General features: G+C 53.3%; 32 protein-coding genes and 1 pseudogene (2 of these 33 cut by a window edge). 28 read left to right on the plus strand and 5 right to left on the minus strand.

Translation table 11 applies throughout. The features are described from left to right. The 11 genes from rpoE to acpS form a co-directional block, all read left to right on the plus strand. Nucleotides 1–136: the 3' end of an RNA polymerase sigma factor RpoE gene (rpoE, locus tag HC231_RS05705; protein ID WP_048637826.1), read on the plus strand. 440 nt of this gene lie to the left of the window's left edge; only the last 136 of its 576 coding nucleotides appear in the window; the start codon falls outside the window, past its left edge; its stop codon occupies nucleotides 134–136. 56 nt (nucleotides 137–192) lie between these two features. Further along, nucleotides 193–846, plus strand: a complete 654-nt coding sequence (gene rseA / locus HC231_RS05710; protein WP_208230100.1) for an anti-sigma-E factor RseA — start codon at nucleotides 193–195, stop codon at nucleotides 844–846. Next, nucleotides 846–1,802 (plus strand): sigma-E factor regulatory protein RseB, encoded by a 957-nt coding sequence (rseB, locus tag HC231_RS05715; protein ID WP_208230101.1) that lies wholly within the window; start codon nucleotides 846–848, stop codon nucleotides 1,800–1,802. The genes rseA and rseB overlap by 1 nt, the downstream gene beginning before the upstream one ends. Further along, the gene (gene rseC, locus HC231_RS05720; protein WP_208230102.1) at nucleotides 1,803–2,273 is read left to right on the plus strand and encodes a SoxR-reducing system protein RseC; all 471 of its coding nucleotides are present in this window, start codon (nucleotides 1,803–1,805) and stop codon (nucleotides 2,271–2,273) included. A 237-nt stretch (nucleotides 2,274–2,510) separates the two neighbouring features. Beyond that, nucleotides 2,511–4,310, plus strand: a complete 1,800-nt coding sequence (gene lepA, locus HC231_RS05725; RefSeq protein WP_208230103.1) for a translation elongation factor 4 — start codon at nucleotides 2,511–2,513, stop codon at nucleotides 4,308–4,310. A gap of 16 nt (nucleotides 4,311–4,326) precedes the next feature. Beyond that, nucleotides 4,327–5,286 (plus strand): signal peptidase I, encoded by a 960-nt coding sequence (gene lepB, locus HC231_RS05730; RefSeq protein ID WP_208230104.1) that lies wholly within the window; start codon nucleotides 4,327–4,329, stop codon nucleotides 5,284–5,286. Between the two features lie 282 nt (nucleotides 5,287–5,568). Further along, nucleotides 5,569–6,249: a ribonuclease III gene (rnc, locus tag HC231_RS05735; protein ID WP_208230105.1), complete on the plus strand. Its 681-nt coding sequence runs from the start codon at nucleotides 5,569–5,571 to the stop codon at nucleotides 6,247–6,249. After that, nucleotides 6,246–7,148: a GTPase Era gene (gene era, locus HC231_RS05740; RefSeq protein ID WP_208230106.1), complete on the plus strand. Its 903-nt coding sequence runs from the start codon at nucleotides 6,246–6,248 to the stop codon at nucleotides 7,146–7,148. The genes rnc and era overlap by 4 nt, the downstream gene beginning before the upstream one ends. Nucleotides 7,149–7,162: 14 nt before the next feature. Beyond that, nucleotides 7,163–7,900 (plus strand): DNA repair protein RecO, encoded by a 738-nt coding sequence (gene recO, locus HC231_RS05745; RefSeq protein ID WP_208230107.1) that lies wholly within the window; start codon nucleotides 7,163–7,165, stop codon nucleotides 7,898–7,900. A gap of 80 nt (nucleotides 7,901–7,980) precedes the next feature. Continuing rightward, nucleotides 7,981–8,712 (plus strand): pyridoxine 5'-phosphate synthase, encoded by a 732-nt coding sequence (gene pdxJ, locus HC231_RS05750; protein WP_208230108.1) that lies wholly within the window; start codon nucleotides 7,981–7,983, stop codon nucleotides 8,710–8,712. Next, on the plus strand, nucleotides 8,712–9,092 hold the full coding sequence (acpS, locus tag HC231_RS05755) for a holo-ACP synthase (RefSeq protein ID WP_208230109.1): 381 nt from the start codon (nucleotides 8,712–8,714) through the stop codon (nucleotides 9,090–9,092). The genes pdxJ and acpS overlap by 1 nt, the downstream gene beginning before the upstream one ends. Nucleotides 9,093–9,094: 2 nt before the next feature. On the opposite strand, the gene HC231_RS05760 is transcribed toward acpS, so the two are convergent. Continuing rightward, the gene (locus HC231_RS05760; RefSeq protein WP_208230110.1) at nucleotides 9,095–9,355 is read right to left on the minus strand and encodes a YfhL family 4Fe-4S dicluster ferredoxin; all 261 of its coding nucleotides are present in this window, start codon (nucleotides 9,353–9,355) and stop codon (nucleotides 9,095–9,097) included. A gap of 348 nt (nucleotides 9,356–9,703) precedes the next feature. On the opposite strand from HC231_RS05760, the gene pdeH reads away from it, so the two are divergent. The 15 genes from pdeH (at nucleotide 9,704) to HC231_RS05835 (ending at nucleotide 25,493) form a co-directional block, all read left to right on the plus strand. Continuing rightward, on the plus strand, nucleotides 9,704–10,495 hold the full coding sequence (gene pdeH, locus HC231_RS05765; RefSeq protein WP_208230111.1) for a cyclic-guanylate-specific phosphodiesterase: 792 nt from the start codon (nucleotides 9,704–9,706) through the stop codon (nucleotides 10,493–10,495). Nucleotides 10,496–11,308: 813 nt separating this feature from the next. Then, a complete protein-coding gene (locus HC231_RS05770; RefSeq protein WP_208230112.1) occupies nucleotides 11,309–12,823 on the plus strand; it encodes a sensor domain-containing protein in 1,515 nt (504 codons plus the stop codon). Between the two features lie 705 nt (nucleotides 12,824–13,528). After that, nucleotides 13,529–13,726, plus strand: coding sequence for a Flp family type IVb pilin (locus HC231_RS05775; RefSeq protein ID WP_208230113.1), 198 nt, complete (start codon nucleotides 13,529–13,531; stop codon nucleotides 13,724–13,726). Nucleotides 13,727–13,750: 24 nt separating this feature from the next. Then, on the plus strand, nucleotides 13,751–14,278 hold the full coding sequence (locus HC231_RS05780) for an A24 family peptidase (protein WP_208230114.1): 528 nt from the start codon (nucleotides 13,751–13,753) through the stop codon (nucleotides 14,276–14,278). Nucleotides 14,279–14,361: 83 nt separating this feature from the next. Next, nucleotides 14,362–15,291, plus strand: a complete 930-nt coding sequence (gene cpaB / locus HC231_RS05785; protein ID WP_208230115.1) for a Flp pilus assembly protein CpaB — start codon at nucleotides 14,362–14,364, stop codon at nucleotides 15,289–15,291. Continuing rightward, nucleotides 15,281–16,636 (plus strand): type II and III secretion system protein family protein, encoded by a 1,356-nt coding sequence (locus tag HC231_RS05790; protein WP_208230116.1) that lies wholly within the window; start codon nucleotides 15,281–15,283, stop codon nucleotides 16,634–16,636. Before cpaB ends, HC231_RS05790 begins: the two co-directional genes overlap by 11 nt. Before the next feature lie 36 nt (nucleotides 16,637–16,672). Beyond that, on the plus strand, nucleotides 16,673–17,083 hold the full coding sequence (locus tag HC231_RS05795; protein ID WP_208230117.1) for a CpaD family pilus assembly lipoprotein: 411 nt from the start codon (nucleotides 16,673–16,675) through the stop codon (nucleotides 17,081–17,083). A 15-nt stretch (nucleotides 17,084–17,098) separates the two neighbouring features. Next, entirely contained in the window at nucleotides 17,099–18,307 is a 1,209-nt protein-coding gene (locus tag HC231_RS05800; RefSeq protein ID WP_208230118.1) for a CpaE/TadZ family protein, read from the plus strand. Beyond that, nucleotides 18,304–19,743, plus strand: coding sequence for a TadA family conjugal transfer-associated ATPase (locus HC231_RS05805; RefSeq protein ID WP_208230119.1), 1,440 nt, complete (start codon nucleotides 18,304–18,306; stop codon nucleotides 19,741–19,743). Before HC231_RS05800 ends, HC231_RS05805 begins: the two co-directional genes overlap by 4 nt. Then, nucleotides 19,740–20,723, plus strand: a complete 984-nt coding sequence (locus tag HC231_RS05810) for a type II secretion system F family protein (RefSeq protein WP_208230120.1) — start codon at nucleotides 19,740–19,742, stop codon at nucleotides 20,721–20,723. The genes HC231_RS05805 and HC231_RS05810 overlap by 4 nt, the downstream gene beginning before the upstream one ends. Before the next feature lies 1 nt (nucleotide 20,724). After that, entirely contained in the window at nucleotides 20,725–21,666 is a 942-nt protein-coding gene (locus HC231_RS05815; protein ID WP_208230121.1) for a type II secretion system F family protein, read from the plus strand. Between the two features lie 25 nt (nucleotides 21,667–21,691). Next, the gene (locus tag HC231_RS05820) at nucleotides 21,692–22,492 is read left to right on the plus strand and encodes a tetratricopeptide repeat protein (RefSeq protein WP_208230122.1); all 801 of its coding nucleotides are present in this window, start codon (nucleotides 21,692–21,694) and stop codon (nucleotides 22,490–22,492) included. Further along, nucleotides 22,479–22,865, plus strand: a complete 387-nt coding sequence (locus HC231_RS05825; protein WP_208230123.1) for a TadE/TadG family type IV pilus assembly protein — start codon at nucleotides 22,479–22,481, stop codon at nucleotides 22,863–22,865. Before HC231_RS05820 ends, HC231_RS05825 begins: the two co-directional genes overlap by 14 nt. Before the next feature lie 115 nt (nucleotides 22,866–22,980). After that, complete coding sequence (locus HC231_RS05830) at nucleotides 22,981–23,616, plus strand: TadE/TadG family type IV pilus assembly protein (protein WP_208230124.1); 636 nt, start codon at nucleotides 22,981–22,983, stop codon at nucleotides 23,614–23,616. Between the two features lie 20 nt (nucleotides 23,617–23,636). Then, nucleotides 23,637–25,493: a TadE/TadG family type IV pilus assembly protein gene (locus tag HC231_RS05835; RefSeq protein WP_208230125.1), complete on the plus strand. Its 1,857-nt coding sequence runs from the start codon at nucleotides 23,637–23,639 to the stop codon at nucleotides 25,491–25,493. A gap of 127 nt (nucleotides 25,494–25,620) precedes the next feature. On the opposite strand, the gene HC231_RS05840 is transcribed toward HC231_RS05835, so the two are convergent. The 3 genes from HC231_RS05840 to HC231_RS05850 form a co-directional block, all read right to left on the minus strand. Then, the gene (locus HC231_RS05840; RefSeq protein WP_208230126.1) at nucleotides 25,621–26,982 is read right to left on the minus strand and encodes an HlyD family type I secretion periplasmic adaptor subunit; all 1,362 of its coding nucleotides are present in this window, start codon (nucleotides 26,980–26,982) and stop codon (nucleotides 25,621–25,623) included. After that, nucleotides 26,969–29,155, minus strand: coding sequence for a type I secretion system permease/ATPase (locus HC231_RS05845; RefSeq protein ID WP_208230127.1), 2,187 nt, complete (start codon nucleotides 29,153–29,155; stop codon nucleotides 26,969–26,971). Before HC231_RS05845 ends, HC231_RS05840 begins: the two co-directional genes overlap by 14 nt. 106 nt (nucleotides 29,156–29,261) lie before the next feature. After that, nucleotides 29,262–30,617 carry a TolC family outer membrane protein gene (locus tag HC231_RS05850; RefSeq protein WP_208230128.1) on the minus strand — a complete coding sequence of 452 codons (1,356 nt, stop codon included), beginning with the start codon at nucleotides 30,615–30,617 and terminating at the stop codon, nucleotides 29,262–29,264. 381 nt (nucleotides 30,618–30,998) lie between these two features. Here HC231_RS05850 and HC231_RS05855 point away from each other — a divergent pair, with 381 nt between their 5' ends. Together HC231_RS05855 and HC231_RS05860 are read left to right on the plus strand one after the other, a co-directional pair. Next, nucleotides 30,999–56,138 (plus strand): Ig-like domain-containing protein, encoded by a 25,140-nt coding sequence (locus HC231_RS05855; RefSeq protein ID WP_208230129.1) that lies wholly within the window; start codon nucleotides 30,999–31,001, stop codon nucleotides 56,136–56,138. A gap of 78 nt (nucleotides 56,139–56,216) precedes the next feature. After that, entirely contained in the window at nucleotides 56,217–56,561 is a 345-nt protein-coding gene (locus HC231_RS05860; protein WP_208230130.1) for a tryptophan synthase subunit beta, read from the plus strand. Nucleotides 56,562–56,622: 61 nt separating this feature from the next. Here HC231_RS05860 and lapD read toward each other — a convergent pair. Then, a pseudogene (gene lapD, locus HC231_RS05865) lies at nucleotides 56,623–57,671 on the minus strand (cyclic di-GMP receptor LapD); it runs 896 nt beyond the window's last position.

Here is a 57,671-nt window from a genome sequence, read left to right on the forward strand (position 1 = left end):
GCTGCGTGAATTAGATGGATTAAGTTACGAAGAGATTGCCGTCATCATGGATTGTCCCGTCGGTACTGTTCGTTCCCGAATCTTCCGGGCACGGGAAGCTATTGATAATAAAGTACAACCGCTTATTCAGCGCTAGCGTGTTTCAAGTATGGCGTATGATTAACGATGGATTTGACAAATAAGGGTGTCGGTATGCAGAAAGAGAAACTTTCCGCTTTAATGGATGGTGAGGCAGTTGATTCCGAACTGCTGAATACCTTGTCACACGATGACAAGTTGCAGCAAAGTTGGCAAAGTTATCATCTAATCCGCGATACGTTGCGTGGGGATATTGGTGAAGAAGGACACGTTGTTCACTTGGATATCGCCTCTCGCGTGGCTGCTGCTATTGAAAAAGAACCGGTTCGGCTGGTTCCGCAGGCGCAACCAGAATCTCAGCCGCACCCTGAGAGTTGGTCACGGATGCCGTTCTGGCATAAAATTCGTCCTTGGGCCAGCCAGTTGACCCAGGTAGGCGTTGCAGCCTGCGTATCTTTAGCCGTTATCGTCGGCGTCCAAAATTATAACCATGTCGGGAGCAATGAGGGGACACCGGAGTCCGCCGCATTCAGCACGTTGCCGGCAATGGGAACCGCATCGCCGGTTAGTTTTGGCGTGCCTTCAGAGAGTGTCGCCTCTCATGGCGGTCAACAAAAGTTTGACGCGCAGCGCAGCCGTCTCAACGCTATTCTGCAAGATTATGAACTGCAACGTCGCTTGCATGCTGAGCAGCTTCAGCATAATGACGATCAGCAAGCTGCAATTCAGGTTCCGGGAACTCAATCATTAGGAACTCAGCCTCGGTAATGAAGCGTGTCTGGTTAACCGTCTGTTTGCTGGTTGGCAGTTTGTTTTATTCCATCATCGCCTCGGCGCAAACTGCGTCCGGGGCGTTGTTGCAACAAATGAACCACGCCAGCCGCTCATTAAATTATGAACTCTCTTTCATCAATATTACCCGCCAAGGGTTTGAGTCGGTTCGATATCGCCATGCCGTGATTAATAATCGGCCATTGGCGCAGTTGGTCTTTATGGATGGGCCACGGCGTGAAATTGTGCAGCGCGGTAATGAAATCAGCTATTTCGATGCCGGCCTGGAGCCTTTTACGCTGTCGAGCGATCACATCGTCGATTCATTGCCCGCGCTGGTTTTTGCTGATTACCAAAGCATCGCGCAGTATTACGATTTCATTCCTGCCGATGGCCGCGTTCGCATCGCCGATCATCTGGCCGTAGGAGTCAGGATTATTTCACGGGATGCGACGCGCTATAGTTATGCCGTCTGGATGGATACCGAGTCTAAGCTGCCACTACGGATTGACTTACAGGATCGTAACGGCGAGCGTCTGGAGCAGTTTCTGGTGACGTCGCTCATCGTGGATGATAATGTCGCAAAAGCGATGCGTCCGCTGGAAAATATTAACTTGCCTCCTGCATTGCCGACCCCCTCGTCAGAAAACGTAAATTTCTCCTGGTCGGCGGAATGGCTGCCAACCGGAATGAAAGAAGTATCCCGCAGCAGGAAGACGCTGCCGGGCGCCAATATCCCTATTGAAACGCGTCTGTATAGCGATGGTTTGTTCAGTTTTTCCATCAATGTCAGTCCTTCTTCCGAAACGCGGCCTGAGCAGTCCGCTCGTACCGGAAGGCGTACGATATATACTGAAACGCATGACAATAATGAAATCACCGTCGTTGGTGAACTCCCGCCGGCCACGGCTAAGCGCGTGGCCGACAACGTTATCCTGAAGGCGCAGCAATAAATGATTAAAGAGTGGGCTACGGTTGTGTCATGGCAGGACGGCATCGCTATACTGAACTGCGAACAGCGTTCGGGCTGCGGCAGTTGTCAATCGCGCGCCACATGCGGAACCGGCGTGTTAAATCAGCTAGGGGGCGCGGCTGTTGAACACCAATTGAGAGTGCCCTGTGAACAGCCTTTGCAGATAGGGCAGCGGGTCGAGCTGGGCATCGCCGAAGCGCGCCTGCTGCAGTCCGCTTTTATGGTTTATTTTGTTCCTTTAGTGGGGGTGTTCGCGGGCGCGGCGCTATTACAGGCTCTCTTCGTCAATGAGTTTTCCGCCGTTCTGGGCGCGTTGCTGGGCGGCGGGCTGACTTTTTTATCGGTAAAGCGTTGGGCGGATAATCACGGGAAGCACGGCCGTTATCAGCCTGTCATTTTGCAAATCGCTCGGCCGGGCGAGTTACTACAAATCAAAACCATAACCGAGTAATCCTCCAGCATTTTTAGGCGTTGTCATCGTTTTAATATCTTCTTTCAACCTGTCATTCTGCTATTTCGAATAAAACCGTCATAATCAGGGGTAATGCGCCGGACATGACTAGGTTTTCGGACGTTCGGCATGTAGAATGCAGCGGTTCAGGTGGAAGCTCGGCGCTGTTGTTTTCCGCCTAATGCGCATGCCCATCGGCAAGAATTTCAGGAATATCAAGGTAGAAAAATTTTTATAATGAAGCATATACGAAATTTCTCCATTATTGCCCACATCGACCACGGTAAGTCGACGTTGTCTGACCGCATTATCCAGATTTGCGGTGGTTTGACCGAACGTGAAATGGCTGCGCAGGTTCTGGATTCGATGGATCTGGAACGCGAACGCGGTATAACGATTAAAGCGCAGAGCGTGACGCTGGATTACAAAGCTCTGGATGGTCAAACTTATCAGCTAAACTTCATCGATACGCCAGGACACGTCGACTTCTCTTACGAAGTCTCCCGTTCGCTGGCCGCCTGTGAAGGCGCTTTATTAGTGGTTGATGCCGGTCAAGGCGTTGAAGCCCAAACGCTGGCGAACTGTTACACCGCCCTTGATATGGATTTGGAAGTGGTGCCGGTACTGAACAAAATCGATTTGCCTGCCGCCGATCCGGATCGTGTAGCCCAGGAGATTGAGGATATTGTCGGTATCGATGCCGCGGATGCGGTGCGCTGCTCGGCCAAGACCGGTGTCGGCGTGCCTGACGTATTGGAACGTTTGGTGCGGGATGTTCCGCCGCCTCAGGGCAGCGAGGATGCGCCGCTACAGGCGCTGATTATCGACTCCTGGTTCGATAACTATCAGGGAGTCGTTTCACTGGTGCGCATTAAAAATGGTTCGATGCGCAAAGGCGACAAAATCAAAGTGATGAGCACCGGTCAGGTTTATAACGCCGACCGCCTGGGGATTTTTACGCCGAAGCAGGTCGATCGCGAGGTGCTCAACTGCGGCGAGGTCGGCTGGCTGGTTTGCGCCATCAAGGATATTCTAGGGGCGCCGGTCGGCGATACGCTGACGTTGGCTCGTCAGCCCGCGGAAAAAGCGCTGCCGGGATTTAAAAAAGTCAAACCGCAGGTATATGCCGGATTATTCCCCGTTAGTTCTGACGACTATGAGGCTTTCCGCGACGCGCTGGGTAAGCTGAGTCTGAACGACGCATCCCTGTTCTATGAGCCGGAAAGTTCTACCGCCCTGGGCTTCGGTTTCCGCTGTGGTTTCCTGGGGCTGTTGCACATGGAGATCATTCAGGAACGCCTGGAGCGTGAATACGATCTGGATCTGATCACTACCGCGCCTACGGTTGTTTATCAAGTAGAAACAACCAGCCAGGAGACGATTTACGTCGATAGTCCGTCAAAGCTGCCGCCGCTGAATAATATTCAGGAATTGCGCGAGCCTATCGCCGAATGTCATATGCTGCTGCCGCAGGAATATCTGGGCAACGTCATTACGCTGTGTGTTGAGAAACGCGGCGTACAGACCAATATGGTTTATCACGGTAATCAGGTGGCGTTGACCTATGAAATTCCAATGGCGGAAGTGGTGCTTGATTTCTTCGACCGGCTGAAGTCGACTTCCCGTGGTTACGCTTCGCTGGACTACAATTTCAAACGTTTTCAGACTTCCGACATGGTGCGTGTTGATGTTCTCATCAATGGCGAGCGTGTGGATGCATTGGCTCTGATTACTCACCGGGATAATTCGCAGTACCGTGGCCGCGAGCTGGTGGAGAAAATGAAAGATCTGATTCCGCGCCAGCAGTTTGATATTGCCATTCAGGCGGCGATCGGCAATCACATTATTGCCCGCTCGACTGTTAAGCAGTTGCGTAAGAACGTACTGGCGAAATGTTATGGCGGTGACGTCAGCCGTAAGAAAAAACTGTTGCAGAAACAGAAAGACGGTAAGAAACGTATGAAACAGGTAGGTAACGTTGAATTACCGCAGGAAGCCTTCCTGGCTATTCTTCACGTTGGCAAAGACAACAAATAAATCCTGAGGAGTTGGCATGGCCAATATGTTTGCCGTAATTTTGGCGTTGGTAACGCTAATCACGGGAATTGTCTGGTGTTTGGATCGCTTTATGTGGGCACCGGCGCGCCGGAAGAAATTTACGGCATCAAGCGACGTGGCGGATAGCGCCGCATTGTCAAAAGCCGTTGCGCAACCAGGATGGGTTGAAACGGTCGCTTCGGTCTTTCCTGTCGTTGCGGTGGTTTTAATTGTGCGTTCATTTATCTATGAACCATTTCAGATCCCATCCGGTTCAATGATGCCGACATTACTGATTGGCGACTTTATTCTGGTGGAAAAGTATGCCTACGGTATTAAAGAACCGTTTACTCAGCATACCCTGATTGAAACCGGACATCCGAAGCGTGGCGATATTGCGGTATTTAAATATCCGTCCGACCCCAAGGTTGATTTTATCAAACGGGTAGTGGGCGTGCCGGGCGATCGCGTCAGTTATAATCCGTTAAGTAAGCAGGTGACGATTCAACCGGCCTGCGATGGCCGGCAATCGTGCGATAAAGCGTTGGCTGTCACCTATAATAATGTTCAGCCCAGTGATTTCGTTCAGACGTTTAATCAGCCTGAATTGGAATCCCGCAGCGGGTTTTATCAAATTCCGGTAGGTGAAAATAAAATCGACGGCGTGCGCATGGAAATACGCAAAGAGTCGTTGGGTAATGTGACGCATAATATATTGGTTGTTCCAGGCGTGCAGGATCAACTCGGCGGATATTATCAGCAGTCGCCACAACCGCTCGCAACCTGGGTCGTACCGGCTGGTCATTATTTCATGATGGGCGATAACCGCGATAATAGTCTGGATAGTCGTTATTGGGGTTTTGTGCCGGAAAAAAACCTTGTTGGCAAAGCAACAGCAATCTGGATGAGCTTTGAAAAACAAGAAGGCGAATGGCCTACCGGGGTTCGGCTGAGCCGTATTGGTAGTATTCATTAATCAATGGTAATAAACACGCAGCATTATTATGCTGCGCGTTGTAGAATATTTCCAGATATGAACGTTGGGCTCCCGGTCGGGGGCCTGTGCAAACGAAACAGTTTTGGCTGTATACCCGATAGACTTCAATATGCAGGATGCCCGGCGCCGGAGCGAATTCCGATGAGTCCGGCACATAAGCGGTTCGCGCCTGTTTTGAAGGATGACGGTATGGCTATATTAGCAAAGCAGGGCTGTTCCGTGTGCTGTTGTTTTTGACGCATTGTTGATCTATTGGTAACCATGAATCCCATCCTAATAAACCGTTTACAAAGAAAGCTGGGCTATACTTTTCAGCAGTACGACCTTTTGTTACAGGCTCTGACGCATCGGAGTGCCAGCAGTAAGCACAATGAACGACTTGAGTTTCTGGGCGACTCCATTCTGAGTTTTGTTATCGCAAATGCTCTGTATCACCGTTTCCCCAAGGTCGATGAAGGGGATATGAGCCGGATGCGGGCTACGCTGGTTCGCGGTAATACGCTGGCTGAAATCGCGCGGGAATTTGAATTGGGCGAGTGTTTGCGTCTGGGGCCGGGCGAGTTAAAGAGCGGAGGCTTTCGCCGCGACTCCATTCTGGCCGATACGGTGGAAGCGTTGATCGGCGGTATTTTTCTCGACAGCGATATTCAGACTATCGAGCGATTGATCCTGAATTGGTATCAAAGCCGTCTGGATGAAATCAGTCCTGGCGATAAGCAAAAAGATCCTAAAACGCGGTTACAGGAATTTTTGCAAGGACGTCACTTGCCGCTGCCAACCTATTTGGTTGTTCAGGTTCGCGGCGAAGCGCACGATCAAGAGTTTACTATTCACTGTCAGGTGAGTGGTTTTAGTGAATCGGTCGTTGGCACCGGTTCGAGCCGCCGGAAGGCTGAGCAGGCTGCGGCAGAACAAGCGTTGAAAAAACTGGAGCTTGAATGAGCGAAGAACAGACATACTGCGGTTTTGTCGCAATTGTCGGTCGGCCTAATGTCGGTAAATCTACATTATTGAATCAGCTGCTGGGGCAGAAGATTTCTATTACGTCGCGTAAGCCCCAGACGACACGGCATCGTATTATGGGTATTCATACCGAAGGGCCGTATCAGGCTATTTATGTGGATACTCCGGGGCTGCATATTGAGGAGAAACGGGCAATAAACCGCCTGATGAATCGTGCGGCCAGTAGCTCTATCGGCGATGTTGAACTGATTATCTTTGTCGTGGAAGGTACGCACTGGAACGATGATGATGAGATGGTCCTGAACAAATTGCGCGATCAGAAATGCCCGGTTCTTCTGGCGATCAATAAGGTGGACAACGTAACGGATAAAACCAAGCTGTTGCCGCACATTCAATTCATCAGTCAGCAGATGAACTTCCTGGATGTGGTGCCGATTTCTGCGGAGAAGGGCACGAACGTGGATACGATCGCCAGCATTGTGCGCAAACATTTACCGCAGACCGCGCATCATTTTCCGGAAGATTATATTACCGATCGCTCCCAGCGTTTTATGGCTTCGGAAATTATCCGTGAAAAGCTGATGCGCTTTTTGGGCGAAGAATTACCCTATTCAGTGACGGTGGAAATTGAACGTTTCGCGACCAATGAGCGTGGCGGCTATGACATCAATGGTTTGATTCTGGTTGAACGTGAAGGCCAGAAGAAAATGGTGATCGGGAACAAAGGCGCCAAGATTAAAACGATCGGCATTGAAGCTCGCCATGACATGGAAGAGATGTTTGAAGCCAAAGTTCATCTGGAATTATGGGTAAAAGTGAAGTCAGGTTGGGCAGACGACGAACGAGCGCTGCGCAGCCTGGGTTACGGTGAAGATTAGTAAGGTCTGCGCCGATGGAAGGCTGGCAGCGCGCATTTGTCTTACATGGGCGGCCTTATAGCGAAACCAGCTTGCTGCTGGATTTGTTCAGTGAAAGTGACGGCCGGGTTCGGGTGCTTGCGAAAGGCGCTCGGGCGCGCCGTTCCAGTCTGAAAGGGTGTTTGCAGCCGTTTACGCCTTTGCTGGTCCGCTGGAGCGGGCGGGGCGAAGTGAAAACCCTGCGCAATGCCGAGCCTGTATCGTTGGCTCTTCCTCTTACCGGTATCATGCTTTATAGCGGTTTATACGTGAATGAGTTGCTTGCCCGCGTTCTTGAGCATGAAACCAATTATTCCGCGCTCTTTTTTGATTATCTCAATTGTTTGCAACAGCTTGCTTCTCAGCACGCGTCGCCTGAGCCGGCGTTGCGCCGTTTTGAACTGGCTCTGCTGGGAAACCTGGGGTATGGCGTGGATTTCCTTCATTGCGCGGGAAGCGGTGAACCGGTAGCGGATACCATGACCTACCGGTATCGTGAAGAGAAAGGGTTTATCGCCAGCCTGATCGTCGATAACAATAGCTTTACCGGCTATGAACTGCGAGCGCTTGCGTCACGAGAATTTCCCGACTCAGCAACGTTGCGGGCAGCTAAGCGTTTTACGCGTATCGCGCTAAAACCTTATCTCGGCGGTAAGCCGCTGAAAAGTCGTGAACTGTTTCGCCAGTTTGTACCCAAGCCTGATTTACCGAAAACCCCGCCTTCTGATAAATAATCCTGCTTCACCTGTACCCAGGAATGAGAACATCGGTGTAAACTGCCTCGTATTACGCATTATTTTATCGAGGATTTATCATGTCTGAGCTGTTGTTGGGCGTTAATATTGATCACATCGCAACCCTTCGTAATGCCCGTGGTACTTCTTATCCTGATCCGGTTCAAGCGGCGTTTTTAGCGGAACAAGCGGGAGCGGACGGTATTACGGTTCATCTGCGTGAAGATCGACGCCATATCACCGACCGTGACGTCCGTATCCTGCGAAAAACCATTCAAACGCGTATGAATCTGGAAATGGCCGTAACCGAGGAGATGGTGTATATCGCCTGTGAATTGAAGCCCCATTTTTGCTGTCTGGTGCCGGAGAAACGTCAGGAAGTAACTACCGAAGGCGGGTTGGATGTCGCAGGCCAGCAGGAAAAAATGAACGATGCCGTCGCCAAATTAAGTCAGGCGGGAATTCAGGTTTCTCTGTTTATTGATGCCGATCACAAACAAATTGATGCGGCTGTCGCCTGCGGCGCGCCTTATATTGAGATTCATACCGGCGCCTATGCGGATGCGGTTGACGATCGGGTTCGTCAACATGAGTTTGAACGTATCCGGGAAGCCGCCGTTTATGCGGCAGGCAAAGGGTTAAAAGTGAACGCGGGTCACGGCCTGACATACCACAATGTACAACCTATCGCTGCTTTGCCGGAAATGCATGAGCTAAATATCGGCCACTCAATCATCGGACGCGCGGTCATGAGCGGATTGAGCGGCGCGGTGGCTGAAATGAAAGCGCTGATGCGGGAAGCGCGCCGCTAATGGCGATCCTTGGCCTCGGGACGGATATCGTCGAGATTGCCCGGATCGAATCTGTGATTGAGCGTTCTGGCGAACGTTTGGCGCGCCGTATTCTGACAGAAAACGAGTGGTCGCAATATCAGGAGCATCAGCAACCGGTTCGTTTTCTTGCCAAGCGTTTCGCCGTAAAAGAGGCCGCAGCGAAAGCCTTTGGCACCGGGATTCGTAATGGATTGGCTTTTGCCCAGTTTGAAGTCTTTAACGATGAACTGGGAAAACCCTGTCTGCGTTTTTTCGCCAAAGCATCCGAATTAGCTGCCCGCATGGGGGTAAAGCACGTGCATGTTACATTAGCTGATGAGCGGCGTTATGCTTGCGCGACGGTAATCATCGAGGGGTAAGCCTAAAGTTTGTCAGCATGGTGCATTAACACATATTTATCCCACAGTTGCTCACTGTTTTCCTGATGATCGGGATCCTTGATGATGGTATTGTCGATCGGACACACTTTCTGACAGGTTGGTGTGTCGTAATGTCCGACACACTCTGTGCATCGTGCTGCATCAATTTCGTAAATGTCCATTCCCATCGATATCGCCTGGTTTGGGCATTCCGGTTCACACATATCGCAATTGATACATTTATGGGTGATAAGTAACGCCATGATAATCTTCTACCTTACAAACAGGGCGCAGATTATACCTGCTGAGCGTCGTTTAAACACGCGCAACTGTGATTGATGTGTGAAGTTATGGGGTGAAATAATCATCTGTTCGTTAAATTGATTCCGAGTTTATGCTTTAGACTATGCATATCGACTGATATGGCTGGGACTCTATGGTTTTAATCTGTTGATTTAAAAATCAAATTAAGTTAATTATGATATTGATCTTCGTGTTCTCATTGTAATATAGGCATGAGGCCACTGTATTGCCGATAAAGTTTGTGCCTGGGTCGTCGATAACGATGTAACCTGTATGATGTAGTTTTTATAATTAACAATGTCAGTCTAATGGCGGAACTCATAGTGCAGCAGGAAGGGAATGTTAATCAGTTTGGGCTATTATTTCCTCAGCAAGGGGATGCTGAGCCATTGGATTCTGATTATTGGAATCAATGCCAACGGCGGTATACCTTTCAGCCTATTTACCGAACATCAGGTAAACTTATGGCTATCGAGTTGTTAACCTCGGTTTTTTCCCCAACCTTGCCACAAAAATCTATCTCTCCTGAAAAATACTTTGCCAATATCAATGTCGAAGAACGCTTACAGATTATTGTAGAGCAACTGCAGCTTTTATCGCATTGGAACTTGCGTTTTACCCGTGATGATCTGCTTGCTTCAGTCAATATCGATGGAATGACGTTGCTTGCCTTGCAGAAGAGTCACGAAGCGAAGCGCCTAATCTCTTCCATGCCATGGATTCGTTTTGAAATGGTAGAAAATCAAGGAGGATTGCCAAAAGAGGCATTAACGAAACTCCCTGAAGCACAAATGTTATGGTTAGATGACTTTGGTTGCGGAGTGGCAAATTTTTCATCATTAATGTTAGCGCAATATGACTGTATCAAAGTTGCCCGCGAGCTCTTTATTTTGTTGCAGCAAAGCGGAGAAGGGCGCGAGGTCTTTCCTGCGTTAATCGCGTTACTTGCCCGTTTTTGTAATTATGTCGTTATTGAAGGGATTGAAACACCGGAAGAATGGGCCGTTGTTAAGTCTTCCTGTGCTGATGCCGCTCAGGGATATTATCTTTCTCGTCCCCAACCATTTGATAACTTTGAGGCGCTAAAAACTGAATTTTGAATAAGAATAAGATCTATCTCATGAACATTTAATAATGTGACAGCAATATAATCCATTCTAAATTTGCTGTTTATTCACCTTCTATTTCCCTCTTTTTAATTACATTAATTTATTTAATGTCCGTTAGTAGTGCGAAATAATGGGCGTGTCGCGATAAAAGTTTTAATGATTATAAATGATTAATTATTTTGCTAATATTGTATATTTTATTGTTTTATTCTCGTTTTTTTGTTGCCATTCGTGATTTATGTTGTTAATGGGGCTTGAGTGAGTTTTTATGACTAGTCGCTATGATCATGATGATTACGATTGGTGATTTGTTAATTGAAATCCCCATTAAGATAACTAATTGATTTTTAATGATAAAAAAATCAATGTTTGTTATGAACGATCAAAAATCGCTTTATGATAGATTATGTTGATTAAAATGATGAGATTTATTGGTATAATTGATTTGCTTACGGATGATTGATGGTCAAAATGTACCACCATGCAAGTCATGGAATACTTATTAATTTCATTAGATAAACTTATAACGCAAGCATTACTAATATTAAATTAAAACACTTTTTTGGGGTTTGTAGACCTCATTTGCACACAGTGATATGCGGGGTTTTTATGTTGATGTTTCCATGTTTTTGAATCCTCCGGTTGTCTGGAGCATTTTTTCCTTCATCCTTTCTGCTCTCCGGAAATGCGCCGATTATCCTGCCAAACGGCAGCGTCAGGAAAAGTGGCTATTACCGGGATTTTTTGTTGTCAGTGCTATGACTTGCACGATCAGGACCGCTCGGGCCTGAGGAGAGTGTTATTGTGTATGAAATAATAATAACCATACTAATACTGCTTCTATTATATTCTTCTATAAAAAATAGAAAAATTAAAGGGAAGTTGAACTCTGAGCAGAAAAAACAAGATTTTCTAAACATGATTTTCTTTGCGACGGAATATGGTCCTGCTTCCGTTATGATTGCGGACGAAAATTGTGAAATCGTTTATGTAAATCGTCAGTTTGTTACCATGTCCGGTTATATGCCCGATGAGGTTATTGGTAAAAAAACGAATATACTAAGTTCAGGTATGACTAACGCCGCTGTTTATGAGGATCTATGGTCTACTTTAAATAGAGGTGAAGTCTGGAGCGGGGAGTTTGTTAACCGCCGGAAAGATGGGCAGTTGTATTGGGAAAAGGCCAATATTGCCAAGATTTATAATAAGACCAACGATTCAATGCATTACGTTGGGGTTAAGATTGATATCACGGAGAGAAAAATACAGGAGCATCACGATAACTCCTATAATCGGGCATTGGAGCTCTTATCAAGCGGGGCGCCGTTAAAAGATATTCTTGATGCCATCATATTTAGCGTAGAAGAGAAAAATCCCGGCCGCATCGTCTGCTCGGTGTTACTGGTAGATAAAGAAAAAAAATGCCTGACCTTAGGGTCGGCGCCCAGCCTGCCCGGCTTTTATAAAAATGCCATTCATAACGTCAAAATCGCCGATGGCGTTGCTTCATTCGGGACGGCCGCTTATACCGGTAAACGTGTGATAACCGATGATATCTCCGTCCATCCCTATTGGTCGCTACATAAAGGTCTGGCGCTATACGCCGGTTTCCGCTCATGCTGGTCTGAACCTATTTATGGACAGAATAAAGAAGTATTAGGCGTATTGAGCGTTTATCATCGCAAGGTGTATGTACCTAATGATGAGGAAATTTTTTCCATTGAGAAATCGGCTCAATTAATATCCATTGCTATAGAACGCTATCGCGCCATTGATATGCTGCGGCGTAGTGAGGAACATTATCGTCAACTGGCTCATTATGACTCATTAACGTCATTGGCTAATGGTTTGACGTTTGCCGAACAAATGGAACAGGCAATCTTGTTGTCTAAGCAAACAGGTAGAAAGATTGCGTTAATGTTCCTCGATCTTAATAAATTTAAGCAGATAAATGACTCCTTCGGTCATGCTGTCGGCGATCTGCTCTTAAAAGAAGCCGCTGCGCGGATGCGTGAGGCCGTAAGAGACTCCGATACGGTGTATAGGCGCAGTGGTGATGAATTCATTATTCTGTTGCAAGGCATTAAGGAAGTGGATAACACTTTGTACGTTGCTGAAAAAATTCATCATGCGTTAAATAAGCCCTTTATTATTGAAGGGAAGACGATGGATATCTCCTGTAGCATCGGGATCGCGCTCTATCCAGAACACGGTACAGATTCCCTGACGCTTGCCATTAATGCCGACTCGGCAATGTATCAGGCGAAAGCGATGGGATGTGGTCAGACGCAAATTTATCATGATTTAAGTAACCACTAATAATGCAGTAACTGCAATTATTATTTTTGAATTAATGTTTTTCTTCATGTATCGCCATACGATTCATTGCTGATGACGCTCCCGGTTTCGTCATCAGCGAAAATTCGTTTACGGATTTTTCCTGTAAAAAGTCGTGTTTCCCATTCCTTGAAATTGTTAATGTGCTTTTTAACTTAATTATCGCCGTAACCTTGCCATCGTCGCAGGAAAGACAACGTTGTCGCTCTGAATTATAGATATTACTAATGGTTGACGGAACTAAGTTGAATAAATTTCCACTATATATAGGGTACAGTAAGATTCGTGTCATTATTCGCCTATATAGTCGGCTATAAAGCGAATCTCTTATCTATCATTAACGCTAAAATAGTTGTGTTTATTAATAATTATTAAGTATTTATAATGTAACGTTTGCATGTAAGTTGTTGCGTTAATAGCATAAGAATTTGATTTTGTCTTGCATATGTTTGTGATGTTCATCAAATTTTAATGAAAACTTAACTCAAATTTATTGAGTTAGATCCCGGATTTGGATTAGGATTCGCTTGTCTTTTGAGGGTGTCATAAGGAAATTTTCATTATTACCCTTGGGCATTAAGTATAAGCAAATAATCTGATTCGGTGCTCTGTTGAGTTATTTACCCAGCGGGCTCGATTGCTTGTGCACGGATTTTTTAACTAATATTAATTTTTAAGGAATGAAAAATGATACGTAAATTATTTAATCTCTTAAAGAAGGATGAGCGCGGCGTATCGGCTCTGGAATATGCCATTCTGGCTGGAGTAATTGTGGTGGTGGTTGCCACGGCTCTTGGCACATTTGGCGGTAAGCTTAGTACCGCATTCTCTAATTTGGGTGACAAGATTGATACTCAAGTTAAAAAAACAACCACTACACAATAAAACAGAATAGTTTAATCGTTATTCATGCTTTTATTAAAGCTAATTATTACCGCGTTATTAATAGCCCTGTTCGGGCTATTAATACATGCCGATTTGACCCAACGACGTTTACCTAACCGCTGGATTGGTTATTACGCACTGTTGTTTCCTGTTTATGCCTGGACTCAGGAATTGAATTGGGTTCAATTTGCTATTCACGGTTTATTCGCCATCGTTATTTTTCTGCTGTTACTGTTGCCGTTTTTACGCGGCGGCATCGGCGGCGGCGATGTCAAGTTGGGTACGGTAGTGATGTTGTGGGCGGGGCCGCAGTCGGCGGCCTCCGTTTTGGTAGCGATCGGTCTGGTCGGTGCGCTGTTGGGCATTGCCGGATGGCTGGCGGATCTGCTGACGGATAGAAAACCGCAGGTTGCGTTGGATATTCCAGCTACAAAGCAACCCATGTCGCCTGGCTATATTCTGTCGGCGCGGCGAGGGGTGCCTTATGGCGTTGCACTGGTGGCCGGAGGGATAACGGCGTTAATCAGCCAGGGTTGGGGGCTATTGCCTTAATCCATCATCCATCCGACCGTTGGTTTTATTAACGACAGGTCGCTTTTTTGCCATCTGATCATCAAGCCGGGAGTGGCCTGTTGATGTCTTCAGTATTGAAATTTGCCTTAATTCTGCTTGCGGCGGCACTGCTGGCTGTAATTGCCCGTATATGGTTCGTCAGCGCCAATGTGCCGCCGGAAAAGCAGGTGCAGGTGCGCGTTGCCGCCGCTGAATTACCGGCCGGACTCTTGCTGCGCGAGGGGGATCTGGGCTGGAAAACCTACTCCGAGGACAACGTGCCGGAGGGCGCGCTGCGTGAAGGCAGCACCAGCGCCACTCTCAATGGCGCGTTGGTGCGCAAGCCGTTGTCACCCGGCGCGCTGATTCTGGACAGCGATGTTATCCGCCCTGACGCCCCGGGTTTTCTGGCCGCGGTATTAAAGCCGGGCATGCGCGCCGTTTCCGTGCCGGTGGATGAGGTTTCCGGCAATGCCGGACTGATTCAGCCGGGGGATTTTGTCGATATTATCCTGACCCAGAAGCTGAACCAGCAGGAAAACAATCACAACGGCAATACGCGGCAGGTGGTGAGCGAAACGGTGGTCGAGCGGGTGCGCATTATTGCCGTGGGTTCGAGTATCCAACGGCAAACGGAAGATAACGGTAAAGCCAACCGCGCGAGAACCGTTACGGTGGAGGTGGCGCCGCGCGCCGCCGAAGCCGTTACTGTAGCGGCGCAGTTGGGCAGTTTATCAATGGCGTTGCGTAGTTTTGCGTTGAAAGATCGGGATGCGGCAGATCAGGATGATGCGCTGAACGCAACGGCTTCGGTAGTGGCGTGGGACAGTACTCGCGATAAGGAAAGTCGTCCGGTTTGGGGCGGCGACGTTTCCCGCGCGTTGGGCGCAGGAGAATATGGGGCGCCAGCATCAGATTCGGAAGGGAAAATCACTCCGCCGAGATCACAACGGGTGATCATCATGCGCGGCAGTCAACGTCAGGAACAGGAGTTTGACACTTATGCTCGCTAGAATTTCATGGCATATGTTAGTGCTGGCGCTGGCCGGCTTATTATTGAGCGTGTCTGTCAAGACACAGGCGATGACGCTGTCCGTCGGCTCGGGGGAGCTGATTAATATATCCGGCGATATGGCGTCAGTATTTGTGGCCGATCCGGAAATCGCCGATGTTCAATCGCCGACGCCTGGCTCGGTGCTGGTGCTGGGTAAACGCGTCGGCACCACATCGCTGTACATACTGGATAGCGCCGGTAAGCAACTGGCGCAACGGACCATTATGGTAAGGCACAATTTGTCCGAGGTACAAACCACGTTACGGCAGCGTTTCCCGAAACTGCGTCTGACGCTGACCTCGTCGCCTGGCTCAATTATGGTGGCCGGCCAGGTGCCTAACGCCGAAACGGCCGAGGCGATTGCCCGCACCATTCGTCCCTACCTGAGTGAGAAAGATGAGTTGCTTAACCAGTTGTCGATCGCCAGTCCGGTACAGGTGCATCTGCGGGTTCGGGTCACCGAAGTATCGCGTTCGGTCACGCAACAACTGGGAGTGAACTGGGAAGTGCTTTCCAGTCCCGGTAACTTTCTACTTGGGTTGGGGGGATTAAGGGATTTTGCTTCAACCAATACAACTACAGGCGTAACGACCTATACCCGCGCCTCCAATAATTATGGCGTCATCGGCGGGTTCAAATCGGGCAGTACCTCGGTTGAGGCCATGGTTGACGCGTTGGATCAAGAGGGCCTGATCAGTATTCTGGCTGAGCCCAACCTGACCGCGGTTTCCGGTCAAACCGCCAGTTTCCTTGCCGGTGGAGAGTTCCCGGTGCCGGTTAGACAGGAGTCGGATACCACCACCGTCGAATTCAAACCGTTTGGCGTCGCGCTCGATTTTACTCCCACAGTGTTGGGGGACGATCGCATCAGTCTCAAGGTTCGTCCTGAAATCAGCGAGATCGATACCAATAACAGTATTGTGGTGGATGGACTGAGCGTTCCGGGCATCTCCGTGCGACGGGTGGAAACCACGGTAGAACTGGCCAGCGGACAGAGCTTCGCCATCGGCGGGTTATTACAGAACAACGTCAGCGACGTGCTTTCCAAAGTTCCCGGCCTGGGCTCTATTCCGGTGCTGGGCAAGCTGTTTTCTTCTTCGGATTACCAAAACAATAAAAGCGAGTTGGTGGTTATTGTGACGCCGTATCTGGTGCGCCCGACAGCCGCCAACCAACTGGCGACGCCGTTGGATAGCATGAGAGCCAATTCCGACATCGAATATATCGTGAATAAAAAGACCGGCGTCGACCCCTTGCAGAATAAGGTTCCCCGTTTAACGGGATCGGCCGGTTTTGTCTATTAACGTTTCACTGTCGCAGATACCAAAGGGAGTATGAGGATGGTTATGTTTAGCGAACTGCGTCGATATCTCGTTTTACTGTTTATCGGCGGGACGATAGGCGTGCTGACCGGCTGTAGCTCATGGCAGCGGGATGATGACGGTATGCCGGATGTTTCCTCTATCAAGTTGCAACAGCGAGGTAAGGCATGGGTGGCGGTCCCGCCGGATTGTCAGAGCATGCTGCAACCTAAGCGTGACTGGCGTGATGACGATCGCTGGCGAATCGCGTTTGGCTGCGCGACTTACACCAATCTGGCGGTTAGCCTGGCGCGTCCGCAGGATCTGGCTGCGCCGCGGCGGTATAGCGGTATGCAGGCGGATGCGGCGGCGCTATCGGTAACGCGCTATCGCGAAAATAAGGTTGAACCACTGCGGGAAACCGAATCTACAGAGAAAACCAGCGATTAAAACGGATACGAACATATGAGTGTTCTGGGTGATAAAGAGCGTGGTGAACTGCGCGTAGTGAATTTTGCGGCCTTTGTGTTGGATGCGGACAGTAAAGAGGAATTAACTCGTTTTCTCAAAACCAGTACGGTGACCGATAGCCGGGTCGAGCGTGGCAATATTGACGATGCCATCGACTGGCTGAAGAAAATGGGCCGTTCGCCCCAGCGTCTGCTGGTGGATATATCCGGCTCCAGCGGACCTCTGGATGAACTGGACCGGCTGGCCAATGCCTGCGAGCCCTCGGTGCAGGTGTATGTGGTGGGGGATCGTAACGATATCGGGCTTTATCGCAATCTGTTGCAACGCGGCGTGCAGGATTATCTGGTGAAACCACTGGGAACCGAATTGCTGCGCCGGGTGCTGGAGGAAAGCGATCATAATCCGGTACGGCAGCGGCGGCTTGGCAAATCTATTGCGGTTGTCGGTACCCGAGGGGGAGTGGGAACCACCAGCGTTGCGGTGCATTTAGCCAGGCAGCTATCCGCCGGCGGCGCTCATCGGCGCGTGGTTTATATCGACCTCGATTTTTACGGTGGTTGCGGCATTAGCATGTTGGGCCTGGCGGGAGGAAACTCGCTGGTCGAGATCCTGGGAAATGTCAGTCGGCTGGATCTTCAGTATCTGGAACGAACGCTCAGTACCGCGGATAACCGCTTATACGCGCTGGGCGCCGAACTGGATTACATGGAACCCTATGAGGTGACGGAAGGGGGGTTGGGAGAATTGCTGACGACGCTGAGCCAGCATTTTCACTATGTCGTTCTGGATGTGCCGCAGCGAGGCGGAAGTCTGGCGTCAGAGGCTTTTTATCATGCCAGTCTGGCCTGCATCGTTGCGGAGCAGTCGGTCTACTCGGCTAGAACTTTGGTTCGGCTGGCGCGCCATATTGAGGCGCACCCTAATCCGGCGACGGTCTACAACATTTTGAATCAGCCACAGCCGTTGAATCGCAATAAAGTTAATAGCAACGATTTTATTAAGACGGTGGATCTGCCGGTTGCGGTACAGATCGGCTATGACGCACAGTCCTTGTCGCTGGCGGAAAATCTGGCGGAAGACCTGCCGGAACGCAGCGAGTTCGCCCAGGGAATAAAGCAGCTTGCCAGCATCTTGACCGGCGAAGCGCAAAGCAAACCCAAAACGGCATGGTGGCCGTCTCTGAGTCTTAAGAGGTCTTCATGAGTTTTGGCCGTAAACCCGTAGAGCAGGTCAATGTATCGCCGCCACATGAAATCATACCGGCAACGGATGTTCGCAAGCCGAGCAAACCAGCTAACGATGTTCTGACCGATCGGGAGGCGCAGTTGGACAAGGAACTGCCGGTGGCGACTTACCGTTTGTCGGGCAATGCGGATACGGTGGTGCGCTCCGTACATTATGCCCAGATACGGCAGACCGTTTTTGCCACCATCGATGTCTCCAGCGCACTGCAACGTACCCGTGATGAGGTGCGGCTCGATGTGGAAACGATCATCGCGGAAACCGTGGTTGCGGAAGGTCTGGCGATGACGCAAAGCGAACAGAAGCTGATGGGACAGGAGATCCTCAATGACATGTTCGGTGTCGGACCGATTGAGCCGTTGTTACAGGATGACACTATTTCCGACATCATGGTAAATGGTCCGGATCAGATTTATGTGGAGCGTTTCGGCAAACTGGAGCTGACGCCGCTGAAATTTCGCGATAACGCGCATGTGGTCAGCGTCGCGCAGCGTATTGCCTCATCGGTGGGGCGGCGGGTGGATGAAAGCAGCCCGATGGTGGATGCCCGTCTGGCTGACGGCAGCCGGGTCAACGTGATTCTACCGCCGCTGGCGATTGACGGCGCGTCGATCTCGATTCGTAAGTTTTCGCGTAAAAACCTGACGCTGCAACGGCTGGCGGCGAAAGGCAGCTTGTCCCCGGCAATGGCGCGGGTGCTGGAAATTGCCGCAGCCAGCCGGCTCAATATTCTGATTTCCGGCGGAACCGGTTCCGGCAAAACCACTTTGCTTAATGCGTTGTCGCGTTTTATCTCGGTTTCCGAACGCATCATTACCGTGGAAGATGCGGCGGAACTCCAATTGCAGCAGCCGCATGTATTACGGCTGGAAACACGGCCGGCCAATCTGGAGGGCAGCGGCAAAATAACGCAGGGAGACCTGGTGCGTAATGCCCTGCGTATGCGGCCGGACAGAATCATACTGGGAGAAACGCGCGGCGCCGAAGCGCTGGATGTGTTACAGGCGATGAACACCGGCCATGATGGTTCGATGACCACCCTGCACGCCAATAATCCGCGCGATGCCCTGATCCGTCTGGAAAGCATGGTGATGATGGCAAACGGCAATCTGCCGCTCTATTCCATCCGCCGCCAGATTGCCAGCGCGGTGCATATGATTGTGCAGGTTGAGCGTATGCGCGACGGCACAAGGCGCATTACCAGTATTACCGAACTGGCGGGCATGGAGGGTGATGTTATTGTGATGCAGGAACTATTCCATTTCAGCTATGACGCCGGCGCCTATGACGATGAAGTCCGCGGCACTTACGATAGCAGCGGCATGCGGCCCATTTTTGCCGAGCGCGCCCGCTATTTCGGCATGGAAACGGCACTATTGGAGGCGATGCATCCATGAGCGCAGCCGATGTTATCACCCTATTATGCTTTGCCTTTGCTGTGCTGCTTGGGCTGGCGATAACGATATTGATGGATGTGCTGCACCGCCGATCCGCCGTGCGTATCCGCCAGAGATTGAAAGAGCTCACGGGTTTATCGCGCCATGTTTCGCGTCAGAAAATCCTGCAGGATCTGGAACGGGCGCAAACGGAGGCACGACGCTATCGTCGGCGCAAGGCGATGGGAACTTTGGGTTACTATTTTAACCGGCTCGATACCGTTGGCGGGCATCAGGGTAGCCGGGTATTGTTTGGCGCAGTACTGGCGACGCTGCTGTTGATGATCCTGTTGTTATTTCTCGGTTTTATCCCTATCACCTGGTGGAGCGTATCGGCCGCGCTGTTACTGGCGCCGCTGACGGTTGCCGTTTCCCTTTACCGTAGACTGGTGGCGCGTTTTCAGGTCCGGTTTCTTAGTCAACTATCGGATGCGATGGATTCGATTACTCGCGCCAGTCAGGCGGGGATCCCGGTGGTGCAATCGATTCGCAACGTCGGAGAGCACTTCAATGCCCCGCTTGGGCCGGAGTTTCGCCGCATGGGTGATAGCCTGCTGCTGGGCAACGATATTCAAGAGGTAATGGATGATGCGGTGCTGCGTATTGAACTGCCTGATTTTGCTTTTTTCGCCGTTTGCCTTTCACTGCAGCGGGATACCGGCGGCTCGCTGGTCGAAGCGCTGGATAACTTATCCGGCATTATCCGTGCCCGGCGCGACCTGCGCTTGAAAACCAAGGCCATGACGGCCGAAGGGCGCTTATCCGGTATGGTTTTGACCGTGCTGCCTTTCTTTATCGCCGGCGCTTTGTTCGTGCTTAATCCTAATTATATTAGTGTGTTATTCGAGACGCCGACAGGACAGAACCTACTGTGGGCGGCGGGAATCATGCTACTGCTAGGGGTTATCTCGATTCGCAAGATCGCCAGCATGGAGGTCTGACATGATTCTGCTGCAACTGAGTTCCCTACTGTTTGCCGTGTTAGGCGTTGGGTTGTATCTATATGCCCGTACCAGTCGCAGGGCCAGACTCACGGAACGCATGCGTAGTGAAGTTATACGCAAGAGTACGCAGCTGTCGGTATTGACGCCGGCAGGGCAGCGCCGCCGGTTGGCTCAGCGTTTTATGAGCGCAATGAATTCGATCGGCAGGTCTGTCCCTCTGTTCAGTGTCGCCCAGCGCACGGAAATTGCCGGCAAACTGGTATCCGCCGGATTTCGTAACCCACAGGCGTTGATGGTAATGATTGCGCTGGCGCTGCTATCAACATTGCTATTGCTGACGTTGGTGGCGGTGTTTGTCTGGCCTTTGCTGGAGGGGCAGCGAATTTACGGCATATTGCTCTGCCTGGCGGCGGTCTACTTGGGCCTGCTGTTGCCGCGTGTTCTGCTGGACAAGATGGTGGTGCGGCGTCAGCGCATGATTCAGCAAGGTTTGCCGGATGCGCTCGATCTGTTGGTGATCTGCACCAATGCCGGGCTGGGGCTAAACAGCGCGATCCATCGGGTGGCTGTGGAAATCGAAGCGGTCTGTCCGGCGTTGTCGGATGAGTTGCGTTTAACCTCGGGCGAACTGCAGATCAGCAGTGATACTGAAACCGTACTGAAACGGCTGGCGCAACGCACGGGGTTGGAATCGATTCATACCCTGGTGAATACCTTGCTGCAATCCCGACAGTACGGTACGGCGATCACCCAGGCGTTGCGTATTCTGGCCCGCACCGAACGTACCGCCAGAATGATGAGGCTGGAAGAGATTGCCGCCAAACTGGCGGTGAAAATTACATTGCCGATGATGCTGTTTATTCTGCCCACGGTATTAATTGTGGCGGCGGGACCGGCGGTACTGGGATTGATATCATTTTTTGCACAGCAACAACAATGAAAAAACAATGGGAAGGGGAATACCGATGGATGGTAAATACCGAACGGTTATGGCGCTGGTTTTAGTGACGCTGCTTACGGGCTGTGCGGCTATGTATCCGTCTGCGCAGCACTCCGGCAAACGGATTCAAAGCCAGTCTGAGTTGGAGTCCGGCGATTTGCGTATCGCTTCCAGCGCGTTGCAGAGCGGGGATTTTAGTATGGCGATGTCGATTTATAGCCGTTTGGCGCAGAGCAATCCGGACGTTGTCGCCGTCTGGATGGGGCTGGGGGATGCTCATTTTCTACAGGGGGAATTTGGCGCGGCCAATAATGCCTATGTTAAAGCGCAACGGTTGGATCCGAAAAATATCGATGCCTGGTTAGGGTCGGCTCGGATCCTGGTTCGGCAACGCAATCTGCCGGAAGCCATCGTCCGTTATCAGTCAATCCTCACGCGTTTTCCAGACAACCCCCGGGCATTGTCCGGCCTGGGCGTTAGCTATGATCTGGCCGGGGATCATAGTCAGGCGCAGAGCACCTACCGGCGAGGACTACAGATCTATCCCGATGATACGGCGCTACGCAATAATCTGGGGCTATCGCTGGCGCTAGGCGGCAAACCGAGCGAGGCGATCAACATGCTGTTGGGAGTTAACGGCGTATCCGGCAAGTTGCCACAGGAGCGGGATAATCTGGCGCTGGCCTACGGCATGCTGGGACGGGACGACGCCGCCGAAGATATTCTGATGAGCAGCCAATCGCAGGATATGGTGCAGGATAATCTGGCGTTTTATCGCTATCTGCGTCAGAACATGGGGCAATTCGGTGCGAATGGCGATAAGTAACTTGAGGAAGGGCTGGTCGCGGTTGCGCCGCAACCAGCGAGGGGGTTCCGCGCTGGAGTATGCGCTGGCAGCGCCGCTATTGTTTGCGGTGATCTTCGTCGCCATTGAGGTGGCGTTCATCATGCTGGCGGATGCCCATCTGGATGTAGCCGCTAATCGCGTGGCGCGTATGGGGCGTCTCGGTATCACCGGGGAGTGCCGGCAGGCGGTGCGTAAGGTGATGAAAGATACCCTGTCGGTCTGGGTCAGCAGCGATAGTTCGATGTACACCGATGTCAAGATCTATACCCCTGAGGGCGATAATTCGTTCAGCGATATTGATAGCGACAATTATACCCCGGAGTGCGATAGCGGGGGGCGGGGGATATGGTGATCTATCGTCTGGGGTTCGATCGCCCCGGCCTGACCGGGTTTATTTCCTGGCTGGGGTTGAGCAAGGTGCGATTCGAGCGGGTCGTCCTGATCCAGAATGAGTGAGAAACCTGGTAATGAACATTTTTTCCCATTTTTGGCAATGTGGTATTCAACCGAGATTACAGCGTTTCCGGGGTGACAACCGGGGCGTAGTGGCGGTTGAGGCGGCATTACTTATTCCTATCGGGGTATTTGTCATTATCGCCTCATGGGAATTGTACCAATATTTCAGAACCGCGGCGGTGGTGGATCGCACCGCGTTTCTGGTGGCCAACAGCCTGTCCATGCAGCGTGAGCTACATGGCGGTACCGACTGCACGCTGGCGAATTCGGTGTGCACCTACAACACCATCGCCTCCGATTTAATGACGCCACTCGATTATAAAAGCAACGGCGGCATAGTTATTAGCCTCTATGCGGTTGAAACCGACGACGAAGGTGATAATCCGGCATGGAAAACTACGCCTGAGTGGCCTTCAAGAATCTATCGGGGCAGTGAGAATACACGCAATGTGGCTTCACAGCTTACGCCTCCGGCGGGATTCCCTGCTCCTGCCGTTAACGATACGGTGATCGCGGTGGAAGTTTTTTATGACTACACCCCGTTTGCCATCAGTTCGGCATTCTGGCAGGCGCTGGGCGGTGAAAAGCAAATTGTCAGCACGGTATTTTATCGTCCGCGCTTCAGTGCGTTGCGTGATCTGAAATGACGACGCGAAGGGATGGAACCATGATCATACTAAAGTGGTTTTTGCTTACCCTGCTGCGGGATCAGCGCGGGGCGGTCGCCCTGACCTATCTGCTATGTTTCCCGCTGATTTTACTGGCGCTGCTGGGGTCAATAGACTTTATCCGCTATAGCATGGCACAGGGTAAATTGCAGAACGCGCTGGATACGGCGGTGATTTCCGCCGGGCGCAATCTGGATACCTTTACGCCAGTTCCCACCGGTTCTGATGAAGAAGTCAAGTGGCGCGCCGACGCTAAAAGTTACTTCTTTAGCAATATGCCGCAGGGCTTTCTCGGCAGTTCCATTGCGGAAGATAATGTGGCCATCAACTACAGTGTGGAAACTGATGGATCAGATAACGCCACTGGAGCACAACTTGTTTCGATGACCGCCACCGGCACCCTGCCTCTGCTGGTGACGGGGATGATTAAGAAAACCGCGTTTAACCTATCGGCGACCAATGGGGCGGTACGCCGTACCCGCAGCGATCTGGAGATGGTGCTGGCATTGGATAATACCGGGTCAATGGCGAATGAGAATCGTATCGCCACTCTGAAAACCTCCGCGGCGCAACTGGTGGATACCGTGTTGGGCTCGGCGCAAGCTCTGGGGGGCAACAGCCAATCCTTTATTGGCATCGTTCCATTTGCCGACACCGTATATATCAGTCGGGAAAAAGTTCGTTGGTTGTCGTCTGATGCTCGGGCTCTTCCTTATATCGCCGCCGACAAGCACTGGGGTGGTTGTGTGGTAGAACCTTATGTTAATAATACTTTTAAAGCCGAGTCAGGACTGCCGGGCAGTTTTGAGCCGTTGATGACCGTTGGGACATTAAGTGAGGTCAATGGGTTAAAGACAACCGCTTATCTGAAAACGCGTGATGCGCCTGGTGCCAAAGACTATCGAATTTTGCCAGGTTCAAAGCCAAAGATTAGCGGCAATCGCAGTATTAGCGCGGAGCTTGAAAATGAATCAGGCAATATTATCCCTAAGTTCGCCTTTAATTCGGAGTATCTACAATGGCAGTATGGTTCCGTCAGAAATAATAACTGTCTGCAGAGCCGGGAGATGCTGTTCCTGTCTAATAACGTTGACGAGTTAAAGAATAAAATTAATGCAATGACAGTGGATGGACGCACAATTATCCCACTGGGATTATTGTGGTCATGGCGCATGCTGGATCCTAATTGGCGCGGCGATGACGGCTGGGGAGATAGAGAAAAACCGCATGATGCCGCGATAGGTCTCAATAAAGTGATTGTTTTGCTGACCGATGGCAATAACGGCCTCGATCCGATAACTAATAAAGCCAGTACCAGCGTCGGTGTGGTGATTGACGGCGAAAGGGATATTCCGGTGGATTACACCATCAGCTATCAATACCAGTTTAAAAAATCGAAAGATAGCGCGTGGTCGACAGACTCTGCCAGTCACACCTTTCATATTGACAAACTGAATGACGATAATACCCCTTACTTTACCTGCGGACCCATTTGTGCGTACGCCAACAGCTCTGACTTCAACTCACTTCGCGTCGGCAGCGAAACCGAGTTGAGCAACAGCAGTACGGAAATAAAACCCTATGGCAAACTGTTCCAGTCTGGGAGCGATTGGCAGGTAGGTAATACCACCCTGAATAATCTAACCGCTCGACTCTGCACCAATATCAGAGCCGAAGGGATTACCATCTACACGGTGGTGCTGGGTAGCGGCACCAACGCCAGCACGCAAGCACTGATGCAGAATTGTTCCAGCGGTACTGGCAGCCATTATTTTAACGCTACTAATGTGAACAATCTGCCGGCGGCGTTTGCCGCTATCGCCGCGTCCCTCACCGAACTGCGGCTCAACAAATAGTAAAGTGAACACGCGTTAAATATGCAAAATGCTGGATAAACATGGAGATAAGGTTTTCCGTGTTTTCTGCCCTTGGGAACGTTATCAAATTCAAGCCGCGCTCGCTCAGGAGGCGGCTTTATTTCACTTATCTTTCCCGCAGCGCTTCCGCTCTGGCGCGTAGGATCGGTTTTAGCAGGTAGCTGAGAATAGTTTTCTTTCCTGTCATAATATCGACCGTCGCCACCATGCCCGGAATAATCAACAGGGGTTTCTCTGCGGTTCCCAGATAGTTTTTATCCGTACGCAGCCGGATAATATAGAAACTATTGCCTTCTTTATCCGTTACCGTATCAGGACTAATCTGCTCCAGATGTCCTTTTAGTCCGCCATAGATGGTGTAGTCGTAAGCGGTGAGCTTAATAATGGCTTCCTGGCCGGGATGCAGAAAAGCGATGTCCTGCGGACGGATTCTGGCCTCGACCAGCAGGTTATCATCCAGCGGGACGATCTCCACCAAATCGCTGCCTGGCTGAATAACGCCGCCAATCGTGTTCACCAGAATTTGTTGCACGATACCGCGTACCGGTGAAACCACCAGCGTACGATTGACCCGATCCTCCAATGCCTTGCCGGTGGCGGCAAGCTTGTTCAGGTTGGTCTGGGCCTCGTTCAACTGCGATAATGCCTCGCTTTTATAACGCCCGCTGGTTTCCTGGATCTTGTTCTCGATCTCTTTAATGGCCGATTCAGCGCGGGGGATCGACAGCGTGACGGATTCAAGCTGGCCTTTGGTTTCCACTTCTGCGCGCCGTAAACGCAGCACCTCCACTTTGGAAATCGCGCCTTCGGCGATAAGCGGTTCAGACATCCTTATTTCCTGTTGCAGCAGATTTAGACTGTTGCGGAACTGGATTTGTTTGGCGGAGAAATCCCGTAGTTCCTGCCGGCGTTGTATCAATTGTTCTTCCAGCCCGGATATCTCGTTATGAAATTGCTGGCGCCGACTGTTATATAGCTCTCGTTCACCCTTAGCCACTTCCGGCGATCGGGCGGCGATGTCTGCGGATAACGTTAAATCCTGATCGTTAATTTCGGCATTCAGGCGTTCAATCCGCAGGGTCAGAGCAAGACGGTCGGCTTCAGTCTCCCCTACGTTGGACGCAAAGCGGGTGTCGTCAAGCCGTAGCAGAGGATCGCCCGCCTGAACGACCTGGCCTTCACGTACAAACAGTTCGGTAACGATACCGCCTTCAAGGTTTTGGACCTTTTGTAGCCGGGAGGAGGGTATCGCTTTGCCGTTACCGCGGGTGACTTCGTCAATGTTTGCAAATCCTGCCCATAGAATAAAAAACAGGAAAAAAGCTCCGATGCTCCACAGCGTAATGCGAATGACTCTGGGGGAGTCCTCTACTATGGCGCGGCTGACTTCGGGCATGGTATGAAAGTTATCTTCATCACGTCCGACAAAATAACGCCTAATGCGTTTAGCATACTCAACGAGACGCATTGATCTGTCCCTTTTTTAAGGCATCCATCACGATGGCTTTCGGGCCATCGGCAATAATTCGCCCTTTATCAACAATAATTAACCGATCGACTAACGCCAGCATTGACGCCCGGTGCGTCACCAGTAACAGCGTTTTGTTGGCGATCGCGGGGAAAAGCGCCTTTTTCAGCCGATCTTCACTGGAGTTATCCATCGAGCTGGTTGGCTCATCGAAAATTAGAATCGGCGGATCGAGCAGTAGAGCTCGGGCAACTGCGACCGCCTGACGTTGACCGCCGGATAATTGCTGACCTCGTTCGCCAACCTGAAGGTTGTAACCATCAGGATGCAGACGGGCAAATTCATTAACGCCCGCTATTTCGGCTGCTTGCAGCATACTTTCATCTTCAACGTAACGAGCGCCGATAATCAGGTTATCGCGCAGCGATCCGCTGAACAGCTGGATATCCTGTGGCACGTAGCCGATATTGTGCCGCAGGTCGCCGACATCCAACTGACGCACATCGACGCCATCAATCAGGATATTGCCTGAGTCGGCCTGATAGAGATTAACGATCAGTTTCTGCAGCGAGCTTTTGCCCGAGCCGCTTCGTCCGATAACGCCGACTTTTTCGCCGGCGGCGATGGAAATATTTATTCCTTTTAGTGAGCTATTTTTCTGCTCGGGGTAATTAAACGTCACATCGCGAAACTCGATGCTGCCGCGAATGCTTTCCCGTTTTAACGGATGTTCATTATCATTACGCTCTTGCGGCAACTGCATCATCTGTTCGGTGGTGGTCATCGTCAGCCTGGCCTGCTGATAACGCGTGACCAGCCCGGACAGTTGCCCCAACGGTATAAGCGCCCGGCCGTTAAGCATATAGCAGGCGATTAATCCCCCCATGCTGAGTTTGCCGTCAATCAGCATATATACGCCGACCACAATCATGGCGACGCCGGCAAATTGCTGGATCCATTGGGTCAGATTAACCGCCAGCGATGACAAAGTTTTGGCCCTCATTTCCAACCGGCTTAGACTGCCAATGGTTTGCTCCCACTGGTATTGTCGTTCGCTCTCTGCGTTGTTGACTTTTATTGCGTCCAGACTGCTCAGGGTTTCAATCAGCGTTGCTTGCCGCTCGCTGGCGAGGTGCATCGTTTTTTCAATCGCCGCCGTTAGCGGTTTCTGTAACGCCCAACTGGCAAGCAAAGCAATTGGATAGGCAAGAATGGAAACCCAGACCAATGGCCCGCCGATAATCCCGATAACCAGCAGCAGTAATAAAGTGAAAGGGAAATCGATAAGGGTGGTCAGCGTTAATGACGAAAGAAAATCCCTGAGTGATTGAAACTCATGGATATTCTGGGCAAAGTTACCCACCCGCGCCGGACGCGCTTTCATCGACATGCCGGTGATGCGTTCAAACAGCGTGGCTGAAATAATCAGATCGGTTTTTTTGCCGGCAATATCAAGGCAAATACCGCGCAATGTTTTCAATATCAGATCAAAGATAAATGCGCCGGTAATACCTGTCGCCAGCACCCATAAGGTTGCCGTTGCCTGGTTGGGCACCACCCGGTCATAAACATTCATGACAAACAGCGGGGTCGCCAAGGCGATGATATTAACCAGCAAACTGGCGAGAATGGCATCCATATAAAGGAAGCGCGATAGTTTTAGCGTATCTTTGAACCAGGATTTAGTGCGGGGGATGAGAGAATCAGACTGAATATCGAACTGGTGGCGGGGTTGGGCAAACATCACCAGCCCCAGATAGTCTTGCTGTAGTGTATGGCGGTCGACCGTAATTTCCCCGCCCTCCGTTTCACTGGGCATGATGCGGGCATCGCCATCGGCATTCCAGCCCAATAAAATTGCGGCTCTTCCTTCTCGCAATAACAACATTGCCGGAAGCGACATTGCGGCGATTTTATCCAGTGAACGCTTAAGCACTCTACCTTGCAAACCTGCGCGAGCCGCCGCTCTGGGGAGTAATTTTACCGATAGACGTTGCGCGGCCAGCGGCAATCCCGCCGTTAGCGTTGACCTGCTGACCGATTTCCCTTGCAAAGAGCAAAGTATCAGTAGGCTATCCAGCAGGGGATCGTCGTGACGGCTACGAGGGTCGCTGTGCTCTTGGACAACCGCTTCATCAGGATTATTGGTATCGTGAACAGAATGCAACTTCATTTAACTGAGTTTTTCCTTTCGCAACGCAATCCCTGCAACAGATAAAATGTGTAAATAAACAGTTCTCCGCCTTATACGGAGAACTGATATGTGTCGGTATGGCTTATTAATTTAATCCGGGTAACTCTGCGTGAGTCGTCACGTTAGTCAGGCTACTACCTGCCGCCGGCGCTGGAATCGATAAACTATTCAGTAAATCACCCATGCGTGATTTTATCCGATATTCGGTAAATAGCGCTATAAATCGGACTTCCACCAGGCGGCGCTGTGCGGTAAATAGCTCATTTTCACTGTCCAGTAAGTCTAACAGCGTTCTTTCGCCCAGGCTGAACTGTTTCTGGTAAGCGGTACGCACCCGCATGCTGCGATCGGCATACTCTGCGGCAATAGGAAGCTGCTGACGAGCGTTATTTAACGCGGACCAGGACAGGCGGAGCTCTTCATTGAGTTGGCGCAGGGCGTTGTTCCTTATATCCTGAGCTTCTTTGATTTGATAAGCCTTTGACTCCATGCGGTTTTTTCTGCTGCCGCCTTCGTACAGGTTATAGCGCATTCTTACCATCGCCTGCCATTCGTTGTTGTGACCGCGAGCGCCATCAATGTTGTTATCCATATTGCGAGCCAATTCAATATCTACCCGCGGATAAAAAGAGGATTTTGCCGCCTCGTACTGTTTTTCAGTCGCTTCAATGTCGGACTCGGCGGATTTCAATGACGGGTTATTTGCCAGCATGATACGCCGCGCTTCTTCCAGAGAAGCCGGCAGCGTGATGGTGGAAGCGCTAGGAATGGTCAGATGCTCCGGCTCCTTACCAACTACGCTGTAGTAATTGGTCCGAGCATCATCCAGGTTGGTTTTTTCCGTCAATACGTTATTGCGGGCCTGGGCTAGACGGGCCTCCGCCTGTTCCATATCGGCAAGACGGCCGACGCCTTGCTCGCTGCGCAGTTTTATCTGATCGTAAATACGTTCATGGCTGGCGAGATTGATTTCTGCGAGGCGTACAAACTCCTGGCGCTGCAACACATCAAGATAAACCTGCACGGCATCTAATGCGGTGCTTTCACTGGCGGTTAATACTTTATAGGCGCGGGAGTTGACCGTAGCGCGTTGCCGCCCAACCTCACTTGGGGTGGCGAAGCCGTCAAAAACCATCTGGCTTACGCTGATGCCGGATTCACTGCGATTCAGATCGACTCTATGATCGCCGCTGGCGCGAGTGGAAACGCTATCCGTTTCTTCGCGACCGATTCCTGCATTCAACGTTACGGAAGGGAGATATCCCCCTTTGGCGGCACTTAAGTCATGTTCCGCAGAGAAACGGCTATTAATTGAGGCGCTGACTTCAGGATGGGTGTTGAGCGAATGTTTAATTGCGTCCTGAATAGTATCAGCATGGGAGTAATTACTAAAAACCGTAATGAAAAACAAAGTAGATAATCTATATTTATTATAAGGCATGGCATTATTTTCCTGCGCAAATGTTAATTTGTGATTTTTCCTATTTTTATTAAAGATTAGTTATATTTATAAGTTGACAATTAACCGATAATAACATAATCAATATCAATAGGTTACCTTTTGTGGGGAAATGAAAATCATTTAAAGCATCTTATTTACTCAATATGAGTAAAGTTCTGGAAAGAATATGCCGAATTTTTTATTATATTGGTCATTGAGTCAAGAGATTGGCACATAAGAAAGTCAGTTTACGGCGACACCACAATCAGTTTTTTAGGATGCTTGTACAGCAAGACCACCTCATCAGGATGATGGCATAAATTCTATTATCAAAAATTATCTGTAGTACAAAAATAATAATAGATATCAAGGGGAACTATTTTGAATAGCGTAATCGGTATCATCAAATTCGTTATCGGTCAGGTTTTTGTCGTCGCTTTGGATGGCAGTCAACGGTTATTAGTCGCAGGTGAACGTATTTACAGCGGAGAGGAAGTCGTTACGGGTAATAATGGCGCTGTATCGATAACGTTACCTGACGGACGCACACTGGATTTAGGTCGCGACAGCAGTTGGAGCGGCGCGGCTGATGTGAGCAATAAGGACGCTACCTCGGCGAGCAATAATAATGACGTCGAAGCCTTGCAATCCGCTATTGCCCAAGGGGAAGACCCGACGCAAATATTGGAGCCAACGGCCGCCGGGAATAGCGATATTGGCGAAGCCGGGGACGGCGGCGGCAGCCATACGCCGGTGGTGTTGGAATTGACCGGACAAATTGTTGATCCGACAACCGGTTATGATACCGCAGGGTTAACTTCCGGAACGGCCTCATCCTTTGAGGAAAGCAATGCCGGGGCTATGGCGTTAGCTACCTCAGCTTCGGAAACAACAGATAATACGATATCGCCTTCTGTATCCATCACCATCAATGGTGATGGCACGGTTATTTTTTCGTTTACCAAGCCTCCGGCGGGTTTCGATGGAAATGATATTAGCGTTGCTAATGGGACTCTGCGCGATCTGACCCAGGATGCAAACGATCCTACGCATTGGTCGGCGGTACTTACGCCTCGCTCCGATTTTGAGGGGGACGTAGTCATCAGTGTTCCTGATGGCAGCTATACCGATGAGAATGGAACGCCGGGCACTGGCGCTAGTAGTTCGGTAACGGTTGATACATTGGCGCCGGATGCGACGATCTCCATTGATACCATTACCGAAGATAATGTGGTCAATGCCGACGAATCTAACCAGACTATCAGCGTGACCGGTCAGGTGGGCGCGGACGTCCACGCGGGCGATATAGTCGCCGTCACTGTCGGCGGGCAGTCTTATCAGACCACCGTCAATGCCGATGGCAACACCTGGAGCGTCGATGTACCGGGCAGCGTACTGGCGGGCAATACGGCAATTAGCGCCAGCGTCACCACGTCCGATGCGGCGGGAAATTCGACCACCGCGCATGCGAGCCGGACCTACGGCGTTGATACGGTGGCACCGGAAGCCAGCATCACCATCGATCCAGTGACTACGGATAACGTCATCAATCAGGCAGAGTCGACCCAGCCGCAGACCATTACCGGCCGTGTCGGCAATGACGTGCAGGTGGGCGATACGGTCACTGTAACGGTCGGCGGCCACAGCTATCAAACGACGGTCACGGCGGCCGACGGCGGCAGCATGTGGAGCGTGAATGTGCCGGGCAGTGTGCTGGCGGGTAATCGCTCGGTGAATGCCTCGGTGACAACTGCCGATGCGGCAGGCAACACGGCTACCGCAAATACCAGCCACGGTTACGAAGTGGATGTCACCGCACCAGAAGCGGCGATCACTATCGATACCATCACTGCGGATAACGTGATTAATGCCGCTGAGTCGCAGCAAGATGTGGCTGTGACCGGTAAGGTGGGCGCCAATGTACAGGCTGGCGATGCGGTTACCGTGACGGTGGGCAGCGAAACTTACCAAACCACGGTCAATGCCGATGGCAGCACCTGGAGCGTGAATATGCCGGGTAGCGTGCTGGCGGGCAATACGTCGGTCAATGCCACGGTCACCACTGCCGATGCGGCGGGGAATACGACCACTGCCGAGTCCAGCCGTGGCTATACGGTTGATACCGTGGCACCGGAGGCTACGATCACTATTGATACCATCACCGCCGATAACGTGATTAATGCCGCTGAGTCCAACCAAAATATCAGCGTGACTGGTAAAGTGGGCTCGGACGTCCAGGCTGGCGACACGGTCACCGTAACGGTAGGTAGTGAAACTTACCAAACTACCGTGAATGCCGATGGCAGCACCTGGAGCGTCAATGTGCCGGGTAGCGTGCTAGCGGGCAATACGTCGGTCAATGCCAGCGTCACTACCGCGGATGCAGCAGGGAATACAACCACCGCGGATGCCAATCGTCCGTATGGTGTGGATACCGTGGCGCCGGAAGCGGCGATCTCCATCGATACCATCACCGCCGATAACGTGATCAACGCTGCCGAATCCAATCAAAACATCAGCGTCACCGGTAAAGTGGGCTCGGACGTCCAGGCTGGCGACACAGTCACCGTAACGGTAGGTAGTGAAACTTACCAAACTACCGTGAATGCCGACGGCAGCACCTGGAGTGTCAATGTGCCGGGTAGCGTGCTGGCGGGCAATACCGCAGTCAATGCTACGGTGACGACTGCGGATGCGGCAGGAAATACGACCACCGCCGAGTCCAGCCGCGGTTATACGGTTGATACCGTGGCACCGGAAGCGGCGATCTCCATCGATACCATTACTGCGGATAACGTGATTAATGCCGCTGAGTCTAATCAGTCTATCCCAGTAACCGGCCAAGTCGGAGCCAATGTGCAGGCTGGCGATACGGTGACGGTTACCGTGGGTAGTGAGACTTACCAGACTACCGTGAATGCCGATGGCAGCACCTGGAGCGTGAATGTGCCGGGCAGCGTGCTGGCGGGGAATGGCTCGGTGAATGCTACGGTCACCACCGCGGATGCCGCAGGGAATACGACCACTGCCGATGCCAATCGTCCGTATGGTGTGGATACGGTAGCGCCGGAAGCAGCAATTAGCATTGATACCATTACCGCCGATAATGTGATCAATGCCGCTGAGTCGCAGCAGAATGTGACTGTGACCGGCCAGGTCGGTGCTAATGTTCAGGTTGGCGATACGGTCACGGTGACTGTCGGCAGCGAAACTTACCAGACTACCGTGAATGCCGACGGCAGCACCTGGAGTGTCAATGTGCCGGGTAGCGTGCTGGCGGGCAATACCGCAGTCAATGCTACGGTGACGACTGCGGATGCGGCAGGCAATACAACCACCGCCGAAGCGAACCGTCCGTATGGTGTCGATACCGTGGCGCCGGATGCGACGATCTCCATCGATACCATTACTGCGGATAACGTGGTGAATGCGGCCGAGTCCAACCAAAATATCAGCGTCACCGGTAAAGTGGGCTCGGACGTCCAGGCTGGCGATACGGTTACCGTAACGGTAGGCAGTGAAACTTACCAAACTACGGTCAATGCCGACGGCAGCACCTGGAGCGTCAACGTGCCGGGCAGTGTGCTGGCGGGCAATACGTCGGTCAATGCCACGGTGACGACTGCTGATGCGGCAGGTAACACGGCTACCGCAAATACCAGTCACGGTTATGACGTGGATGTCACCGCGCCGGAAGCGGCGATCTCTATCGACACGATTACTGCCGATAATGTGATTAATGCCGCTGAGTCCAACCAAAACATCAGCGTCACCGGTCAGGTGGGTGCTAACGTCCAGGCTGGCGATACGGTTACGGTCACCGTGGGTGGTGAGACTTACCAAACCACGGTCAATGCCGACGGCAGCACCTGGAGCGTGAATGTGCCGGGCAGCGTGCTAGCGGGCAATACGTCGGTCAATGCCAGCGTCACTACCGCGGATGCGGCAGGCAATACGACCACTGCCGAGTCTAGTCGTGGTTATACGGTGGATACCGTGGCGCCGGAAGCCGCGATCTCTATCGATACCATTACCGCCGATAATGTGATTAATGCCGCTGAGTCCAACCAAAACATCAGCGTGACTGGTAAAGTGGGCTCGGACGTTCAGGCTGGCGATATGGTCACGGTGACGGTGGGCAGTGAGACTTACCAGACTACCGTCAATGCTGATGGCACGACCTGGAGCGTGAATGTGCCGGGCAGTGTGCTGGCGGGTAATACGTCGGTCAATGCCACGGTCACCACGTCTGATGCAGCGGGTAATACAACGACTGCCGAATCCAGCCGTGGCTATACGGTGGATACCGTAGCGCCGGAAGCCAGCATTACTATCGATCCGGTGACCGCGGATAACACCATCAATTTAAATGAGTCCAACCAGCCGCAGACTATCTCTGGCCGTGTCGGTAACGACGTTCAGGCCGGTGATGCCGTTACTGTGACCGTCGGTGGTGAAACTTACCAGACGACCGTGAATGCTGATGGCACTACCTGGAGCGTCAATGTGCCGGGTAGTGTGCTGGCGGGCAATACGTCGGTCAATGCTACGGTGACGACTGCCGATGCGGCGGGTAATACAACGACTGCCGAGTCCAGCCGTGGCTATACGGTGGATACGGTAGCGCCGGAAGCGGTGATCTCCATTGATACGATTACTGCGGATAATGTGATCAATGCGGCTGAGTCCAACCAAAACATCAGCATCACCGGTAAAGTGGGCTCGGACGTCCAGGCGGGTGATACGGTGACGGTCACCGTAGGCGGTGAAACTTACCAGACCACGGTGAATGCAGACGGCAGCACCTGGAGCGTCAATGTGCCGGGTAGCGTGCTAGCGGGCAATAGCTCGGTGAATGCTGTGGTGACGACTGCGGATGCGGCAGGCAACACGGCTACCGCAAATGCCAGCCACGGTTATGAAGTGGATGTTACCGCACCAGAAGCGGCAATTAGTATTGATACCATTACCGCCGATAACGTAATTAATGCCGCAGAGTCCAACCAAAATATCAGCGTGACTGGTAAAGTGGGCTTGGACGTTCAGGCTGGCGACACGGTCACGGTGACGGTGGGCAGTGAGTCTTACCAGACTACCGTCAATGCCGACGGCAGCACCTGGAGCGTGAATGTGCCGGGCAGCGTGCTGGCTGGCAATAGTACTGTGAATGCTACAGTCACCACCGCGGATGCAGCGGGGAATACCGCTACTGCAAATGCCAGCCACGGTTATGAAGTGGATGTCACCGCACCAGAAGCGGCAATCAGCATTGATACCATTACCGCCGATAATGTGATTAATGCCGCTGAGTCCAACCAAAACATCAGTGTCACCGGTAAAGTGGGTTCGGACGTCCAGACTGGCGATACGGTTACGGTCACCGTGGGTGGTGAGACTTACCAGACGACCGTGAATGCTGATGGCAGTACCTGGAGCGTGAATGTGCCGGGCAGTGTGTTGGCGGACAATAATGCGGTCAATGCCACGGTCACCACCGCGGATGCAGCAGGGAATACAACCACCGCCGAGTCCAGCCGCGGCTATACGGTTGATACGGTAGCGCCGGAAGCCGCGATCACTATCGATACCATTACTGCCGATAATGTGGTGAATGCGGCCGAGTCCAACCAAAACATTAGCGTCACCGGTAAAGTGGGCTCGGACGTCCAGGCTGGCGATGCGGTTACCGTGACTGTCGGTAGCGAAACTTACCAAACCACGGTGAATGCTGATGGCACTACCTGGAGCGTGAATGTGCCGGGTAGTGTGCTGGCGGGCAATAATGCGGTCAATGCCACGGTCACCACGTCTGATGCGGCGGGGAATACAACCACCGCCGAAGCGAGCCGTCCGTATGGTGTGGATACGGTAGCGCCGGAAGCGGCGATCTCTATCGACACGATTACTGCGGATAATGTGATTAATGCCGCTGAGTCCAACCAAAACATCAGCGTCACCGGTAAAGTGGGCTCGGACGTGGCTGGCGACACGGTCGTAACGGTGGGCAGCGAAACTTACCAGACCACGGTGAATGCTGATGGCACTACCTGGAGCGTGAATGTGCCGGGTAGTGTGCTGGCGGGCAATAATGCGGTGAATGCTACGGTGACGACTGCGGATGCGGCGGGGAATACAACCACCGCCGAAGCGAGCCGTCCGTATGGTGTCGATACCGTGGCGCCGGAAGCCGCGATCTCCATTGATACGATTACTGCGGATAACGTAATCAATGCGGCCGAGTCCAACCAAAATATCAGCGTCACCGGTAAAGTGGGCTCGGACGTTCAGGCTGGCGATACGGTTACGGTGACTGTGGGTGGTGAGTCTTATCAGACGACCGTCAATGCTGATGGCAGCACCTGGAGTGTGAATGTGCCGGGTAGCGTGTTGGCGGGCAATAATGCGGTGAATGCTACGGTCACCACGTCTGATGCGGCGGGGAATACGACCACCGCCGAATCCAGCCGTGGTTATACGGTGGATACGGTAGCGCCGGAAGCCGCGATCACTATCGACACGATTACTGCGGATAACGTGATCAATGCCGCTGAGTCCAACCAAAACATCAGTGTCACCGGTAAAGTGGGCTCGGACGTCCAGGCTGGCGACACGGTCACCGTAACGGTAGGTAGTGAAACTTACCAAACTACCGTGAATGCCGATGGCAGCACCTGGAGCGTGAATGTGCCGGGTAGCGTGCTGGCGGGCAATACGTCGGTCAATGCCACGGTCACCACCGCGGATGCCGCAGGGAATACAACCACTGCGGATGCCAATCGTCCGTATGGTGTGGATACCGTAGCACCAGAAGCGGCGATCTCCATTGATACCATTACTGCGGATAATGTGATCAATGCCGCTGAGTCCAACCAAAATATCAGCGTCACCGGTAAAGTGGGCTCGGACGTCCAGGTTGGCGATACGGTCACGGTGACGGTGGGCAGTGAGTCTTACCAGACTACCGTGAATGCTGATGGCTCGACCTGGAGCGTCAACGTGCCGGGCAGTGTGTTGGCGGACAATAATGCGGTCAATGCCACGGTCACCACCGCGGATGCAGCAGGGAATACAACCACCGCCGAGTCCAGCCGCGGCTATACGGTTGATACGGTAGCGCCGGAAGCCGCGATCACTATCGATACCATTACTGCCGATAATGTGGTGAATGCGGCCGAGTCCAACCAAAACATTAGCGTCACCGGTAAAGTGGGCTCGGACGTCCAGGCTGGCGATGCGGTTACCGTGACTGTCGGTAGCGAAACTTACCAAACCACGGTCAATGCCGATGGCAGCACTTGGAGCGTGAATGTGCCGGGCAGTGTGTTGGCGGGCAATAATGCGGTCAATGCCACGGTCACCACGTCTGATGCGGCGGGGAATACAACCACCGCCGAAGCGAGCCGTCCGTATGGTGTGGATACGGTAGCGCCGGAAGCGGCGATCTCTATCGACACGATTACTGCGGATAATGTGATTAATGCCGCTGAGTCCAACCAAAACATCAGCGTCACCGGTAAAGTGGGCTCGGACGTTCAGGCTGGCGACACGGTCACCGTAACGGTGGGCAGCGAAACTTACCAGACCACGGTGAATGCTGATGGCACTACCTGGAGCGTGAATGTGCCGGGTAGTGTGCTGGCGGGCAATAATGCGGTGAATGCTACGGTGACGACTGCGGATGCGGCGGGGAATACAACCACCGCCGAAGCGAGCCGTCCGTATGGTGTCGATACCGTGGCGCCGGAAGCCGCGATCTCCATTGATACGATTACTGCGGATAACGTAATCAATGCGGCCGAGTCCAACCAAAATATCAGCGTCACCGGTAAAGTGGGCTCGGACGTTCAGGCTGGCGATACGGTTACGGTGACTGTGGGTGGTGAGTCTTATCAGACGACCGTCAATGCTGATGGCAGCACCTGGAGTGTGAATGTGCCGGGTAGCGTGTTGGCGGGCAATAATGCGGTGAATGCTACGGTCACCACGTCTGATGCGGCGGGGAATACGACCACCGCCGAATCCAGCCGTGGTTATACGGTGGATACGGTAGCGCCGGAAGCCGCGATCACTATCGACACGATTACTGCGGATAACGTGATCAATGCCGCTGAGTCCAACCAAAACATCAGTGTCACCGGTAAAGTGGGCTCGGACGTCCAGGCTGGCGACACGGTCACCGTAACGGTAGGTAGTGAAACTTACCAAACTACCGTGAATGCCGATGGCAGCACCTGGAGCGTGAATGTGCCGGGTAGCGTGCTGGCGGGCAATACGTCGGTCAATGCCACGGTCACCACCGCGGATGCCGCAGGGAATACAACCACTGCGGATGCCAATCGTCCGTATGGTGTGGATACCGTAGCACCAGAAGCGGCGATCTCCATTGATACCATTACTGCGGATAATGTGATCAATGCCGCTGAGTCCAACCAAAATATCAGCGTCACCGGTAAAGTGGGCTCGGACGTCCAGGTTGGCGATACGGTCACGGTGACGGTGGGCAGTGAGTCTTACCAGACTACCGTGAATGCTGATGGCTCGACCTGGAGCGTCAACGTGCCGGGCAGCGTGCTGGCGGGGAATAGCTCGGTCAATGCTACGGTCACTACCGCGGATGCAGCAGGGAATACGACCACTGCCGAGTCCAGCCGTGGTTATACGGTGGATACGGTAGCGCCGGAAGCCGCGATCACTATCGATACCATTACTGCCGATAATGTGATCAATGCTGCCGAATCCAATCAAAACATCAGCGTCACCGGTAAAGTGGGCTCGGATGTCCAGGTTGGCGATGCGGTTACGGTCACCGTCGGTGGTGAAACTTACCAGACGACCGTGAATGCCGATGGCAGTACCTGGAGCGTCAATGTGCCGGGCAGCGTGCTGGCGGGGAATAGCTCGGTCAATGCTACGGTCACTACCGCGGATGCAGCAGGGAATACGACCACTGCCGAGTCCAGTCGTGGTTATACAGTTGATACGGTAGCGCCGGAAGCCGCGATCACTATCGATACCATTACTGCCGATAATGTGATCAATGCTGCCGAATCCAATCAAAACATCAGCGTCACCGGTAAAGTGGGTTCGGACGTCCAGGCTGGTGATACGGTTACCGTGTCGGTGGGCAACGAGACTTACCAGACCACGGTCAATGCCGATGGCAGCACCTGGAGTGTCAATGTTCCGGGCAGTGTGTTGGCGGGCAATAATGCGGTCAATGCCACGGTCACCACTGCGGATGCGGCAGGGAATACAACCACCGCCGAAGCGAATCGTCCGTATGGTGTGGATACGGTAGCGCCGGAAGCGGCGATCTCCATCGATACCATTACTGCGGATAACGTGATTAATGCCGCTGAGTCTAATCAGTCCATCCCAGTTACCGGTCAGGTTGGTGCTAGCGTGCAGGCCGGTGATACGGTTACGGTCACCGTGGGTAGTGAGTCTTATCAAACTACCGTGAATGCCGACGGCAGCATCTGGAGCGTGAATGTGCCGGGCAGCGTGCTGGCGGGCAATACGTCGGTCAATGCTACGGTGACGACTGCTGATGCGGCAGGCAATACGGCTACCGCAAATACCAGCCACGGTTATGAAGTGGATGTTACCGCACCAGAAGCAGCAATCAGCATTGATACCATCACTGCGGATAATGTGGTGAATGCCGCAGAGTCGCAGCAGGATGTGGCTGTGACTGGCCAGGTGGGAGCCAACGTGCAGGCCGGTGATACGGTCACGGTGACGGTAGGTAACGAGACTTATCAAACCACGGTCAATGCTGATGGCAGCACCTGGAGAGTGAATGTGCCGGGTAGCGTGCTGGCGGGCAATACGTCGGTCAATGCTACGGTCACCACGTCTGATGCCGCAGGCAATACAACCACCGCCGATGCCAATCGCCCGTATGGTGTCGATACCGTGGCGCCAGAAGCCGCGATCTCCATCGATACCATTACCGCCGATAATGTGATTAATGCCGCTGAGTCCAACCAAAATATCAGCGTGACTGGTAAAGTGGGCTCGGACGTTCAGGCGGGTGATACGGTTACGGTGACTGTCGGCAGTGAAACTTACCAAACTACGGTCAATGCCGATGGAGCAACCTGGAGCGTCAACGTGCCGGGCAGCGTATTGGCGGGTAATACCTCAGTCAATGCCAGCGTCACCACTGCGGATGCGGCGGGTAACACCGCTACTGCAAATACCAGTCACGGTTATGAAGTGGATGTCATCTCACCAGAAGCGGCAATTAGTATTGATACCATTACCGCCGATAACGTGATTAATGCTGCTGAGTCTAATCAGACGATCCCGGTTAGCGGTCAGGTGGGCGCTAACGTCCAGGCTGGTGATACGGTTACCGTGACGGTAGGCAATGAGACTTATCAAACTACCGTGAATGCCGACGGCAGCACCTGGAGCGTCAATGTGCCGGGTAGCGTGCTGGCGGGCAATACGTCGGTCAATGCTACGGTCACCACGTCTGATGCGGCGGGGAATACGACCACCGCCGAATCCAGCCGTGGTTATACGGTGGATACGGTAGCGCCAGAAGCCGCGATCTCCATCGACACGATTACTGCGGATAACGTAATCAATGCCGCTGAGTCCAATCAAAACATCAGCGTCACCGGTAAAGTGGGCTCGAACGTCCAGGTTGGCGATACGGTGACGGTCACGATAGGCAATGAGACTTACCAGACTACCGTGAATGCCGATGGCAGCACCTGGAGCGTCAATGTGCCGGGCAGCGTATTGGCGGGCAACAGTTCGGTGAACGCTACGGTGACAACTGCTGATGCGGCGGGAAATACGACCACGGCTGAAGCGAGCCGTCCGTATGGTGTTGATACCGTGGCGCCGGAAGCAGCAATTAGCATTGATACCATCACCGCCGATAACGTGATCAATGCCGCTGAGTCGCAGCAGGATGTGGCTGTGACTGGCCAGGTGGGTGCTAACGTCCAGACTGGCGATACGGTTACGGTCACCGTGGGTGGTGAGACTTACCAGACTACGGTCAATGCTGACGGCAGTACCTGGAGCGTCAATGTGCCGGGCAGCGTATTGGCGGGTAATACCGCAGTCAATGCTACGGTCACCACCGCCGATGCGGCGGGCAATACGACCACGGCGGATGCCAATCGTCCGTATGGTGTGGATACCGTGGCGCCGGAAGCCAGCATTACTATCGATCCGGTGACCGCGGATAACACAATCAATTTAAATGAGTCCAACCAGCCGCAGACTATCTCTGGCCGTGTCGGTAACGACGTTCAGGCCGGTGATGCCGTTACTGTGACCGTCGGTGGTGAAACTTACCAGACGACCGTGAATGCCGATGGCAGCACTTGGAGCGTGAATGTGCCGGGTAGCGTGCTGGCGGGCAATACGTCGGTCAATGCTACGGTCACCACGTCTGATGCCGCAGGCAATACAACCACCGCCGATGCCAATCGTCCGTATGATGTCGATACGGTAGCACCGGAAGCGGCGATCTCCATCGATACGATTACTGCGGATAACGTAATCAATGCCGCTGAATCCAACCAAAACATCAGTGTCACCGGTAAAGTGGGCTCGGACGTCCAGGTTGGCGATACGGTGACGGTCACGGTGGGCAGCGAAACCTACCAGACCACGGTCAATGCCGACGGCAGCACCTGGAGCGTCAACGTGCCGGGCAGCGTGCTGGCGGGCAATAACGCGGTCAATGCCAGCGTCACTACCGTGGATGCAGCAGGGAATACAACCACTGCGGATGCCAATCGTCCGTATGGTGTGGATACCGTAGCGCCGGAAGCAGCGATCTCCATCGACACGATTACTGCGGATAATGTGATTAATGCCGCTGAGTCGCAGCAGGATGTGACTGTGACCGGCCAGGTCGGCGCCAATGTACAGGCGGGCGATACGGTTACCGTGACGGTAGGCAATGAGACTTATCAAACTACCGTGAATGCCGACGGCAGCACCTGGAGCGTCAATGTGCCGGGTAGCGTGCTGGCGGGCAATACGTCGGTCAATGCTACGGTGACAACTGCGGATGCGGCAGGCAATACAACCACCGCCGAAGCGAACCGTCCGTATGGTGTCGATACCGTGGCACCGGAAGCCAGCATTACTATCGATCCGGTGACCGCGGATAACACTATCAATTTAAATGAGTCCAACCAGCCGCAGACTATCTCTGGCCGTGTCGGTAACGACGTCCAGGCTGGCGATACAGTTACCGTAACGGTAGGTAACGAGACTTATCAAACTACCGTGAATGCTGATGGCAGCACCTGGAGCGTGAATGTGCCGGGCAGCGTGCTGGCGGGCAATACGTCGGTCAATGCTACGGTGACGACTGCTGATGCGGCAGGCAATACGACCACTGCCGATGCCAATCGTCCGTATGGTGTGGATACCGTGGCGCCGGAAGCGGCGATCTCCATCGATACCATCACCGCCGATAATGTGGTGAATGCCGCTGAGTCTAATCAGTCCATCCCAGTTACCGGTCAGGTCGGTGCTAACGTCCAGGCTGGCGATACGGTCACGGTGACGGTAGGCAGCGAAACTTACCAGACTACCGTGAATGCCGATGGCAGCACCTGGAGTGTGAATGTGCCGGGCAGCGTATTGGCGGGCAACAGTTCGGTGAACGCTACGGTGACAACTGCCGATGCGGCGGGTAATACCTCTACTGCCGATGCCAATCGTCCGTATGGTGTGGATATGGTGGCGCCGGAGGCCACGATCACTATCGATACCATCACCGCCGATAATGTGATTAATGCCGCTGAGTCGCAGCAAGATGTGGCTGTTACCGGTAAGGTGGGAGCCGACGTGCAAGCTGGTGATGCCGTTACCGTAACGGTGGGCAGCGAAACCTACCAGACCACCGTGAATGCTGATGGCAGCACCTGGAGCGTCAACGTGCCGGGTAGCGTGCTGGCGAGTAATAGCTCGGTGAATGCCACGGTCACCACGTCTGATGCGGCAGGCAATACAGCCACCGCCGAGTCCAGCCGTGGTTATACGGTTGATACGGTAGCGCCGGAAACCAGCATTACTATCGATCCGGTAACCGCTGATAACACTATCAATTTAAATGAGTCCAACCAGCCGCAGACTATCTCTGGCCGTGTTGGTAACGACGTGCAGGCTGGCGATACGGTCACGGTGACGGTAGGCAATGAGTCTTATCAAACTACGGTGAATGCCGACGGCAGCACCTGGAGCGTGAGTGTTCCGGGCAGCGTGTTGGCGGGTAATAGCTCGGTGAATGCCTCGGTGACAACAGCCGATGCAGCAGGCAATACGACCACCGCCGAAGCGAACCGTCCGTATGGTGTGGATACCGTAGCGCCGGAAGCGGCGATCTCCATCGATACCATCACCGCCGATAACGTGATTAATGCTGTTGAGTCTAATCAGCCCATCCCAGTAACCGGCCAAGTCGGAGCCAACGTGCAGGCCGGTGATGTCGTCACGGTCACCGTGGGCGCTGAGTCTTATCAAACTACCGTGAATGCTGATGGCACTACCTGGAGTGTCAACGTGCCGGGCAGCGTGCTGGCGGGCAATAGCTCGGTGAATGCCACGGTCACCACTGCGGATGCGGCAGGCAATACAACCACGGCCGAAGCGAATCGCCCGTATGGTGTCGATACGGTAGCACCGGAAGCGGCGATCTCCATCGATACGATTACTGCCGATAATGTGATCAATGCGGCCGAGTCCAACCAAAATATCAGCGTCACCGGTAAAGTGGGCTCGGATGTTCAGGCTGGCGATACGGTTACGGTAACGGTAGGCAGCGAAACTTACCAGACTACCGTGAATGCTGATGGCAGCACCTGGAGCGTCAATGTGCCGGGTAGCGTGCTGGCGGGTAATAGCTCGGTGAATGCTACGGTCACCACTGCGGATGCGGCGGGAAATACGACCACGGCCGAAGCGAACCGTCCGTATGGTGTGGATACGGTAGCGCCGGAAGCCAGCATTACTATCGATCCGGTGACCGCGGATAACACCATCAATTTAAATGAGTCCAACCAGCCGCAGACTATCTCTGGCCGTGTTGGTAACGACGTTCAGGCCGGCGATACGGTAACGGTCACCGTGGGTGGTGAGACTTACCAGACCACCGTGAATGCTGACGGCAACACCTGGAGCGTCAATGCGCCGGGCAGCGTGCTGGCGGGCAATACGTCGGTCAATGCTACGGTGACGACTGCTGATGTGGCAGGCAATACGACCACTGCGGATGCAAACCGTTCGTATGGTGTGGATACCGTAGTGCCGGAAGCCGCGATCACTATCGATACCATTACTGCCGATAATGTGATCAATGCTGCCGAATCCAATCAAAACATCAGCGTCACCGGTAAAGTGGGCTCGGACGTCCAGGCGGGTGATCCGGTCACGGTGACTGTCGGCAGCGAAACTTACCAAACTACCGTGAATGCTGACGGCACTACCTGGAGCGTCAATGTGCCGGGTAGCGTATTGGCGGGCAACAGCTCGGTGAATGCCACGGTGACGACTGCCGATGCGGCAGGGAATACCGCTACCGCAAATACCAGCCACGGTTATGACGTGGATGTCACCGCGCCGGAAGCGGCGATCTCTATCGACACGATTACTGCCGATAATGTGATTAATGCCGCTGAGTCCAACCAAAACATCAGCGTCACCGGTAAAGTGGGCTCGGACGTCCGGGCTGGCGACACGGTCACGGTAACGGTGGGCAGCGAAACCTACCAGACCACGGTGAATGCCGATGGTACGACCTGGAGCGTGAATGTGCCGGGCAGTGTGCTGGCGGGCAATACGTCGGTCAATGCCAGCGTCACCACCTCTGATGCGGCAGGTAACACGACCACAGCAGATGCCAATCGTCCGTATGGTGTGGATACCGTAGCGCCAGAAGCCACGATCTCCATCGATACGATTACTGCGGATAATGTGATTAATGCGGCCGAGTCCAACCAAAACATCAGCGTCACCGGCAAAGTGGGCTCGGACGTTCAGGCTGGCGATGCGGTTACCGTGATGGTGGGCAGTGAGTCTTACCAGACTACCGTGAATACTGATGGCACGACCTGGAGCGTCAACGTGCCGGGCAGCGAGCTGGCGGGCAATACGTCGGTCAATGCTACGGTCACCACCGCGGATGCAGCAGGGAATACAACCACCGCCGAGTCCAGCCGTGGTTATACGGTGGATACGGTAGCGCCGGAAGCCGCGATCACTATCGATACCATCACTGCCGATAATGTGATTAATGCCGCTGAGTCCAACCAAAACATCAGCGTCACCGGTAAAGTGGGCTCGGACGTCCAGGCTGGCGATACGGTTATCGTAACGGTGGGCAGCGAAACTTACCAAACTACCGTGAATGCTGATGGCAGCACCTGGAGCGTCAATGTGCCGGGCAGTGTGCTGGCGGGCAATAGTTCGGTCAATGCCACGGTCACCACGTCTGATGCAGCAGGGAATACGACCACAGCCGAGTCCAGTCGTGGTTATACAGTTGATACGGTAGCGCCGGAAGCCGCGATCACTATCGATACCATTACTGCCGATAATGTGATCAATGCTGCCGAATCCAATCAAAACATCAGCGTCACCGGTAAAGTGGGCTCGGACGTCCAGGCTGGCGATGCGGTTACCGTGACGGTGGGCAATGAGACTTATCAGACCACGGTCAATGCAGACGGCAGCACCTGGAGTGTGAATGTGCCGGGTAGCGTGCTGGCGGGCAATACGTCGGTCAACGCCACGGTCACCACTGCCGATGCGGCGGGGAATACGACCACTGCCGAGTCCAGCCGCGGCTATACGGTTGATACCGTGGCACCGGAAGCCGCGATCTCCATCGATACCATCACTGCCGATAATGTGATTAATGCCGCTGAGTCCAACCAAAACATCAGCGTCACCGGTCAGGTGGGTGCTAACGTCCAGGCTGGCGATACGGTCACGGTGACTGTCGGCAGCGAAACTTACCAAACCACAGTTAATGCTGACGGCAGCACCTGGAGCGTGAATGTGCCGGGTAGCGTGCTGGCGGGCAATACGTCGGTGAATGCTACGGTCACTACCGCGGATGCGGCGGGGAATACGACCACAGCCGAGTCCAGCCGAGGCTATACGGTGGATACGGTAGCGCCGGAAGTGGCAATCTCCATCGATACCATTACTACGGATAACGTGGTGAATGCGGCCGAGTCCAACCAAAATATCAGCGTCACCGGCAAAGTGGGCTCGGACGTCCAGGCTGGTGATACGGTTACGGTCACCGTGGGTGGTGAGACTTACCAGACCACAGTCAATGCCGACGGCAGCACCTGGAGTGTGAATGTGCCGGGCAGCGTGTTGGCGGGCAATAGCACTGTGAATGCTACGGTCACCACCGCGGATGCGGCGGGGAATACCGCTACCGCAAATGCCAGCCACGGTTATGAAGTGGATGTTACCGCACCAGAAGCGGCAATTAGTATTGATACCATCACTGCGGATAATGTGGTGAATGCCGCTGAGTCGCAGCAGGATGTGGCTGTGACTGGCCAGGTGGGAGCCGACGTGCAGGCCGGTGATACGGTTACGGTGACGGTAGGTAACGAGACTTATCAAACCACGGTCAATGCCGATGGCAGCACCTGGAGCGTTAATATGCCGGGTAGCGTGCTGGCGGGCAATACGTCGGTCAATGCCACGGTCACCACTGCCGATGCGGCGGGGAATACGACCACTGCCGAGTCCAGCCGCGGCTATACGGTTGATACCGTGGCACCGGAAGCCGCGATCTCCATCGATACCATCACTGCCGATAATGTGATTAATGCCGCTGAGTCCAACCAAAACATCAGCGTCACCGGTCAGGTGGGTGCTAACGTCCAGGCTGGCGATACGGTCACGGTGACTGTCGGCAGCGAAACTTACCAAACCACAGTTAATGCTGACGGCAGCACCTGGAGCGTGAATGTGCCGGGTAGCGTGCTGGCGGGCAATACGTCGGTGAATGCTACGGTGACGACTGCGGATGCGGCGGGGAATACAACCACTGCCGAATCCAGCCGAGGCTATACGGTTGATACGGTAGCGCCGGAAGCCGCGATCTCTATCGATACCATTACCGCCGATAACGTGATTAATGCGGCCGAATCCAACCAAAACATCAGTGTCACCGGTAAGGTGGGTGCCAACGTGCAGGCTGGCGATACGGTCACGGTGACGGTAGGCAATGAGTCTTATCAAACTACGGTCAATGCCGATGGCAGCACCTGGAGCGTCAACGTGCCGGGCAGCGTGCTGGCGGGCAATACGTCGGTCAATGCTACGGTCACCACTGCGGATGCGGCGGGGAATACGACCACGGCGGATGCAAACCGTCCGTATGGTGTCGATACCGTGGCGCCAGAAGCCGCGATCTCTATCGATACCATTACCGCCGATAACGTGATTAATGCCGCTGAATCGCAGCAGGATGTGACTGTGACCGGTAAGGTGGGCGCCAATGTACAGGCTGGCGATGCGGTTACCGTGACGGTGGGCAGCGAAACTTACCAAACTACGGTCAATGCTGATGGCACTACCTGGAGTGTCAACGTGCCGGGCAGCGTGCTGGCGGGCAATACGTCGGTCAATGCTACGGTCACCACCGCGGATGCAGCAGGGAATACAACCACCGCCGAGTCCAGCCGTGGTTATACGGTGGATACGGTAGCGCCGGAAGCCAGCATTACTATCGATCCGGTGACCGCGGATAACACAATCAATTTAAATGAGTCCAACCAGCCACAGACTATTTCTGGCCGTGTCGGTAACGACGTCCAGGCGGGTGATACGGTTACCGTAACGGTGGGCAGTGAAACCTACCAGACTACCGTGAATGCGGATGGCAGCACCTGGAGCGTCAACGTGCCGGGCAGCGTGCTGGCGGGCAATACGTCGGTCAATGCTACGGTCACCACTGCGGATGCGGCAGGGAATACAACCACTGCCGATGCCAATCGTCCGTATGGTGTGGATACGGTGGCGCCGGAAGCGGCGATCTCTATCGACACGATTACTGCCGATAACGTAATTAATGCCGCTGAGTCGAAGCAAGATGTGGCTGTGACCGGTAAGGTGGGCTCAGACGTCCAGGCGGGTGATACGGTTACCGTAACGGTAGGTAGTGAAACTTACCAAACTACCGTGAATGCCGACGGTAGCACCTGGAGCGTTAATGTGCCGGGCAGTGTGCTGGCGGGTAATAGCTCGGTGAATGCCACGGTGACGACTGCGGATGCGGCAGGTAACACGGCTACCGCAAATACCAGCCACGGTTATGAAGTGGATGTCACTGCACCAGAAGCGGCGATTAGTATTGATACCATCACTGCGGATAATGTGGTGAATGCCGCTGAGTCCAACCAAAATATCAGCGTCACCGGTAAAGTGGGTTCGGACGTCCAGGCTGGCGATACGGTTACCGTGACGGTAGGCAATGAGACTTACCAGACGACCGTGAATGCTGATGGCAGCACCTGGAGCGTCAATGTGCCGGGTAGCGTGCTGGCGGGCAATAACTCAGTCAATGCTACGGTGACGACTGCGGATGCGGCGGGGAATGTCGCTACCGCAAATACCAGTCACGGTTATGAAGTGGATGTCACCGCACCAGAAGCGGCGATCTCTATCGACACGATTACTGCCGATAATGTGATTAATGCGGCCGAGTCCAATCAAAACATCAGCGTCACCGGTAAAGTGGGTTCGGACGTCCAGGCTGGCGATACGGTTACCGTAACGGTGGGCAGTGAGACTTACCAAACCACGGTCAATGCTGATGGCACGACCTGGAGCGTCAATGTGCCGGGCAGCGTATTGGCGGGGAATACCGCAGTCAATGCTACGGTCACCACCGCCGATGCGGCGGGCAATACGACCACGGCGGATGCCAATCGTCCGTATGGTGTGGATACCGTGGCGCCGGAAGCCAGCATTACTATCGATCCGGTGACCGCGGATAACACTATCAATTTAAATGAGTCCAACCAGCCGCAGACTATCTCTGGCCGTGTCGGTAACGACGTTCAGGCCGGTGATGCCGTTACTGTGACCGTCGGTGGTGAAACTTACCAGACGACCGTGAATGCTGATGGCAACACCTGGAGCGTTAACGTACCGGGCAGCGTATTGGCGGGTAATACCGCAGTCAATGCTACGGTCACCACTGCCGATGCGGCGGGGAATACGACCACAGCCGAAGCGAGCCGTCCGTATGATGTCGATACGGTAGCGCCGGAAGCGGCGATCTCCATCGATACCATCACCACCGATAACGTGATCAACGCTGCCGAATCCAATCAAAATATCAGCGTCACCGGTAAAGTGGGTTTGGACGTCCAGGCTGGTGATACGGTGACGGTCACCGTGGGCGGTGAAACTTACCAGACCACCGTGAATGCCGACGGCAGCACCTGGAGTGTGAATGTGCCGGGCAGCGTATTGGCGGGGAATAGCTCGGTGAATGCTACGGTCACCACCGCGGATGCCGCAGGGAATACAACCACTGCCGAGTCCAGTCGTGGTTATACAGTTGATACGGTAGCGCCGGAAGCCGCGATCTCTATCGATACCATTACCGCCGATAACGTGATTAATGCCGCTGAGTCCAACCAAAATATCAGCGTGACTGGTAAAGTGGGCTCGGACGTTCAGGCTGGCGACACGGTCACCGTAACGGTGGGCAGTGAAACTTACCAGACCACGGTGAATGCTGATGGCACGACCTGGAGCGTGAATGTGCCGGGCAGCGTGCTGGCGGGCAATACGTCGGTCAATGCCAGCGTCACTACCGCAGATGCAGCAGGGAATACAACCACTGCCGAGTCCAGTCGTGGTTATACAGTTGATACGGTAGCGCCGGAAGCGGCGATCTCTATCGATACCATTACTGCCGATAATGTGATTAATGCCGCTGAGTCAAACCAAAATATCAGCGTCACCGGTAAAGTGGGTTCGGACGTCCAGGCCGGCGATACGGTAACGGTCACCGTGGGTGGTGAGACTTATCAAACCACGGTCAATGCCGACGGCAACACTTGGAGTGTGAATGTGCCGGGTAGTGTGCTGGCGGGCAATACGTCGGTCAATGCCACGGTCACCACTGCGGATGCGGCAGGGAATACAACCACCGCCGAAGCGAATCGTCCGTATGGTGTAGATACGGTAGCGCCGGAAGCCGCGATCACTATCGATACCATTACCGCCGATAATGTGATTAATGCCGCTGAGTCCAACCAAAACATCAGCGTCACCGGTAAAGTGGGCTCGGATGTTCAGGCTGGCGATGCGGTTACCGTGATGGTGGGCAGTGAGTCTTACCAGACTACCGTGAATACTGATGGCACGACCTGGAGCGTGAATGTGCCGGGCAGCGTGCTGGCGGGCAATAATGCGGTGAATGCTACGGTCACCACCGCCGATGCAGCAGGGAATACGACCACTGCCGAGTCCAGTCGTGGTTATACGGTTGATACGGTAGCGCCGGAAGCCGCGATCACTATCGATACCATCACTGCCGATAATGTGATTAATGCGGCCGAGTCCAACCAAAATATCAGCGTCACCGGTAAAGTGGGCTCGGACGTTCAGGCGGGTGATACGGTCACGGTCACCGTGGGTGGTGAGTCTTATCAAACTACCGTGAATGCAGACGGCAGCACCTGGAGCGTCAACGTGCCGGGTAGCGTGCTGGCGGGCAATACGTCGGTCAATGCCAGCGTCACTACCGCGGATGCAGCAGGGAATACAACCACTGCCGAGTCCAGTCGTGGTTATACAGTTGATACGGTAGCGCCGGAAGCCGCGATCACTATCGACACGATTACTGCGGATAACGTGATCAATGCCGCTGAGTCCAACCAAAATATCAGCGTCACCGGTAAAGTGGGCTCGGACGTCCAGGCTGGCGACACGGTCACCGTAACGGTAGGTAGTGAAACTTACCAAACTACCGTGAATGCCGATGGCAGCACCTGGAGCGTGAATGTGCCGGGCAGCGTGCTGGCGGGCAATACGTCGGTCAATGCCACGGTCACCACCGCGGATGCCGCAGGGAATACAACCACTGCGGATGCCAATCGTCCGTATGGTGTGGATACCGTAGCACCAGAAGCGGCGATCTCCATTGATACCATCACCGCCGATAATGTGGTGAATGCCGCTGAGTCCAACCAAAATATCAGCGTCACCGGTAAAGTGGGTTCGGACGTCCAGGCTGGCGATACAGTTACCGTAACGGTAGGTAACGAGACTTATCAAACTACCGTGAATGCTGATGGCAGCACCTGGAGCGTTAATGTGCCGGGTAGCGTGCTGGCGGGCAATACGTCGGTCAATGCTACGGTCACCACCGCGGATGCCGCAGGGAATACAACCACAGCGGATGCCAATCGTCCGTATGGTGTGGATACGGTAGCGCCGGAAGCAGCAATTAGCATTGATACCATCACTGCGGATAATGTGATTAATGCCGCTGAGTCGCAGCAAGAAGTGACTGTGACCGGTAAAGTGGGCTCGGACGTCCAAGCTGGCGATACGGTCACCGTGACGGTGGGCAGCGAGACCTACCAGACCACGGTCAATGCCGATGGCAGCACCTGGAGCGCTAATGTGCCGGGCAGCGTGCTGGCGGGCAATAGCTCGGTGAATGCTGTGGTGACGACTGCGGATGCGGCAGGCAACACGACCACTGCCGAGTCCAGTCGTGGTTATACGGTGGATACGGTAGCGCCGGAAGCCGCGATCACTATCGATACCATTACTGCCGATAACGTAATCAATGCGGCCGAGTCCAACCAAAACATCAGCGTCACCGGTAAAGTGGGTTCGGACGTCCAGGTTGGCGATACAGTGACGGTCACGGTAGGCAATGAGACTTACCAGACTACCGTCAATGCCGACGGCAGCACCTGGAGCGTGAATGTGCCGGGCAGCGTGCTGGCGGGCAATAGCTCGGTGAATGCCACGGTCACCACCGCCGATGCGGCAGGCAATACGACCACCGCCGAAGCGAGCCGTCCGTATGGTGTCGATACCATGGCGCCAGAAGCCGCGATCTCCATCGACACGATTACTGCGGATAACGTAATCAATGCGGCCGAGTCCAACCAAAACATCAGCGTCACCGGTAAAGTGGGCTCGGATGTTCAGGCGGGCGATACGGTTACCGTGACGGTAGGCAATGAGACTTATCAAACTACCGTGAATGCCGACGGCAACACCTGGAGTGTCAATGTGCCGGGCAGCGTGCTGGCGGGCAATAACGCGGTCAATGCTACGGTCACCACTGCCGATGCAGCAGGAAATACGACCACCGCTGAAGCGAGCCGTCCGTATGGTGTTGATACCGTGGCGCCGGAAGTCGATATCACCCACTTTGCGGGTGATGATGGTTATATCAGTCAGTCTGAACTGACCAATACGGTTATCAGCGGCACCAGCAGTGAGAATAGCGTCGATTTAGTATTTACCGATGTGAATGGCAAGTCTGTCACGTTGAACAATGTGCCGGTCGTTGATGGTAATTGGCAGGCGCAAACCGATCTCAGTTCGCTGGCCGAAGGAAAAATTACTGTCGATGCCACGGCAACCGATGCTGCGGGTAATCAGTCGCAGGATAGCAGTAACGCGGTGATGGATATTACGCCGCCGGTTACTCATGACGATACCGTAACCGGAACGGAAGATACGCCGCTGCATATTGGCTGGAGCGATCTCGGCGTCTCCGCCGATACTGCCAGTATTGTGATTTCGACTCTGCCGTCGGCCAGTGAAGGGACGCTGTATTTTAATGATGGAGGTAACTGGAAGGCCGTAACGGTCGGGCAGGAATTTACGGCGCAGAATCTCGATTTGAGATTTGAGCCGGTAGGGAATGCCGCAGGCTCGCCGCTTAGCGAATTCTCATATCAGCCCGTTGATACGGCGGGAAATACCGGCGGCAATGCTTCGTTGAATATTGATATTACCCCGGTTGCGGATACCCCTAATGTAACCCTGAGCACCACCAGCGGTGAAACCACGTTGATACCGGAGACGATAAAGGTCAACGGCGGCAGCGAGAATGGCGGATTTGATGTTCAGGACGGCAAGATCGTTAAGATCGGCGATGGCGTCCGCGTCTGGCTATCGGATGGGGATCCGGTTCCCGAGGTGGTCGGCAGCGGTACGGTTGCCTATTATACTCAAGGGAATACCACCGGCAGCGGTAACTACACCGATGTCTACGTGGTGCATGACGGTTCCGGCTATACCCAGGACGGCACTCTGCGCAATCTGAATGCCGTCACCGGCAACAACGGCTCGGAAGCCAGCGGCACGTCGCCGGACTATATCTTTATTCAGGACGGCGATTCATCCAAGTACAGCGTCAGTACGTCGACCAACAACAATGCCTCGAGCCGTGTGAATACGTTCGACGGCGTGAACGTTTATGGCAGTAGCCAGTTAATCAGCAGCGGCAACCAGTTGGAAGGCGTGATCTACGGCGACGGTACGTCGGTTCTGGCGGATAGCAAGGGCACCACGATCGAAGTGATCCCAGCTCAGAGCGGCTATCAGCAGCACACGATCAGCGTCTCTGCTTCATTAACGGATACTGACGGCAGCGAGACGCTGTCTGGCATTACTTTGTCCGGTCTGCCGGAAGGTACGCAGATTGTCTCCGGCGATACGGTGCTTTATACCGTGGGCAGCGACGGGACTTACCTGATCCCGAATACCAATAATGCGCAGTCGTTCACTTCTGAAATCAGCGTGTTGGTGCCGGTATCGGCCGGTAAGTTCGACGTAATTGCGCAGGCGACGTCAACCGAGCTAGCGAATCACGATTCGTCCACCGGTTACTCTTCGCATGAGGTCGAACAGTACGGCGCCACCGTGGGCACCACCGGCGACGATACGCTGACCGGCACGCACAGTAACGATCTAATGGTGGGCGATGTCTCCGGTTTGCAGATCATGGAAGGGCAAAATTACAATATTGCATTCCTGGTGGACTCCTCCGGCAGTTTGTCGACGGACAGCATCAATAAGACGGTGGCTTCGCTGACCAACGTGTTCAATCACCTGGTCAAGAGCGCCTCCACTGCTCATGCGGGATCGGTTAACGTCTTCCTGGCGGATTTCGATACCAATGTCGGTCAGAGCGTGTCTGTAAACCTGTCGGACGCGAATGCGCTATCCAAGCTGATAGACGTTCTGAATTCTCTGGCTTCCGGCGGCGGCACGAACTATGAGGACGTATTTAAAACGGCGGCCAACTGGTTCCAGAGCGAGACCGTAACGCAGAACGGCGGCTCTAATCTGACGTACTTCATCACCGACGGCGAGCCGACCTACTATCAGGCCGGCGAGACGGATACGGTGATGGTCAGCAGAACGAGTTTGTTGAACATCGACTCGTTTGATTACCAGCCGGGGCACTCCTACTACATGAACATTTCGGGGGTTAACCGTGAGGTCATCAGCAGCAGCGGTGATGTTTACTACTACTCCAATCGTGGTACTAAAATGGTGATTGGTCAGGTTCATGCCGAAGGCGACGGAACCTATGAGATCTCTCATCTGGCGGGAACGGGCTATAACTCCAACTCGGCGACAACGTCCAACTCCGCTGAGGGCTACGCTTTGCTGCATCAGGTGTCGAACGTGGAAGCGATCGGCGTCGGTGACTCGCTGAATGCATCGAGCCTGAAAAACTATGACAGCGACGGCGTAGTGATGGATCATATCGATCCTAGCCAACTTTCCGAGGCGATCTTGGGAACGAATCAGCCGCTGGACGGCGGGAATGATACGCTGCTGGGCGGCAGCGGCGACGACATCCTGTTCGGCGATGCGATATCGTTTGACGGCATTGACGGTAACGGGCTGCAGGCGTTGCAGCAGTATGTCGGCAACCAGCTGCATTTGAGCGCGAACACCACCGCTTCCGTGGAGCAGGTGCATAACTATATCACCGAGCATAGCGCTGAGTTCGACCTGTCTTCCTCCAACGGCGGCAATGACATTCTCAATGGCGGTACGGGCAACGATATCCTCTTCGGGCAAGGCGGTAACGATACCCTGAAAGGCGGAGCCGGCAACGATCTGCTGTATGGCGGCAGCGGGGACGATCTGCTGATCGGCGGGGCAGGCAACGACGTCTTGACCGGAGGAAGCGGGGCCGACACCTTTAAGTGGCAGGCCGGCGATGTCGGGCATGATGTGATCAAAGACTTCAATGCCAGCGAAGGCGACAGAATCGATTTAAGCGATCTTGTCGGCGAACTGGAAGAAGGCACCGATATCAGTCACTATATCCGCATTACGGAAAGCAACGGTTCGCCGACGATTGAAGTCAGTACGGAAGGCAATTTCACCGGCGATAAAGGCGGTACGGTGGCGGTATCCATTACGCTTGAGCACTACAGCGGCGCTCTACCGTCTCTTGAGAGTTTAATCAGCAAACCCGAAAACACCCATAGCTGACGGGTGATGACTTAGAAAGGAACCTATGGCAACGAGGTTCCTTTCTTTTATCAAGCATGTTTAATAAGGTCTCGGCGTATGTTTTATATCCAGCGTGATAGCAACGGCCATCTAATCAGGGTTGAGGAGCGGCCTTTTCCCGAAATGAATGGCGAACTCGCTGACGGTTCGACAGAGGCATTGGCGTGGTATGAAAGCCATAAAACGGCGGCGGCCGGTTTACAGCAGTTGCGTCAAAGCGACCTGGAAATGGTGCGGGTTCTTGAAGATTTGATTCAGGTATTAATCGATAAAGGCGTCATCAATATTACTGATTTCCCGCCGGCGGCGCAGTTGAAACTGATTGGCCGGGCGCAGGCGCGTGAGGCGTTAAACGGCGGATTGAACAAGTTAATCAGCGACGATGACGACAGTATGTTCTGAATGCATGGCGGGATTGGCATTTACCGTCGCGCCGAGGGCGGCCGCCCTCGGCGATGAGCTATCATTTCGTGGCCGGCGCCGGTTCTCCCAGTAAACGCCCCATCGCGCCCTGCAGCCCCATTTCTTGGAGCACCTTCAATTCGCCGCTGGTTTCCACGCGTTCGGCGATAAGCGGCAGCGCAATGCTGTTGGTTGCCCGGTACATCGCTTCAATAAACATTTTTTTGTCCGCTTCGCGATCGATATTGCGAATATAGCTGCCGTCTACTTTTAAGTAAGCTAGGCCCCATTGCGACAGGTTGCCGATCATATTAAAACGTCCGCCGAAGTGCTGAAGCCCCAGCGCGCAGCCATATTCGTTCAGAAGTTTGATTAATGCGTCAAACTGAACGGCGTCCGGCAGTTGATTCTCATCTAATTCCAGGATCAGACGTTTGGCCAGATGAGGTTGATTTTTCAGCGGCGCCAGCAGTTGAGCCATTAAAGGCAGGTCGAGAGCCGTGCTGCAGGAGATGCTTAACGCCAGCGTCCCTTCATATTGACGTAAATAATCCAATACCTGCTTCAGTATCACCCGGTCCAGACGGGTATTCCAGCCGAAGCGTTGCACCCAGGGAAGGAAATGGCCTGCGGCGATGCTGTTTCCCTGTTCGTCTTCAATCCTTGAGAGCACCTTATGATGCAGAATTTTATCCGGATTAAGGCACTCCACCACCGGTTGCAGGAAAAGCTGCAGTTGTTCCTGCTCCAGGATGGACTCAAGCCGGCTAAACCACATGTGCCGGTCGGTTTCCACTTGTTCTGAAAGGGGCTGGAGTTCCTCGACGGTCATTTTATCGGAATGACGTTCGGCGCTGGTCAGCGCCTGATCGCCGTGTCTCAGCAGCGATTGTGTGCTGTCGCCGGAGCGGAATGGCACCATACAAAATCTGGCGACCGGGGATACGTCCGTTTCACCGGTTAAATACAGGCTGTCAATGTTACGCGTCAGTTCGCCTATCAGGGTAAAGGCTTCCTTCTCTACTAGTCCTGGACAGAGTAGGGCGAATTCGCCGCCGCGAATACGGGCGGACAGGCTTTCCGTGTTGGCATATTGTTTCTGTATCTTGC

The sequence above is a fragment of the Brenneria izadpanahii genome, assembly GCF_017569925.1.
Taxonomy (GTDB): Bacteria; Pseudomonadota; Gammaproteobacteria; order Enterobacterales; family Enterobacteriaceae; genus Brenneria; species Brenneria izadpanahii.

Excerpts from the sequence above, each read along its gene's own strand:
- rseB (WP_208230101.1), top strand. The coding sequence starts at position 846 with ATGAAGCGTGTCTGGTTAACCGTCTGTTTGCTGGTTGGCAGTTTGTTT.
- HC231_RS05775 (WP_208230113.1), top strand. The coding sequence starts at position 13,529 with ATGATACGTAAATTATTTAATCTCTTAAAGAAGGATGAGCGCGGCGTA.
- HC231_RS05760 (WP_208230110.1), bottom strand. The coding sequence starts at position 9,355 with ATGGCGTTACTTATCACCCATAAATGTATCAATTGCGATATGTGTGAA.
- HC231_RS05840 (WP_208230126.1), bottom strand. The coding sequence starts at position 26,982 with ATGCGTCTCGTTGAGTATGCTAAACGCATTAGGCGTTATTTTGTCGGA.
- HC231_RS05820 (WP_208230122.1), top strand. The coding sequence starts at position 21,692 with ATGGATGGTAAATACCGAACGGTTATGGCGCTGGTTTTAGTGACGCTG.
- HC231_RS05860 (WP_208230130.1), top strand. The coding sequence starts at position 56,217 with ATGTTTTATATCCAGCGTGATAGCAACGGCCATCTAATCAGGGTTGAG.
- HC231_RS05795 (WP_208230117.1), top strand. The coding sequence starts at position 16,673 with ATGGTTATGTTTAGCGAACTGCGTCGATATCTCGTTTTACTGTTTATC.
- HC231_RS05815 (WP_208230121.1), top strand. The coding sequence starts at position 20,725 with ATGATTCTGCTGCAACTGAGTTCCCTACTGTTTGCCGTGTTAGGCGTT.
- HC231_RS05800 (WP_208230118.1), top strand. The coding sequence starts at position 17,099 with ATGAGTGTTCTGGGTGATAAAGAGCGTGGTGAACTGCGCGTAGTGAAT.
- pdeH (WP_208230111.1), top strand. The coding sequence starts at position 9,704 with ATGGCGGAACTCATAGTGCAGCAGGAAGGGAATGTTAATCAGTTTGGG.
- acpS (WP_208230109.1), top strand. The coding sequence starts at position 8,712 with ATGGCGATCCTTGGCCTCGGGACGGATATCGTCGAGATTGCCCGGATC.
- HC231_RS05830 (WP_208230124.1), top strand. The coding sequence starts at position 22,981 with ATGAACATTTTTTCCCATTTTTGGCAATGTGGTATTCAACCGAGATTA.
- HC231_RS05780 (WP_208230114.1), top strand. The coding sequence starts at position 13,751 with ATGCTTTTATTAAAGCTAATTATTACCGCGTTATTAATAGCCCTGTTC.
- HC231_RS05835 (WP_208230125.1), top strand. The coding sequence starts at position 23,637 with ATGATCATACTAAAGTGGTTTTTGCTTACCCTGCTGCGGGATCAGCGC.
- HC231_RS05845 (WP_208230127.1), bottom strand. The coding sequence starts at position 29,155 with ATGAAGTTGCATTCTGTTCACGATACCAATAATCCTGATGAAGCGGTT.
- HC231_RS05805 (WP_208230119.1), top strand. The coding sequence starts at position 18,304 with ATGAGTTTTGGCCGTAAACCCGTAGAGCAGGTCAATGTATCGCCGCCA.
- rseC (WP_208230102.1), top strand. The coding sequence starts at position 1,803 with ATGATTAAAGAGTGGGCTACGGTTGTGTCATGGCAGGACGGCATCGCT.
- era (WP_208230106.1), top strand. The coding sequence starts at position 6,246 with ATGAGCGAAGAACAGACATACTGCGGTTTTGTCGCAATTGTCGGTCGG.
- lepB (WP_208230104.1), top strand. The coding sequence starts at position 4,327 with ATGGCCAATATGTTTGCCGTAATTTTGGCGTTGGTAACGCTAATCACG.
- recO (WP_208230107.1), top strand. The coding sequence starts at position 7,163 with ATGGAAGGCTGGCAGCGCGCATTTGTCTTACATGGGCGGCCTTATAGC.
- HC231_RS05825 (WP_208230123.1), top strand. The coding sequence starts at position 22,479 with ATGGCGATAAGTAACTTGAGGAAGGGCTGGTCGCGGTTGCGCCGCAAC.
- pdxJ (WP_208230108.1), top strand. The coding sequence starts at position 7,981 with ATGTCTGAGCTGTTGTTGGGCGTTAATATTGATCACATCGCAACCCTT.
- cpaB (WP_208230115.1), top strand. The coding sequence starts at position 14,362 with ATGTCTTCAGTATTGAAATTTGCCTTAATTCTGCTTGCGGCGGCACTG.
- HC231_RS05810 (WP_208230120.1), top strand. The coding sequence starts at position 19,740 with ATGAGCGCAGCCGATGTTATCACCCTATTATGCTTTGCCTTTGCTGTG.
- rnc (WP_208230105.1), top strand. The coding sequence starts at position 5,569 with ATGAATCCCATCCTAATAAACCGTTTACAAAGAAAGCTGGGCTATACT.
- rseA (WP_208230100.1), top strand. The coding sequence starts at position 193 with ATGCAGAAAGAGAAACTTTCCGCTTTAATGGATGGTGAGGCAGTTGAT.
- HC231_RS05850 (WP_208230128.1), bottom strand. The coding sequence starts at position 30,617 with ATGCCTTATAATAAATATAGATTATCTACTTTGTTTTTCATTACGGTT.
- HC231_RS05790 (WP_208230116.1), top strand. The coding sequence starts at position 15,281 with ATGCTCGCTAGAATTTCATGGCATATGTTAGTGCTGGCGCTGGCCGGC.
- lepA (WP_208230103.1), top strand. The coding sequence starts at position 2,511 with ATGAAGCATATACGAAATTTCTCCATTATTGCCCACATCGACCACGGT.